This is a genomic window from Kitasatospora sp. NPDC052868 (genome assembly GCF_044547105.1).
Classification (GTDB): domain Bacteria; phylum Actinomycetota; class Actinomycetes; order Streptomycetales; family Streptomycetaceae; genus Kitasatospora.
The window spans coordinates 1-57,671 of the sequence record NZ_JBITZW010000007.1; the positions used below are offsets into that span (position 1 = coordinate 1).

The following is a 57,671-nucleotide window of genomic DNA, read 5'->3' on the forward strand; positions in this document are numbered from 1 at the left end:
GGTTTGGGCACGTCAGGGTGCTGTTACCGCTGGTATGGATCAAGTAAATGGCATGATTTGAAGCCAAATGTCCGCTTTTTCAAGATCGAACCGGGCCTGAAAGTGGCCCGGGCCACAGCGGGAGTGCTGTGAGGCCGGGCACATCGTCGACAGCGCGTGACGGCCCCCCTGCCGCGCGTGCCGCAACGGCCTCGCGGCCGCCCGCTCCCGGGTGGCCCGCACCACAACCCCCACCCACCGTGGCCACGCCGGCACTCTCCGTGACCTCCGGCGCCCGTGGAGGCCCCCGGAACGGGCGGTGCGGGGGAAGGGGGGGCTCAGTCGAGCGAGCCGGTGGTGCCCTGGTCGGACCCCTGCTCGGCGGGGAGCGGCTGTTCCGCCCAGATGACCTTGCCCTGGCCGGTGTAGCGGGTGCCCCAGCGTTCGGTCAGCTGCGCCACCAGGAACAGTCCGCGGCCGCCCTCGTCGGTCGTCGCCGCGTACTTCAGGTGCGGGGAGGTGCTGCTGCCGTCGGCCACCTCGCAGATCAGGCTGCGGTCGCGCAGCAGCCGCACCCGCACCGGCGCGGAGCCGTAGCGGATGGCGTTGGTGACCAGTTCGCTGATCACCAGCTCCGTACCGAACGACAGGTCCGACAGGCCCCACCCGTCCAGCGTCGCCTGGCTCCACTCGCGAACCTCGGCCACACAGGCCGGATCGGGCTGGACGGTGCGTTCGGCGACGTGCTCGGCACCGAGCACCCGGGTCTTGGCGATCAGCAGCGCCACGTCGTCCTGGGGGCGGGCCGGCAGCAGGGCGTCGAGCACGGCCCGGCAGTGCTCCTCGGGCTGCCGCTCGCGGCGCGCGAGCACCTCCCGCAGGAGCTCCATGCCGACGTCGAAGTCCCGGGTGCGCTCCTCGACCAGCCCGTCGGTGTAAAGGACGATCTGGGTTCCCTCGGCGAGCTGCACCTGCGCCGTCTCGTACGGCATCCCGCCCGTTCCCAGCGGCGGGCCGATCGGCAGCTCGGGGAACGCGACGGTGCCGTCGGGCCCGACCAGGGCGGGCGGGGGGTGTCCCGCCCGGGCGATGGTGCAGAGCCGGGAGACCGGGTCGTAGATCGCGTAGAGGCAGGTGGCTCCGGTGACCCCGGCGCCGGGGCCCGGGCCGTCGTCGACCTCCTCCAGGTCGATGCGGTTCACCAGTTCGTCCAGGTAGCCGAGCACTTCGTCCGGCGCGAGGTCGAGGGCGGAGAAGTTGTGCACGGCGGTGCGCAGTCGGCCCATGGTGGCGGCGGCGTGCAGCCCGTGGCCGACGACGTCGCCCACGACCAGGGCGACCCGGCTGCCGGACAGCGGGATCACGTCGAACCAGTCGCCGCTCACTCCGGACTGTGCCGGCAGGTAGCGGTACGCGACGGTGAGGGCGCTCTGCTCGGGCAGGGCGCGCGGCAGCAGGCTGCGCTGCAGCGTCACGGCGGTGGTGTGCTCGCGGGTGTAGCGGCGGGCGTTGTCGATGCTGACCGCGGCCCGGGCGACGAGCTCCTCGGCCAGCGACCGGTCCTCGTCGTCGAACGGCTCGGGCTTCTGCGACCGCCAGAAGTTGGCGATGCCCAGGATGATGCCGCGCGCCTTCAGGGGCGTGGTGATCAGCGAGTGGACACCGAAATCGACGATCTCCCTGGTCCGCTCCGGGTCCTGCGCCTGCCAGCCGTGGGCGACGGACAGGTCGGGGACCACCTGCGACCGGCCGCTGTCGAAGCCCCGGGCCTGGGGGGTGGAGGGGATGAAGGCGATCAGCGTGCCGCGGGGGTAGAAGGGGTGGTCGTCGCGGATGCCGTGGACGGCCGCGCGGCGAAGGTCTCCGGTGCCGGTGGGCTCGTCGCCCTGGAGGACGGGGTCGGCGAGGTCGACGGTGACGAAGTCCGCGAAGGCGGGGACGGCGATCCGGGCCAGCTCCTCGGCCGTGCGCATGACGTCGAGCGTCGTGCCGATGCCGATGCCGGCCTCGTAGAGCAGTGCGAGGCGGTTGCCGGCCACCTCGGCCCGGCCGGCCAGCGCCTGCAGCTCGGTGGAGTCGCGGATCGTGGCGACCGTTCCCATCGCGCGGCCGTGCCGGTCCGTCGGCCGCTGGTTCACCGCGAGCAGCCGCCCGCCCGACCGGTGCACCTCGTCCGTGGCCGTCCTCCCCGACAGCAGGAGCTCCGCGGTGTCGGGATCGAGGTCCGGCAGTTCGCTCAGGTGCCGGCCGTCCGCGTCGGGCGGTAGCCTCAACAGCTCCTTCGCCTCGTCGTTGGCGAGGAGCAGCCGACCGTCCGGCGCGACGATGACCACGCCCTCCCGCACCGCGTGCAGGACGGCGTCGTGGTGCTCGTACACGCGGGTCATCTCGGTCGGCCCGAGGCCCCGGGTCTGGCGCTTCAGCCGCCGGAAGACCAGGGCCGTCCCGCCGGTGGCCACCGCGAGTGCGGCGGCGCCGGTCCCCAGGATGACGGGCAGCTGGCGGTCGCCGGCGGTGGCGACGTTCTTCACCTTGAGCCCGGCCGACACCAGGCCCACGACCGATCCGTCGGGGGCGGTGACGGGGACGACCGCCTGGACCTCCCGGCCGAGCGGACCGTGCACGCTCTCGGTGAGGATGTGTCCGGCCAGCGAGGGGCCGATGGTCCCGACGAACGGTTGGCCGATCCGGTCCGGCAGGGGGTGGGTGTACCGGATCCCCTGGGTGTTCATGACCACGATGAAGTCGACGCCGGCCTGCTGGCGCGCCTCCTCGGTCAGCGGTTGGAGCACGGCCGTCGGATCGGGCGACTTCAGCACCTCGGGCAGCCCGGGGGCGTGGGCGAACGCCACCGCGGCGGCCACCGACCTGGTCCGGGCCTCGCTCTCGCTGGAGTGACGCGACTCCAGGACCAGCGCCAGGATCGCGCCGAGGACGAGCAGCACCACGACCGCGACCTGCAACACGAACACCTGGCCGGCAACGCTCCGAGGGCTTCTGGTGAGACGGCTCTTCGCGATCGGCGACGGCTTCGATACGGTCCGGGATCGGTCGGCGTGTTCGACCATGCGTCCTTTCTAACACCGCCGCGATGGTGACCACGAAGCGTTGCGTCCCCGTGCCCGGGGCGGCGGGCACGGCCCCGGGAGGCACGGCGCCGACGCCGTGATCAGGACCGGGCCGGTGCCGGGTTCAGGACCGGGCCGGCGCGGGGCGGGCGGGCCGGCGGGCCACCGGCGGCAGGCCGAACCGGTGGGCGACCGCGATGGCCAGGCCCGCGACGAAGGCGAGCACATGGCCGACGGCGGACACCTCGCCGTCCCCGATCCCGGACAGCAGATCGGGGGCGGCCACCGCCAGCATCACCAGCCACACCGCCCGCGACCAGACCGGCCGGGCCCGGCCGATCGCCACCGTCAGCGCGGCCACCACGACGTAGGAGGGGCCGGTGTCCAGCACGTGCGCCTCGGCGGCCGGCAGCGAGCCGTGCTCGATGCGCCACCACACCAGCGCCTCCGTCAGCGCGGTCGCGGCCACATGCGCCAGGGCCAGCGCCGCCACCCCGCGGCGGGCGCCGAGCACCGACACCACCGCGACGACGGACAGCGCGAAGGCCGGCCACACCCACAGGGTGCTCTGCGGCACGAACACGGACACCGTCAGCGCCTCGACCGGGTGGCCGGACGGCCAGGGGCGCAGATTGTCGAGGTTGGTCGACGCCCACTCGCGCAGCGACAGCACCCGCTCGGGCGGCAGTAGCCGCAGGACCGGCCACATCACGGCGAGCGCGGCCGCGTACCAGGTGCCCGGGTTGCGCAGCAGGCGCCGCAGCCGCAGCCGCAGGCGTAGGCGCGACGAGGACGCTGGGGCCACCGGGCCGGACCGGGCCGCCGATGACGAGAGATCAGTACGCTCCGACACCCGCCGATGGTATGCCGCCGCCTCCGCCCCGCCGTCCGCGCCCCGGTACCGGAGGAGGGACGGGGGCGGGACAGGGCGGAGGGTCAGAGCTCGACGGCCGGAGCGGGCCCCGGCCCGCGCCTGGGCGTGAGGCCGGCCGCGACGGCCTCGCTCTTCACCAGCCACGCCACACCGAACGCGAAGACGGACACCGACTCGCCGACGTACATCAGGGTCAACGGCGAGTCCCAGGTGAGGTGGAGCAGGGCGCCGACCGCGACCACGACGACGCAGGCCACGATGACCCACCCGCAGACCAGGTACGCCCAGTCGGCGGCCGGCCGGTGCCCGTCCGAAGTCCGGGAGTCCGCGAACAGCCGGAGGCAGAAGTACGCGAGGACCCCGAACAGCCCTGCGGCGAAGCAGAGATGGAGAGTTCCGACGACGGTCTGCGCGGTGCTCGGGTGCGCGGTGACCGAGGCCGGGGGCTCGGTGGGGAAGAGCGCCACCAGGATGGCGAGGACGCCGGCCACCGAACTCAGCCGGTCCTCCCGGCGGTCGTGGCGGTAGCAGATCAGGAAGACCCCGATGGCACAGAGGCCACCCACGAAGACGTTGCGCATGGGGGTGTAGTACGACGCGCTCATCGAGGCGAGCAGCGTGATCCGGGCGGAGGTGAGGCTGTTGCCGACGGGCAGGACGATCGGCAGCAGGAAGCCCATGGCGCCGACGCCCAGGCGCAGGCGCCGTACGGTCGCCCCGTCCTGGGGCTGGTAGTTGGTGACGAAGACCGGTTGCTCGGGCATGATCGGCCCCCTCGGAACGTCCTGAGGATGGGCGGGCGCGGCCGGACGGGGCCGTGCACCAGGCGCGCTGGTCATCGTCGGTGTACCCGTGCGGCGGGCCCGGGAACCCCGCTCCCGCCTGGGCGTTGGCGCTTCTGACGGCGCGTCGGAGCGCCGGCTGCGCGCCGCCCGCGCCGGATCCGCTATAGCTTTGTCCTGATTCCGGTATTCCTGGTGGCCCGCCCCGCCGTGTTCCCGGGCGGCCCCGGCCCGGCTGCCCTGCCCCAAGGACGGAAGGAGACGGCGATGACCGACGTGGTCACCGAGGCCCTGGCCGACATCCACCGGCGGCTGGGCGCCCTGGACGAGGGCGAGCCGGCCGCCTACATCCCCGAGCTGGCCCGGGCCCGGCGCGAGGGCTTCGGGCTGGCGCTGGTCAGCATGGACGGCCACCGCTACCAGGCCGGCGACGCGGGGGAGCCGTTCACCCTGCAGTCGGTGTCCAAGCCCTTCGTCTACGCCCTCGCGCTGGCGGAGCTGGGCCTGGACGAGGTCGGCCGCCGGGTCGGCGCCGAGCCCAGCGGGGAGGCCTTCAACGCGATCAGCCTGGAGGAGGGCACCGGCCGCCCGTCCAACGCGATGATCAACGCCGGTGCGATCGCGACCACCGCCCTGGTGCCGGGGGCGGGCCCGGCGGAGCGGTTCGAGCGGATCCTCGCCGGCCTGAGCGCCTTCGCGGGGCGGCGCCTGGACGTGGACGAGGCCGTGTACGCCTCGGAGGCCGCGACCGGCGACCGCAACCGGGCGCTCGCGTACCTGATGCGCGGGGCCGGCTCGCTGGCCGGCGACCCGATCGCCGCCACCGACCTCTACTTCCGGCAGTGCGCCGTCCGGGCGACCACGGCCGACCTCGCGGTGATGGCGGCGACGCTGGGCAACGGCGGCGTCAACCCGGTCAGCGGCAGGCGGGTGGTCGGTGAGCGGGTCGCCGTGCAGGTCCTCTCGGTGATGGCGACCTGTGGCATGTACGACGCCTCCGGCGACTGGCTGCTGCGGGTGGGGCTGCCCGCGAAGAGCGGGGTGTCGGGCGGCCTGATCGCGGTCAGCCCGGCCCGGTTCGGGGCCGCCTGCTGGAGCCCGCCGCTGGACCGGGCCGGCAACCCCGTCCGGGGCACCGCCGCGCTGCGCGAGCTCTCGGAGCGGTTCGGCCTGCACCTGATGCTGCGCCCGGCCCCGGCGGCGCCGACCGTCGTCGGCGGGCCGTCGGCCGGGGCGGCCCCGCGCCGCGGCGCCTTCACGGTGGTGGCGGCGCAGGGGGCGCTGGACTTCACCGCCGCCGAGCGGGTGCTGTTCGAGCTGGAGACGGCGACCACCGGCCCGGTGCTGCTCGACCTCGGCCGGGTCACCGGGCTGGACGCCGTCGCCCAGGCGATGATCACCGCAACCCTGGCCCGGCTGGCCGCCGGGGGCCGCCGGGTGGCGTTGACCGGCGCGGCCTTCCCCGCACCGCCGGGCGCACCCTGGGAGCACTTCGGCGCGGACGGCGCCGCGCCCGGCGGGGCCCCTGAGGCGGCCTCCTAAGACGGCCTCCTGAGACGGCCTCCCGAGACGGCTCGCGGCGCCGGCCTCATCCGCCCCGCGTCGTCGGGCGCGCCCCTCCGGTCGACCACGTCCGCGCCGGTACCCTGCGTACGCGCCCCGCGCGACCTGCCGCGCGCCACGAGGCCGCCTCCACGGCCGATGTGACGGACCATCACCCCATGGCGGCCCACCCTGTTCCGCTCGAGAATCGCCTGCGCGGTCGGCGCCGCGCTGCTGGCCGCCGCAGGCCTGGCCGATGCCGCCGGCCCCGCGCACGCGGCCGCCGCCCCGCCCACCCGGTACGTCGACCCGTTCGTCGGCACCGACGACAGCACCGCCCCCGACCCGGTGCCGGGCGGGGCCGGCGGCAGCACCTACCCGGGCGCGGTCGTCCCCTTCGGCGGGGTGCAGTTCAGCCCGGACACCCCCACCGCCTCGCCGTCCGGCTACCGGTGGTCCGACAGCTCGGTGGAGTCCTTCAGCCTGACCCACTTCGACGGCGCCGGCTGCCCCAACAACGAGGACCTCCCGCTGCTCCCGGTGACCGGCGACCTCACCGCCTCCCCCGGCATCGCCTGGACGGACTACGCCTCCGGCTACGGCAAGGCCGAGGAGTCCGCCGCCCCCGGCCGGTACCGCACCAGGCTCGACCGGTACGCCACCGACGTCGAACTGACCGCCACCACCCGCACCGGCATGGGCCGGCTCACCTACCCCGCCACGGACACCGCCCGGCTGCTGATCGGCACCGGCCGCAGCGCGACCGGCGACCGGCCCGGCAGTCTGCGGATCGACGGCACCGAGGTGACCGGCAGCGTCACCGCCGGCGGCTTCTGCGGCTCGTCGAAGACCTACCCGATCTGGTTCGACCTGCGCTTCGACCGCGAGCCGACCGGCTTCGGCACCTGGTCGGGGGCGGCGCTGGCACCCGGTTCGGCGACCGCCTCGGGTACCGGCGCCGGCGGGTACCTCACCTTCGACACGACCGGCGGGCGCAGTGTCCGGTTCAAGGTCGGGCTCAGCTACGTCGGCGCCGAGGGCGCCCGGCGCAACCTCGACGCCGAGAACCCGGGCTGGGACTTCGACGCCGTCGCCGGGGCCGCGGACACCGCCTGGAACGAGGTGCTCGGCCGGGTGGCGGTGGCCGGCGGCGGGGAGGCCGAGCTGCGGAAGTTCTACACGGCGCTCTACCACGTGTTCCAGAGCCCGAACGTGTCCAGTGACGTCGGCGGTGACTACCGGGGCTTCGACGGGGCCGTGCACCACGCCGACCACCCGGTCTACCAGAACTACTCCGGCTGGGACGTCTACCGTTCCTGGGCGGCCCTGGTCGCCCTGCTCGCCCCGGCCGAGGCGAGCGACATCGCCCGGTCGATGGTGCTGGACGGGCAGCAGGGCGGACTGCTGCCCAAGTGGTCGCAGCAGACCGCCGAGGACTTCGTGATGAACGGCGACCCCGGCCCGATCGTGGTCGCCGGCCTGTACGCCTTCGGCGCAAGGGACTTCGACACCGCGGCCGCGCTCGCCCTGATGGAGAGGTCCTCGGCCGGGGGCACCAGCCAGGGCGGCCCGGTCCGCGGCCGGCAGTCCGCCTACACCCGGTTCGGGTACATCGCCGGGGATCCCTCCGACTCCCTGGAGTACTCCGCCTCCGACTTCGCGGTGGCGTGGTTCGCCCGGGCACTGGGGGACGAGGCCTCGTACCGCACCCACCTGACCAGGGCCGGCTGGTGGCGCAACACCTACGGCCGGGACGCCGGCTACGTGGAGCCCCGGGACGAGTCCGGCGTCTGGGCCTGGCCGCTGGACCCGGCGAGCGGCCGGGGCTTCACCGAGGGCAACGCGGCGCAGTACACCTGGATGGTCCCGTACGACTACGCCGGCCTGATCGACGCGATGGGCGGCCGGCACACCGCCGTCCAGCGGTTGGACCACCACTTCGGCGAGCTGAACGCCGGCCAGAGCCGGCCCCACTACTACATCGGCAACGAGCCGGAGCACGGCGTGCCCTGGGCGTACAACTTCGCCCGCCACCCGGCCGGGGCCGCGGACGCCGTCCGCCGGGTGGCGGCCGAGTCCTTCGGCACCGGACCGGGCGGCCTGCCGGGCAACGACGACCTCGGCGCCACCTCGGCCTGGTACGTCTGGGCGGCGCTCGGGATGTACCCGGTCACGCCGGGCGCCGACACCCTCGCCCTGCACGGACCGCTCTTCCCGGCGGTGTCGATCAGGCGCCCGGGCGGCGACATCGCCATCACCGCCACCGGCACCGGCCGCTACGTCCAGGGGCTGTCGGTCGACGGGGCGGCCACCACCCACAGCTACCTGCGCTACCCGGACCTCGCCGGCGGGGCGGCGCTGGAGTACACGATGGGCGGCGCACCCGGCGCCCGCTGGGGCACCGGCGCCGACGACGTGCCGCCCTCCTTCCCCGACGGCGCGGCCGCCCCCACCGCACCCGAGCGGGGCCCGGACCTCGCGCTCGGCGCCGCGGCCACCGGCTCCGCGCCCTGCCCCGGCGGCGGAGCCGCCGAGCGCGCCTTCGACGGTGCGCTCGGCAGCGCCGCCGGCTGGTGCTCGGCGGAGCCGGACCCCTGGCTGCGGGCCGACCTCGGCGCCGTCCGGACGGTCTCCGCCTTCGTGCTCGCCCACGCCGGCCTCGGCGGCGAGAGCACCGGCCGCAACACCGCCGCCTACCGGATCGACACCAGCACCGACGGCGTCGGGTGGACTCCGGCCGTCACCGCCACCGGCTCCCGGGCCAGCCGGACCGAGCACGCCGTCGCGCCCCGCCCGGCCCGGTACGTACGGCTGCGGGTCGACGCGACCGCCGACGCCCCGGCCGACGGCGCCCCGGAGCCGGCCCGGATCCAGGAGCTGGAGGTGTTCGGCGACGGTCCCGCAGCGCGCTGAGGTTCGCCCGGCCCGGTGTTGCGGAGGCGGGGGCCCCTCAGAACCGCCAGACCAGCGGCACCACCGTCAGCGTGACGACCAGGAACCAGCCCAGCACCGGCAGCCCGTACCGCCGGTAGTCCCCGAACCGGTAGTCGCCCGCGCCCATCACCATCATGTTCGCGGGGGTCGCCACCGGCGGCCCTCCGTCGCCGGGACGCACCGCCCGCCCGCGCGGTGCGTGCCCGAGGTCCGAGGACCGACCCCGGGGCCCGGCAGGCGGCGGTGCGCCAGCGACTCGTACCGGGCGGGCGTCCCCCCGCTCTGCCATGGTGGGGGAGGGATCACCACGGATCAGGTACGGCTGCCCGGAGGTTTCACGGTGCGGGACTCGGAGCGTGACGAGAGGGAGACCGCCCTGTTGGCGGCGCTGTTCGGCGGGGCGCCGCGTTGCTGGTACGTCCTCGACCGCGACCTGCGGCTGGTGCACCTCAACCGCGCCGCCCGCGCCGTGGGCTGCCTGCCCGGCGAGGAGGCCATCGGCCGGCGGCTCACCGACCTCGTCCCCGGGTTCCCCGCCGCCGAGCTGACGGGACTCGCCGGCGAGGTGCTCGCGACCGGCGTCCACCTGACGGGCCGACTGCTGCACGGCCACCCCGCGGCCGCCCCCGACCGCGCCCAGGTGCTCTCGCTGACCCTCTACCGCCTGGAGGACGGCGTCGCCGACGGCTCCCGGGTACCGCTCGGCGTGGCGGTCGCGGTCGAGGACGTCACCGCCCGGGAGGCCGCCGCCGAACGCCTCGCCGTCCTGCACGAGGCCCACCAGCGCATCGGCTCCACCCTGGACATCGCCACCACCGCCCAGGAGCTCGCCGACGTCACCGTGCCGCGCTTCGCCGACGCGACCACCGTCGACCTCCTCGACGAGGCCTGGCGGGCAGGCCCCGCCCACAGGGGCCCGGTCGCTCCCGACCACCCGCTGCGCCGCGCCGCCTACCGCACCCGCCACGGCGGCGAGGTCGCGGTACAGGTCGGCGGCCTCAGCACCTTCCCGTTCCCGACCCCGTTCACCCAGAGCCTCGCCGACGTCCGGCCGCGGCTGGTCAGCCGCCTGGACTACGGCGAGCGGTGGCTGGACGCCGACCCGGCCGTCACCGAACTCTGGCGGACCGCCGGCGTGCACTCGATGATGGCCGTCCCGTTCGTCGTCCACGACACCGTCCTCGGCCTGGCGGCCTACTACCGCTACGAACGGTCCGAGCCCTTCGACGAGGACGACCTGGAACTCGCCCGGGAGCTCACCGCCCGGGCCGCCCTCAGCCTGGACAAGGCCCGCAGCTACGCGCGCGAACGCACCGTCGCCACCGCCCTGCAGCGCTACCTGCTGCCCCGGCGCGCGCCGTCGGTCTCCGCGGTGGACGCCGCGCACCTCTACATAACGGGAGGCGCGGGCAGCGACTGGTACGACATCATCCAGCTCTCCGGCGCCAGGGTCGCGCTGGTCGTCGGCGACCTCGCCGGACGCGGCATCGAGGCCGCGGCCACCATGGGCCAGCTGCGCACCGCCGTCCGCACCCTGGCCGCGCTCGACCTGCCGCCCGACGAACTGCTGGAACGCCTGGACACCACCACCGTCCGCCTCGCGCAGGACGGCGCCCTGGTGCCCGGCGGCGGCGACCCGGACTCCGAGCTGATCGCCTCCTGCCTCGTCCTCACCTACGATCCGGTCTCCGGCCGGTGCACCGCCGCCCGGGCCGGCCACCCGCCGCCCCTGGTGCTCGACCCGGCCGGCCGGGTCGTCCCCTTCGAGGTGCCCGCCGGGCCTCACCTGGGGGTCGGCGGGGCCGGCTTCGACAGCGCCACCGTCGAACTGGACGAGGGCAGCGTCATCGCCCTCTACACCAACGGCCTGGTCTCGGACCGGGGCCGCGACAGCGACGCCTCACTGGCGGACCTGCGCGAGGTCCTCGCCCGGCAGCCCGGGCGCAGCCTCCAGGAGCTCTGCGACTCGGCGGTGTACGGCCTGGTGCCGGAGCGGCCCGACGACGACGCCGTGCTGCTGCTCGCCCGCACCCACCACCTGGCCGAGGAGAACGTCGCCTCCTGGACTTACCCCGACGACCTCGCGGTCGTCTCCCAGGCCCGCAGTGCGGCCCAACGCCAGCTCCTCGCCTGGGGGTTGGACGACCTGGTGTACAGCACCCAGGTCATCGTCAGCGAACTCGTCACCAACGCGATCCGCTACGGCAAGGGCGCCGTCCAACTGCGCATGATCCGGGACCGCACCCTGATCTGCGAGGTGTCCGACCAGACCCACACCGCCCCGCACCTGCGACAGGCCCGCAACACCGACGAGGGCGGCCGCGGCCTGTTCATCGTGATGCAGCTCAGCGCCCAGTGGGGGACCCGCTACCGCCGCGAGGGCAAGACCATCTGGGCCGAGCAACCGCTCCCGGAGCCGACCTGACGGTGCGGCCTGCTCCCCGGCGCGGCCGTGCAGGGAGCGGCAGGCCCGGGAGGGACGTTCGCGATTCGTAAGGCCTGGTGGGCCCGGTGCGGGGGCGGTCCGTTCCTACAGTGGCCGGGAGGTTGTTCCCGAGAAGAGAGGCGGACCGCGATGACGGTCGACCAGGACGTCCCGCCGAGTGCCGAGGTGGGGGTGATCGGCGGCTCCGGGCTCTACGAGCTGCTGGACGAGGTGACCGAGGTGCGGGTGGACACCCCGTACGGGCCGCCCAGCGACGCGCTGTTCGTGGGGGAGGCGGCCGGGCGGCGGGTGGCGTTCCTGCCCCGGCACGGGCGCGGCCACCGGCTTCCGCCGCACCGGATCAACTACCGGGCGAACCTGTGGGCGCTGCACACCCTGGGGGTGCGGCAGGTGCTGGCGCCGTGCGCGGTGGGCGGGCTGCGACCGGAGTACGGGCCGGGCACGCTGCTCGTCCCCGACCAGTTCGTCGACCGGACCTCCGGGCGCCCGCAGACCTTCTACGACGGCCTGCCGCTGCCGGACGGCACCGTGCCGGAGGTGGTGCACGTGTCGATGGCCGACCCGTACTGCCCGGCGGGGCGGCAGGTGGCGATGGGGGCCGCCCGGGAGGCCGCCTGGGAGCCGGTCGACGGCGGCACGCTGGTGGTGATCGAGGGCCCGCGCTTCTCCACCCGGGCCGAATCCCGCTGGTTCACCGCCAACGGCTGGTCGGTGGTCGGCATGACGGGCCACCCGGAGGCCGTTCTGGCCCGTGAACTCGGGCTCTGCTACGCCCCGTTGGCGCTGGTCACCGATCTCGACGCCGGAGTGGAGCGCGGCGGGGGCGTCACCCACGGCGAGGTGCTGAAGGAGTTCGCCCGCAACGTCGACCGGCTGCGCACCGTGCTGTTCAAGGCGCTGGAGCAGTTGCCGACGGTGCGCGAGTGCCCCTGCCCGCACGCCCTGGACGGGCTCACGACCGGTCTCCCGGGGGTGCCGGGCGCCTGACGGCCGCGTCCCCCTGCCGGGCGGATCGGGCCCGGCGCCGCCACCGACCGGCGAGCGCGACCAGCAGCGCGAGGCCGGCGGTGGCGGCCAGCACCAGCAGCCAGTTGCGCAGATAGGGCAGCGGCAGCACCGACGGGTTGCCGTGGTCGTCACCGGCGCGCAGGACGGCCGGCAGCCCGACGGCGGTGACGGCCGCCGCGACGACCAGCCAGCCGCGCAGCACCGGCCCGCGGACCAGGAACGCGCCCAGCAGGCACACCAGCGCCACCCACAGCCCGTCGTGGAGCACCAGGGCGCCGACCGCCCAGACCAGCACGTCCAGCGGCTCGGTGATGTACGGGTCGCCGAGCAGCCCGTACAGGCCGTAGCCGACCAGGGCGAGGCCGGCGGCCAGCAGCAGCGCGCGGACCGCGGCGGTCATCCGAGCACCTCGATGCGCTCGACCCACTTGGTCTGCAGGACACCGGGCCGGTTGGGCACGATGACGCGGGCCGGGAACCCGTGGTCCGCGGCCAGGACCTCGCCGTTGACCCGCAGGGCGAGCAGGCTGAGCGGGTCGTCGACGTACGGCGCGGGCATCTCCGTCACCCGGTACGGTCCCTCGGCCTCCAGGGAGGTGACCCGCACCGCCGATCCGGGCGGGGCTCCGGCGCGTCGCACCAGCTCGGCCACCCGGACCCCGGTCCACCGGGCGCCGGCGCTCCAGCCCTCCACGCAGGAGATGGGCAACTCCACCTCGTACTGCGGTAGTTCACCGAGTTCGGCGAGGGTGAGCTGGTACGGCCGCGGGCCGTCCACCCGGAGCCGCCAGTCGGCCGGCACGGTGAGCGTCCCGGCCTGGGCGGCGGTGCGGTTCACCGGCAGGCCCTGGGGGCCGAGGTCGGGGCGGCGCGGGGCCAGCAGGTCCAGGGGGCGCAGCCAGGGGACGGACTGTCCGGCGGTGACGAGGGTGACGGCGCCGGCGGCGGCGGTGGTGGCCAGGAGGAACGCCCGGCGCTCGGTTGGGGCCTGCCCCAGGACCGGAGCGGCCCGGCGCCACCAGTACGCGGCGATGAGCGGCGCCTTCACGGCCAGGTGCACCAGTAGGGCGCCGGTCGCCAGCCAGCCCAGCCAGAAGTGGGTCTGCCGGAACGGGAACGGCCACGGGTACCACTGCAGGGTGTTCAGCAGGCCGGTGAACAGCTCCAGCAGGACGGCCGCCACGAGCAGGGCGATGGCCAGCCGCTCCAGGGCGTGCAGCACGCTGCGCGCCGGCGGCCACTCGAACAGCCGGGGGTAGACCGCCCACAGCTTCGCGCCGGTCAGCGGGATCGCGGCCAGACCGGCGATCACGTGCAGGCCCTGGGTGAACCGGTAGCCGTTCACCGGTCGTGCGGGCAGGTGCGGGGCGAGCCAGCCGGGCGGGTCCTGGAGCAGATGACTGGTCAGGCCGGTCAGGAAGCAGACCACGACGGCCGCGCCCAGCCAGCGGCCGAGGACGACCACGGTCCGCGGCTCGTGCAGCGGCGAGCTGAACGCACCCTCGCGGAAGGGCCCGCGCCGCAGGAGGGCCGGGGGAGCGGGCAGCGGCGGGTCGTAGCGGCGGCGGGCGGTCGGGGCGCCGGAGTCGGCGGGGTCGGATTCCACCCGTCCATCGAAGCGCCCCGGGGTGCCCGAGCGGTGTTCCGGCGTGCTTACGGAATCCGAACGGCGGGCTCGCCGCCGGGGCCGGGGAGGCGGGCCGGTGGGAGGGTGGCGACGTGACCTCCCGTACCGTCCCGCCCTGTCTGTTCGCTCTGGCCGCCCTGGTCACCGCCCTGGCGCTGACCGTCGCCCGCAACGGCGCCCTCCCGCTGCCCGGCTGGTACCTCCTCGACGCGGCCCTGTTCGCCGTCGCGGTGGCCCTGCTGCGCGGGGTGCCCGCGCGACAGGCCGTGCCGCTGGTCCTGGCCGGCGGTGTCGCGGTGGCCGCCGTCGGGCTGCTCGCCCCGCCGCGCAGCAGCGACGACGCCTACCGCTACGTCTGGGACGGCCGGGTCCAGGCGGCCGGGATCTCGCCCTACGCCCACACCCCGGACGATCCGGCGCTGGCCCGGCTGCGCGATCCGGGGCTCTTCCCGGTGGGCGACGGCTGCACGGGCTGGGACGAGCGGCTTACCGCGGCCGGCGACTGCACCCGGATCAACCGGCCGGCCGTGCACACCATCTACCCGCCGGTGGCGCAGGCCTGGTTCCTCGCGGTGCACCCGTTCGGCGGCGGGGTCCGCGGGGTGCAGGCCGCGGGGGCGCTGCTGGCGGTGGCGACCACCGCCGTCCTGCTCGGGGTGGGCCGGCAGCCGTGGCGGGCCGCGCTGTGGGGGTGGTTCCCGGGGGTGACGGTGTGGGCCGTCAACGACGCGCACGTGGACACCCTCGGCGCCCTGCTGACGGTCGCCGGGCTCGGCTGCGCGACACGGGGGCGGTCCGTCCGCGGGGGACTCCTCCTGGGCGGCGCGGTGGCGGCCAAGCTGCTGCCGGCGCTCGCCCTGCCCGGTGCGCTGTCGGGCCTGGCGGCCCGCCGCCCGACCCGCGGCGACGTCCTGCTCGTCGGATCCGCGCTGGGCGCCTTCGCACTGTCGTACCTGCCGTACGTCCTGGGCTCGGGCACCTCGGTACTGGGCTACCTGCCGGGCTACCTGCGGGAGGAGGGCTACGAGCAGGGGCACATCGACCGGTTCGGGCTGCTGCGGCTGGTGCTGTCCGACGGCCTCGCACCGTGGGCGGCGGGGCTGGTCCTCGCGGCCGTGCTGGTCCGGGTGCTGCGCCGGGGCGACCGGCACCGGCCGTGGGCGGGCGCGCTGCTGGTGACGGGGACGGCGCTGCTGCTGGTCGCGCCCGCCTACCCGTGGTACGGGCTGCTGGTGGTCGCGCTGGTCGCGCTCGACGGCCGCTGGGAGTGGCTGGCCGTCCCGGCCGCGGGGCAGGCGCTCTACCTGACGACCGGAGGGCAGGCGGCGCAGCAGCTCGCCTACGGCACGGCCCTGTGCGTGGTCCTCCTCGTCCCGCTGCTGCGGCAGCGCCGCACGGGAGGGGTGGCGGTGGCGGTGGGGGCCGAGAAGTGACGGAATTCTGACGGGTCGGCGCAGACCCTGGCCGTGGCGCCGTCCGGCTGGTCGAATCGGCGGCGTGAGTGAACAGACCGAACGGATCGAACAGGTCGAACGGATCGACGAGGGCCGGGGGACACCCGTGGGCCGCCGGGTGGTGCTGGGGCTGCTCGGGCTCGGCGCGGCGGGGGTCGCGGTCGGCCCGTACCTCCAACGGGCCCAGGACACCCTGGCCGGCAAGGACCCGACCGGCCTCACCGGCCTGCTGCCGGGCGGCGGCTTCCGCTACTACTCGGTGGCCTCCTCGGTGCCGACCAGGGGCCCGGACGACTACACGCTGACGGTGGACGGGTTGGTGGAGCGCCCCGGCGCCTTCCGGCTCGCCGACCTCCAGGCGATGCCGCAGCGCCGGATCGTGCGGGACGTCCAGTGCGTGACCGGCTGGCGGGTGCCGGACACCCCGTTCGAGGGCGTGCCGCTGGCCCACCTGCTCGACGCCGCCGGCGTCACGGCGGGCGCCGCGGCGGTGCGGTTCAGCTGCTTCGACGGCGAGTACACCGAGAGCCTCACCCTGGAGCAGGCCCGGCGCGAGGACGTGGTGGTCGCGCTCAAGCTCCAGGACGCCCCGATCTCGCACTCCCACGGTGGCCCGGTGCGCCTGTACGTGGCACCGATGTACTTCTACAAGTCGGCCAAATGGCTGTCCGGGATCACCGTCACCGCCACGGTGGAGCCGGGCTACTGGGAGCGGAACGGCTACGACGTCGACGCCTGGGTCGGCCGCTCGAACGGACGTGACGATGCACCGACCGCCTGAGCCGCTGCTCCGCTTCACCCGCGCCGAGCGCTGGGTGCACCGGGCCACCGCCGCCCTGATGCTGACCTGCCTGGCCACCGCCGCCTGCCTCTACCTGGCGCCGCTGGCCGAACTGGTCGGGCGCCGCAGGCTCGTCGCCACCGTGCACGTGTGGTGCGGGCTCGCGCTGCCGGTACCGCTGCTGCTCGGGCTGGCCTTCCGGGCGGTGCGCGCGGACGTGTCGAGGCTGAGCCGGTTCCACCCCGTGGACCGGGCGTGGCTGCGGGCGGCGTGGGCGCGGGCCGCGCACCGCCCGGCGGGGAAGTTCAACGCCGGGCAGAAGCTCTACGCGCAGTGGACGCTCGGCGCGATGCTGGTGATCCTCGGCACCGGCCTGCTGATGTGGCTCACCCATCTCACGCCGACGGTCTGGCGGACGGGTGCGACCTTCGTCCACGACTGGCTCGCGGTCGCGATCGCCGTGGTGACCGCCGGGCACATCCGGATGGCCGTGCGCGATCCCGAGGCCCGGCGGGGGATGCGGACCGGGCTGGTCGACCGCCGCTGGGCGGAGCGCGAGCACCCGCAGTGGCCGGAGGCGAAGCCCGCGGCGGCGGAGGAGTAGCGGGCGGCGGTTGTCAGCGGGTTGGGGCCGCCCTCCGGAGGGGTCAGCGGTCGGGGGCCGCCCTCCGGAAGGAGAGGAAGTGGCGGCCGTGGGAGGACCACCGCTCCGTCTCGACGAGCCCGGCGCGCTCGGCCCGCCGGGCGGTGGCCGCCGCGCCGCAGCGGGCCCAGGCGAACGGCGGTCCGAGCCGCCCGTGCCGCCCCTCGACCCGGACGGTGATCCGTTCGTCGACCTCCCGCGGCTCCACCTCGACCAGCAACACGCCGCCCGGAGCGAGGAGTTCGGCACTTCGTCCGAGCAGCAGCCCAGGGTCTCCGCCGATTCCGAGGTTGCCGTCGGCCAGCAGCGCGCCGCCCCAGCGCCCCTCCGCGGGCAGCCGGTCGAACACCGAGCGGCACAGGGCCGGCCCGCCGAGGCTGCGGGTCCGGGCCACCGCCGCCCGGGTGATGTCGACGCCGAGCGCCGGCACGCCCAGGCCCAGCAGGGCCGCGACCAGCCGGCCGGGGCCGCAGCCGAGGTCCACCACCGGCGCGGTCAGCCGGGTGCAGCGCCGAAGCAGCCCGTGGTCCGCGCCGGCGGCGGGCGCGCACCAGCGTTCGACGTCGAGCGGGATCCGGCGGCCGTCCTCGCGGCGCAGCCACAGCGGGCCCCGCCCGGCGCGGACGGCCTCCGCGAACGGGTCCTCCACCCAGGCCTCGGCCGCGACGCTCACTCCGCCACCTCCAGAGCGCCCTCGACCGACCGGAGGCAGGCCGCGAACCTGCCGTCCGGCGCCTCGGCGGCGACGTGGCGGGCGTCCCGGATGGTGTCCACGTCGGTGGCCACCGGGAGGTGGTGGACGGTCAGGTGCTCCGCCGCCAGCCGGTCGAGCAGGGCCCGCCCGGTGTCCGGCGTGGACATCGGCAGTCCCACGAGCAGCCGCCGGGCCAGACCCTGCTCGGGCCGGGCCAGCCCGAGCGCCCAGAACCCGCCGTCCTCGGCCGGGCCGTACCAGGCGTCGACGCCCGTACGCCGGGCGGGGGACAGCGGCTCCGCGAGGAGGGCGGCGCCCAGCTGCGGGGTGTCCATGCCGACCAGCAGCGCGGGCGCCCGCGGGGCGAGCCCGGCCGCGTGCGCGAAGGCGGCCGCCAGCCGTTCGTCCAGGCCGCCGCCGGACTGCGGCACGACCTGCCAGCCCGGCGGGAGCCAGGCACCCGCCTCGCCCTCCAGGACGAGCAGCCGCCGTCCGGCCGGGACCAGGTCGAGGGCGGCGAGGGTGTCGGCGAGGGCGGCCCCGGCCAGCGCCGCCGCCTGCTCGGGCGTACAGGGCGGGGTGAGGCGGGTCTTCACCCGGCCGGGGACGGGCGACTTGGCGATCACCAGCAGGGTCGGCGCCGGCGCGGCCAGCACGGCCCGCATGTCGCGGACGGCCTGCCGGGTGCCGCGCACCGTACCGGTGACCTTGGAGCGGCCCGCGCGCGGCAGGTAGTCGACGGGCGTCTCGGTGATCCGCATCCCGGCCGCCGACGCGGCGAGCACCATCTCCAGGGGGTAGCCGGAGCGGCGGTCGCCCAGGCCCAGCGCCAGCAGCCGATCACGGCGCGCGGCCCGCATCGGCCCGAGATCGTGCAGCGGCGCCCCCGTCCTCGCCCGCAGCCGGTAGGCCAGGGCGGTGTTCGCCAACCGGGCGTGCAGCGGCCAGGCGCCGGCGGTCGCGGGGCGGCGGCGGCCGAGCACCAGGTCCGCCGAGCCCGCGGCGACCGGGGCGGTGACGAGCGGCAGCTGGGCCGGGTCCAGGGAGCCGTCGCAGTCCATGAAGCAGACCAGCTCGGCGGTGGCGGCGAGCAGCCCGGCATGGCACGCGGCGCCGAAGCCGCGGCGCGGCTCCTCGACGACCGTCGCGCCCAGCGACCGGGCCAGCTCGGCGGAGCCGTCACGGGAGCCGTTGTCGACGACGATCGCGCGCCAGCCCGGGGGGATGCGCCCGAGCACCCAGGGCAGGGCCTCGGCCTCGTCGAGGCAGGGCAGGATCACATCGGCACGCGGCCGTGGGGGAGTCGGAGAGGTCACGTCGGCCACGCTAGGTGCGGGCGGGCCCGCGGCGGCCGAACCGCGCCCTTACGAAAGTCCTACGCCGGCCCGGGCGCACGTGGGAGCCGACGCTCGGCTTGCCTTCCGTCGGCGCCGGCCCGCGATCTTACGGAACGCGAACGTCGACCACGGCGCGGCCCCCGAGCGCGGCCGCGGCTCGTATCCTCGGCGAGGTGAACGACAGCCCCGCCACCCCCGGACCACCGGACCAGGCCCGCATCCTGGTGATCGACGACGACCTCACCGTGGGCGAGGTCGTCGCCGGTTACCTCACCCGGGCCGGCCACCACGTCGACCGGGCCTGCGACGGCCACCAGGGCCTCGACCTGGCCCGTGCCCACCGCCCCGACCTCCTGGTCCTGGACCTCATGCTCCCCGGGATCGACGGCCTGGAGATCCTGCGCAGGCTGCGGGCCACCGAGGACGGCGCCGACCTGCCCGTGGTCATGCTCACCGCCAAGGGGGACGAGGCCGACCGCATCCTCGGCCTGGAACTCGGCGCGGACGACTACGTCACCAAGCCGTTCAGCCCGCGGGAGCTCGTCCTGCGCGTCCAGTCCGTGCTGCGCCGCTCCCGCGCCGCGGCGCCCGCCTCCCCGGCCTCCGCGCCGCTGGAGTCCGGGGACATCACGCTCGACCCGCAGGCCCGCCGAGCCCACCGCGGCGGGCGTGAACTCATGCTCACGCTCCGGGAGTTCGACCTTCTGGCGTTCCTCCTGCGGCACCCCCGGACGGTCTTCGCCCGGCAGGAGCTGATGCAGCGGGTCTGGGGCTGGGACTTCGGCGACCTGTCCACCGTCACCGTCCACGTCCGCCGCCTGCGGGAGAAGATCGAGGACGACCCCGCCGCCCCGACACTGATCACCACGGTCTGGGGCGTCGGCTACCGCTACGACCCGGCCACGGACGACAAGGACGGCCCGGCGTGACGGACCTGCTGCTGATCGCCCTGTTCGCCGGGCTGGGTGCCACCGGCGCCGGCCTGCTCGGCTGGGTGGCCGTGCGCCTGCTGCGCCGCCGCTCGATGGCGCTCGCCCTGTTCTGCGTCGCCGCCGTCACCGTCCTCGCGGTCACCTCGGGGACGGTCGCCGTCGCCCAGGCGATGTTCCTCTCCGGACACGACCTCGGCGTGGTGATGACCGTGCTCGGGATGGCCTCCGTGGTCTCGCTGCTCACGGCCGCCCTGCTCGGACGCCAGGTCGTGGCCGGCAGCCGCGCCCTGACCGCGGCGGCCCGGACCGTCGGAAGCGACACCGGCTTCACCGCACCGGAGCATCCGCTCGGGCTCGAACTCGCCCAGCTCAGCGCGGAACTCGCCGCCACCAGCGCCCGGCTCGCCGAGTCGCGGGCCCGGGCGCAGGCGCTGGACGCCTCGCGGCGTGAGCTGATCGCCTGGATCTCGCACGACCTGCGCACCCCGCTGGCCGGGCTGCGCGCGATGGCCGAGGCGCTGGAGGACGGCGTGGCCGAGCGGCCGGAGCGCTACCTCGGGCGGATCCGGGCCGAGGTCGAGCGCCTCACCGGGATGGTCGACGACCTGTTCGAGCTCTCCCGGATCCAGGCCGGCGCGCTGTCGCTCTCGCTCTCCCGGGTGTCCGTCTACGACCTGGTCGACGACGCACTGGCCGGAGCGCACCCGCTGGCCCGCCAGCGCGGCGTCCGCCTGGAGGGCCGCCAGGTCGCCGCCGAGCCGGTCGAGGTGGACAGCCGCGAGATCACCCGGGTGCTCGGCAACCTGCTGGTCAACGCGATCCGCTCGACGCCCGAGGACGGCGTGGTCGCCGTCTCCGCCCGCCGTGAGGTGGACGAGGTGGTGCTCTCGGTCACCGACGGCTGCGGAGGCATCCCGGAACAGGACCTCTCCCGGGTGTTCGAGACCGGCTGGCGCGGCAGCACCGCCCGCACGCCGCGGCGGGATCCCGGCGAGGGCGGGGACAGCGGCGCCGGGCTCGGGCTGGCCATCGTCCGCGGCATCGTCGAGGCGCACGCCGGGCGGGCCCGGGTGCACAACGTCACCGGGGGCTGCTGCTTCGAGATCGCGCTCCCGGCGGCGCCCGCGTAGTCAGGCCCGTTGGGCGGGTCTGACTGCGCGGGCCGGGTCAGACCCGCAGGGGCGCGGCGGCGAACTCGGCCATCCCCGCGCTGAACGGCACCCGGGCCCGCCAGCCGAGCTCGGCCCGCAGCCGGGAGGAGTCGGCGGTGATGTGCCGGACGTCCCCGAGCCGGTACTGCCCGGTCACCACCGGCTCCGGCCCGCCGTAGGCGTCGGCCAGCGCCCGGGCCATCCCGCCGACCGTGTGCACCTCGCCGCTGCCGACGTTGTACGCCCGGGCGCCGCCCGGCGGCCGGTCGGCGACCGCCTCCAGCGCGGCGAGGTTGGCCGCCGCGACATCGTCGACGTGGACGAAGTCCCGGCGCTGGCCGCCGTCCTCGAACACCCGGGGGGCCGCGCCGCGGGCGAGCGCGGAGCGGAACAGCGAGGCGACCCCGGCGTACGGGGTGTCGCGCGGCATGCCCGGGCCGTAGACGTTGTGGTAGCGCAGCGCCAGGACGGACCCGCCGCAGGCGCGGGCCCAGGCGGCGGACAGGTGCTCCTGGGCGAGCTTGGTCGCGGCGTACACGTTGCGCGGGTCGCCCGGCGCGTCCTCCGTGACCATCCCGGGCCGCAGCGCGGCGCCGCACACCGGGCACGGCGGTTCGAACCGTCCGGCGTCGAGGTCCTCCGGGCGCCGCGGACCGGGCGCCACGCCCCCGTGCTCGGCGCACACGTACCGGCCCTCCCCGTAGACCACCATGGACCCGGCCAGCACCAGGCTCCGCACCCCCTCGCGGGCCATCGCGGACAGCAGCACCGCCGTGCCGAGGTCGTTGCAGCCGACGTACCCGGGCGCGTCGTCGAGGTCGAGGCCGAGCCCGACCATCGCCGCCTGGTGGCAGACCGCGTCCACCCCGGCCAGGGCCTGCCGCACCGCCGCCGCGTCCCGCACGTCGCCGTGCCGGAACCGCACCCCGTCCGGCAGCGGTGGCACCGACCCCGACGGGTGGACCGCGGGCAGCAGCGCGTCCAGCACCAGGACCTCGTGGCCCGCCGCGACCAGGGCGCGGACGACCGCCGAACCGATGAACCCGGCGCCGCCGGTGACCAGAATCCTCATGTCCGGCGACGCTACCGGCCGCCCCGCCCGTTCGACCGCCGTGGCGCGGGGGCGTCAGCGATCCGTAAGACGGTCCTGCCGCCCCGCCGGCGGCCGGGCGGTCGTGCCCCGGCCACCGGCGGCGGAGTCCTCAGGCGAGCGGAGACCCGGGTGCTCAGCCCCCGTGGCTGTAGCCGGAGGCGACGATGCGCTTCGCCCCCTCGGAGTAGAAGCCGTGGTCCTCGGGGAGGTCGGTGGCCAGGCCGTCGACGTAGCGGTTGTACATGCAGAACGCGGCGGCGATCAGGACGGTGTCGTGGATCTCGGTGTCACCGGCGCCGGCCGTCCGGGCCGCCGCCACCGCCTCCGCGGAGACCGGTCCGACCTGGCCCTGGACCTCCGCCGCGATGCGCAGCAGGGCCCGCATCCGCTCGGTGAGCGGCGCGGACGCGGGATCGGTCAGGACGGCCTTCACCAGGTCCTCGCCACCCTCCAACTGCGCCGCCGCGAAAGCGCTGTGGGAGTTCGCACAGAAGCGGGTGCCGTTGAGGTCGGAGACGTACGCGGCGACCAGCTCGCGCTCGCCCCGGCTCATCGGGGCCGGGGCGCGCAGCAGCGCGTCGGCGAGCATGGACAGCGGGGCGCCGGTGTCCGGACGGAGCGTCAGCAGCCCGGTGATTCCCGGCAGTTTGTTGTCAATGGCAATGTGCGGCACGGTGTGCACTTCCTCGTCTCGGAGGGACGGACGGACGGCAGTCCATGCTCACGGGTGCGGCTCCGGGCGGTCAACTCCCAGGTTGCCGGGACATCTTGGAGCGATGGCGAAGCCGACCGCCGTCGGCCGCCCGGGCGGCGCCCTGTCAACCGTCCGTCAACCGCATTGATCGCGATGTCGCGGGTCGGGCATGCTGGTCGGCGTGAGCTCGGGTGCGGCGGCGGCCGGCGCCGCAGCGCCCTTGATCGCTTGCCCCTTCGTCGAAGTGACGATCGGTCAATCCATGTTCGTGCCCGGTGCGGGACGGCGGCGCCGGGTGCCGTGAATCGCTGAGCGGGGAGGCTTCACCGTGAGTCGAACAGGCATGCGTCCACGTGTGCTCATAGTCGGGGCGGGACTGGCCGGTACCGCCACGGCGATCCGGCTGCTGCGCTTCGCGCGAAGGCCGCTCGAGATCGTTCTGCTCGAACGGCGTTCGGACTACCGCTCCGCCGGCATCGCCTACCACCGGGACGGCAACCCCTGGGACCATGTGTTCAACATCCAGGCAGGCCGGATGTCGGTCTTCCGGGAGGACGTCCTGGACTTCATCCGCTGGGCCAACCTGGAGGCCGACCGCACCGGCTGGCCGGCGTTCTGGGTCGACTTCGAGTTCGTCGAGCAGGGCCCGGCGCCCCGGCGGATCTTCCAGGACTACCTGAACGACCGGCTGGCCGAGGCCGTGCGGGAGGCCTGTCCGGGCGTGGTGCTCGTCGAGGCGGACGGCGAGGCGGTCGACCTGGAGGTGCTGCCTTCGGGGGTCGGGGTGACGGTGCGGCAGCCGGCCCCGAACGGCGCCCCGGCCGACCCGGGCCCGGAACCCGAGGTGCTCCTCGCCGACCACGTGGTCCTCGCGACCGGCCTCGAACTCAGGGAGCCGCCGTTCGCCTCCGAGGTGCTCGACCACGCGCGCTTCATCCGGGACCCGTACTCCGCGGCCGGGATCCGCAAGCTCGAGGAGCTCCCGGCCGAGGCGGACGTCGCGATCGTGGGATCGGTGCTGAGCGCGTACGACTCGGCCGGCCTGCTTTTGCGACAGGGGCACTCCGGGAGGATCAACCTGATCTCCAGGACCGGGACGATGTTCCGGACCTACCCCGGCGGCCACGAGCACGAGGTGCTGCAACTGCCCTGCCCGAAGGCACTGCTGGAGCCGTACCACAGCCGTGGGGAGTTCCTGGCCCGGGTCCGGGCCGAATGGGAGAAGGCCTGCGCCGAGGTCGTCCGGGACCACCCCGGAATCGACCGGACCGTGGTCGCCGAGCGGGTGGCCAAGGCGTGGGAGCCGCACCTCCCCGAGGCCATCGAGCGGATCCCCTCCGGGGAACTGCGGTCGTTGCTGGACGAGTTCGGTACGGCGATCGCCGCGCTGCGGGTGGGCGCGGTGGAGTACACGATGGCGGTCATCGAACGGGCCGTGCACCCGGCGGACGGCTCGGTGCGGCTGGTCGTCGGCAAGGTGGAGGGGATCGCCCCGACGGAGTCCGGGCGGCTGTGCGTGTCGATCGGCGCCCCGGGCGAGAAGTGCGCCGTCGAGGCGGACCTGGTGGTGTCCAACGTGGGCAGGGAGTCGGACTACAGCAGGGTCGGCGGGCCGCTCTGGAGGAACCTGATCCGCAGGGGGATCGCGGTGCCCCACGAGCGCACCGGGCGGGGGCTGGAGGTCGACGGACACGGGGTGCTGCTGCGCGCCGACGGCGAGCCGGCCGGCCCGGTCTCCACGGTCGGCGTGCTGCGCGAGGGCGACGAGATCGTGCGGAACGGCCGAACCGGTGCGTTCACGTTCAATCTCGCCGCCATCAAGAACCAGTCAATCGCCGTGGCCGCCCGCGTGGTCGAGCAACTGGAACTCCCCGAGGGGGGATTGGACCGCGACATCACCCAATTCCATGGCCATGTCAGCAACATGGAGGAAGCAGCCCTGGCCGGATTCAAGGAGGCTGTGGTCTTGGAGGTATGGAGGTTGGCTACGCGCGCCCTGAGTGAACGGGAAGTTCTCGATTCCCGGGTGGACGCCCGTATCCGGTCCCTGAGCGGCCTCTGGGCCCCTCTGCTGGACGCCTCCCGCCGTGACCGCCTGATCAGGGCGGTCGTCGGCCGGGCCGCGGTCGAGCGACTCACCGATGTCTCCGTGACACCGCGGCAACTGCGCCGACAACTGGGCTTGGAGAACGCTGACGCTCTGGAGGATTAGTTGAACGGGCGACGGATTCAGGGATCCCTTTTGACCGGTGGAAGGCAGGGCGTGTTGCGAGGTGTCTGTAACCGCACAAGAAATCCGCTCAACGGATCCATCCTCGTCGCCCCCTCGCTCGAAGCGAGTCTGTACGAAGCGATCGTGGCGGCGCGGGCCATCGTCTGCAGTTCCGGCGGGCTGACCGGCCACATGCAGTCGATCTGCCGCGGCCGGGGAATTCCGGTGCTCCGCGTGGACCGGGCGGAACTCGCCGACCTGGTCGGCGAGGTGACGCTGCACCTGGAGAGCCAGTCGATCGTCCTCGGATCCGACACCGGCGCCGGCGCCCACGGCCAGGCGGGCGGGAGCTCCTCGCTGGACGACCTCGGCTCGGCCTGCGCGGTCATCGCCGACCTCCAGGACATCCGGACGATCAACTCCTGCGGCCCGAAGGCCGCACAGGTCGACTCCTTCTTCATCCGGGAGGAGTTCCTCTGCCTGGCGGCCGGCCTGCGTCCGCTCGACTGCCTGGAGGGCGGCCCGGCCGCGATCGAGGTCTACGGGCAGGCGCTCGCGGACCGGCTCTGCACCTTCGTCGAGGCGCTGCTGCCCGGCCAGCGGTTGATCCTGCGGCTCCTCGACCTGCGCTCCGACCACGCCGCCGGGGTGACGGAGGTCGCCCCGGTCGCGGTCGAACCCAACCCCGAGCTGGGCCTGCACGGCGCGCGCTGGCTGCTGGGCTCGGCCGCCTACCGGGACGCCCTGCACGTCGTGCTCGGGACCCTGCGGGCACGGCTCGGCGAGGAGGCGCGGCGCATCCACCTCTCGGTGCCGTTCCTCAACGACGCCGTGGAGTTCGCCCAGCTCAGGGCGCACCTCGAGCTGCCGCCCGAGGTGCCGGTGTCCGCGTTCATCGAGACGCCGGCGGCGGTGCACGCCGCCGCCGCCATCTGCGCCGCGGGCGCCACCGAGCTGTTCGTCGGGACGAAGGACCTGGTGCAGTTCTACCTCGCCGCGGACCGCAGCAACCACCTGGTGGCCGACTCCTACCAGACCCGGCACCCGGCCGTCCTGGACGGGGTGCGCAGGGTCGTGGAGTCCGCGCGTGCCGCGGGCATCCCGGTGCGGGTGTTCGCGCTCGGCGCGGACCTCACCCACTACCTGGAGGGGCTGCCGACCCCGGACGGGTACATGATGTGCACCGCCGAACTCCAGCAGGTGGTCCTGCAGTCGTAGTCCCGAGCGGTCCGACAGGACGGGGCGCAGCCGGTACCGACCGGCTGCGCCCCGTCTGTCGTGCCGCCCGGAGCCGCCCCGGGTGGCTTCTGGTGGCCTCGGAGGCTGCTGGGGGTGCCCCGGCACGGCGAAGGGCCGTACGCGCGCCCTGGCGGGCGCACGTACGGCCTTGGGAGGCGCGGGGGCGGCGGTGTCAGGCGGCCATCGCCCGGGGGCCCTGGGAGCCGCCGACCTCGGCCGGCGGGGCGGTCGCCGGCGCACCGGCTCCGCTCCGCTCCTTCTGCCGCTGGATCAGATGGGCGGCCCACCAGCCGAGACCGCGCAGGAGGCAGACCAGGCTGGTGGCGAAGAACAGCGTGTAGACGACGTTGAACAGCATCAGGACGCCGTAGGTCATGGCCACCGACGCACCGAACATGAACTGGTTGCGCGCCTTGAACGGCGTGGTCCCGGGGTCCGTGATCATGTAGTTGGTGAACAGCACGAACGCGACACCGCTCATCGGGCCGAGGGCCGAGAAGATGGCGACGTCCCACACCCAGTGCCTGATCAGCGCCTGGATCACGAACCCGCCGAGCCAGCCGACGATCAGTGCGACCTTCTTGGTGAGCATGGAGTTGATCACGGTACCGGCGGTCGCGATGATCAGCGGGATGGCGACCCGGAAGAAGGTGTTCGCGTTCTCGGTGAACTGGTACGGCGGGGCGATGCTCGCCCAGGAGCCGAAGCAGAGCAGCGAGGCGGTGATGCCGAAGTTGGACGGGTTCATGAAGTGCCGCATCCGGCCGGCGATGGGCGCCTGGAGCGCGTGCTTGCCGGCCACGCCGACGAACACGCCGAACAGCACCGGGAGCACCTGGTTGTTGGCGTAGAACAGCATGTTCATGGCAATGCCGGTGATGTGCGAGGGCAGCAGGAACTCGTACATGCCGCGCATGCCGTTGCCGAGGAAGCGCGGGGCGCGCCGCTGGGCCCAGGCGCTGATCACCTCGAAGACGATCTCGACGGCGTAGGCGAAGAGCACCGACATGATCGGCCACAGCCAGGGCTGCTCGAAGCCCAGCAGGGTGTAGCCGAAGATGTTGAAGACGGTGATGGACGCCGCGAAGTTCCGCAGGGCCAGGTAGCGCGGGTCGGCGGCCTTGGCCGGTGCCGGTGCCGGGGGTGCGGCGGTCGTCGGGGCTGCGCTCATCGGTTCGGAACCTCCTTGGCGGCACTGGTCAGCATGAACGAGTGGGTGCCGGGGCTGAGCTGCTCGGTCTGCTCGTGGAGGCCGCCGTTGCTGTCCCGCCAGCACAGCTGCACGGTCACCGGGCCCTGCTGGTCGCCGAGTCCGAAGTGCACGTCGAAGCTGCGGAAGCCGCCGTGTCCGCTGCCGCCGTCGAGCTGCGAGACCTGGGTGCCGGACGGCGTGGTGATCCGCACGGAGGCGCCGTAGGCGGGGGAGCCGGTGTTCACCAGCCCCATCCCGGGGTCGGCGTCCGTGGCCGGGCGGTACAGCCGCAGGTTCAGGTACTTGCCGGGGGACGGCGCCTTGTTGGCGTAGAAGGCCGGCGGACCCCACTGGCGGGCGATCGCGAAGTCGAGCAGGCCGGTGCCGGTGGTGTCACCGGTCGCGATGGCGCGGGTCGGCGTGGGCTCCGCGATCCCGAGCCGCTTGCTGATGTTGACGAACGTGCCGCTGGCGGACCGCGCGTAGAAGGCCATCGCCTCGTCGCCGGAGAGGTCGTCCCCGGGTTGGACGTTGGGCCACATCGCGGGGTTCGACAGCAGGTCGTCGTTGGTCATGGCCATCTCCTGCAGCCACGGCCAGCGGTTGATGTTGCCCTTGACGAACCCGTCGGCCTGGAGCACCTCGAGGTTGCCGGAGTTGCGGAAGTCGGCCATCTTGGTGTCCCAGGACCAGCCGGTCCAGGCCACCCCGTGCTCCTGCGCCTCCTGGGTGAACGGCGCCACGCCGTTGCTCAGTTGGCGCTTCATGTCGGCCTGGTCCTTGGCCTGGTTGATCCAGAGGAAGTTGCTCTCCTCCAGGCCCCAGGCCGTGGTGATGTTGCTGACCATGATGTCGAAGGCGCCGTTGCGGTTGACGTCGCCGAAGTCGACGCCCATGCCCTTGAACGAGCCCTTGCCGAGCACGAAGGACTTGGGCGTGGTCGAGGTGCGGCCCCCGGTGGCCTCGGTGAACTTGATGCGGCCCGGCGTGGACTGGTTGTAGAGCAGGTGGCTGTGCCCGAAGTCGTTCGCGACGTACAGCTCGGGCAGCCCCTCGCCGGTCAGGTCGGCGCCGGCGATGGCGAGCGTCCACCCGGTGGCGGCGTCGAAGGGGATCGCGTCCTTCTCCTCGACGAAGTTGGCCTGCGGCTCGTTGCCCGAGGTCGCGCTGACCCAGCGCAGCACGTGGTCGCCGCCGGCGTTCTTGGCGTTCGACAGCGAGTTGTTCATCAGGACGTTGTTGAGCCCGTGGGGGTCGAGCACGTCCGAGTCGGGGAAGTAGTTCCCGATCACGATCGAGGGGTGCCCGCTGCCGTCCAGGTCGCCCACGTAGTCGGCGTCGGTGTTCCAGCGCGGGCCGTGGTACTTGCCGTCGATGGAGGTCGAGGGGACCAGCTCGCGCGGGACGTAGGACGTCGGCGAGGGCATGGTGGCGTCGGCCTTCGGCAGGAACAGGATCGGGGTGCGCCCCCAGTAGGTCACCAGCAGGCCCATCCGGCCGTCGCCGGTGAAGTCGCCGGGGGTGCAGCCGGTGGGCGCCATGGTGTCGTCGACCGGGAGCGGGGCCGCATCGAGGACGAAGGGGGTGAAGCGGTCCGCCTCGCGGGCGGTCGGCGTATACGTCACCACGACCTGGTTCGTGCGGGTGTCGACGATACACATGCCGTCGGCGATCCCGTGCCCGGTGAGGTCGTTGATGGCGATGCCGGCACCGACCGAGGAGATCCAGGAGCGGATCTTCTGGTAGGACGGGTTCACGTCGCGGACGGTGCGCATGGGCTGCGCGTCGTATCCGGCCGGCATGGCGATGGGCATTTCCTGGAACGCGTACTGGGCCGCCGTCTCCTCGGCGCCGGCCACCGCGACCGATTCCCGGGTGGCGAAGAACAGTGAGGTCGCCACCACCACCGTTGCCAGGCCGGGAATGATCCTCCGGATTCGTTCTCGATACAACACATTCACCTCTCCGTGTGGAAATTGACGATGTGGTGGATCGTTGCTGGAACGTACCTCTACGAACTTGGCTGACAATTAGCCGATTCCCAGAGTCCCGCAGCGGCCGGGTCGATTGCTTCTCCCGTCGTGCTGACGGCGTCAGGAATTCCCGGCCGCGGCGAGCCGGGCGCCCATTTCGCGGGCCGCGGAGAAGGCCGCCCAGAATGTCAGCTCGATCAGGGCCCGGTCGTCGGGACGTTCGTGCCGGAAGTCCGCGACGACCGACTCGTCGACCTGGTAGGACGCGAGGGCGCCGAGCAGCGCCAGCCGGCCCGCCGCGCGTTCGGCGGGCGGCAGGCCGGCCACGGCGGAATCGACCCAGCCGCGGCTCAGGCCTTTCGGCCGACCGTCCCAGCGGGCGAGTTCGGCGCGGACCAGCCCGCGGACGGGCTCCGGCACCGTGCGGACGCCGGCCGACTCGGCGGCGGCGGCCGCGCGGGCGAAGGCCCCGGCCACGCTGGGCGTGCCGGCGGCCCAGCCGAAGTCCGCGGGCAGGGCCGCGCCGGGCAGCAGTTCGAGCGAGCTGCCGGGCACCTGGTGCCGGTCGGTTGCCGTCCCGAGGAACCGCCCGAGCAGGGCGGACGCCCCGCTGCGGACCGCGGGAGGCGCCGCGGCGGGGAACGGGCTGTCCGGCAGGAAGATGTTGACCATGCGGTTGAGGTGGTGGAACGTCACCGCGACCCCGACCAGCTCCGGGGCCTGCGCGGCGGGGAAGGGCGCCGGCCGGGCGCCGCCCGAGCCGGCCCACTCGGCGACCGGCTCCGAACCGGCCGGCTCCGGGAGGCGGCGCAGCGCCATGCTGTGCACCTCGACGCAGTACGGGCAGGAGTTGGCCGCCGAGACGGCCGTCGCGACCGCCTCCTTGAGGGCCCGGCCGGCGGAGCCGGCAGCCACCAGCGTCTCGCGCAGCATCATCCAGGAGGCCGCGAGGGCCTCCGGTGCCGGGGAGTGCAGGGCCACCGGCGGGGCCAGCATGCCGAACTCCCGCTCCATGTCGGTGTAGACCCGGCCGACGCGCTCCCCGGCGCGGGGCACCCGGACGGGGGATACGTGGCGGACCTGGTCGAGCGACCGCCGCAGTGCCGACCGGAGGACTGCTCCAGCCATCGTCGTCTCCTTCGGTTGACGGTGTCCGGGTGCGCCCGCTGGGCACGGTCAGCCGTGCTGCCGCTTGGCGGCGAGCGGGAGGACGGTCCGGCGCGCGGTGTCGCCCGCGCCCGGGCCGGGGGCTCCGTAGCCGACCTTGACGCCGCGCTGCTGGGCGGCCCGGACGATGCCGGGGATGGCGCGCTCGGCGAGCGCGGAGATGGTCAGTGCCGGGTTGACGGTCAGTGCGCCGGGCACGGCGGAGCCGTCCGTGACGAAGATGCCCGGGTGGCCGCGGAGTTCGTGGCGGTCGTCCAGGGCGGAGGTGGCCGGGTCGTCGCCGATCCGGCAGGAGGCCAGCGGGTGCACGGTGTACGCGCCGACCAGGTCGTTGGTCCAGGGCATCACCCGGGCGAGGCCGTCCCGCTCCAGGATCGACTTGACCACGGCGTCGGTCTCGTCCCAGGCGCGCAGCGTGTTGGGCGTCGGGCGGTAGCTGAGCGGGCCGGTGCCCAGCATCTGCTGGGAGATCCGGGTGGCGTTGCCGGTGGGCGGCGGCGGGCCGAAGACCCCCTCGTTGTCGTCCTCGATCATGGTGAAGACGGTCAGCCAGGACTGCCACTGCCGGACCAGGTCCTTCTTCTCCACGCCGAACCACGAGGGGCCGGCCGCGTCGGGCACCTGGGCCAGGATGGTGCCGAAGCCGGGAGGGAAGTAGAGCTGCTCCAGCGAGTACCGGTGGTACTCGGGCAGGTTGCCGTCCAGGTTGTCCCAGCTGGCGACCACCGGGCCCTTGCCGATCTGGTTCGCCGCGTACGCCCGGCCGTCGCCGCGGTCCAGGCCGAGCAGTTCGGCGGCCTTCTCCTCGTTGATGACGGCGGTGTTGAGCCGTTCCCCGTTGCCGGAGAAGTAGCGGCCCACCGCGTACGGCATCGGGCCGAGCTCGGCCTCCGAGCGCTTGAGGATGACGGGTGTGGCGCCCGCCCCGGCGGCCAGCACCACGATCTTGGCCTCGATGACGCCGTGGCCGACCTGCTCCCGGTAGTCGACCTCGTCCACCACGTTGTAGTGCACCCGGTAGCCGCCGTCGTCGGTCCGCTCGAGGCGCTGGACCTCGTGCAGCGGTCGGATCTCGGCGCCGTGCGCGAGCGCGCCGGGCAGGTAGTTGAGCAGCAGGGAGCGCTTGGCGTCGAAGCGGCAGCCCGCCATCATCCAGTTGCAGTTGGTGCACTTGGTGTTGTCGACCGCGACCGGGACGGGATTGGCGGTGCGCCCGGCGTGGTCGCAGGCGGCCGCGAACAGCCCGCCGGCGAAGCTGACGTCCTTCCAGTCCTGCTTGGTGATCGGCAGGGCGTCCGTCACCACGTCGTACCAGGGGTCCAGGGTGTCGCGGTTGATCGCGGCGGGCCACATCCGCCGGCCGATTCCGCCGCGGCGCTCGAAGACGAACCGCGGTGCGCGGGGCATCGCGGCGAAGTAGACGACGCTGCCGCCGCCGACGCAGTTTCCGCCGAGCAGGCTCATGCCGTCGCCGACCACGAAGTCGAAGATCCGGGTGTAGGACGAGCCGAGCAGGAAGTCGTGCTCGAAGTCGTCGGCTTTCAGCCAGGGTCCGCGCTCCAGCACGACCACCTTCGCGCCGCCCGCGGCGAGGTGGTAGGCCGCGATGGCGCCGCCGAATCCGCTGCCGACCACCAGGACGTCGGTGCGCTCGCTACTGCTCATGCCGGGCTCCCTGAGGCCGTAGTGTCCGGGTGCGAGTCGGCCAGCTGGCGGCCGTAGGTGAAGTCCGAGAACCGCCAGAGGCCGTCGGCGCCGGGCTTGCTGAAGCCCATCGCGGTGAGCCCCGGGTGGTCGTCCGCCATGGCCTCGGAGGTGTGCCGGTGGGCGCCGGTGTCGTAGGCCATGTTGCAGAACAGCGCCAGCAGGACCCACAGCGGCCGCTCGGGGTGCGCGACCGCGGTCAACCGCCGGACCAGCTCGGTGCGGTGGACGAAGGGAAGTGCGACGAAGGCCGGTACGGACGCGTCCAGGTCCAGCGCGTGCTCGGCCGCGTAGGTGTCGGCGTGCGCGTTCAGCGCGACGGCGAAGTTGGGCAGGTCGGGGGCGAGTCCCGTCCCCGGCAGCTCCAACAGGTCGATGGCGCCGGCGACCACCGCGCCACCGCCCTCGGCCGCTCCGGCCACCGCACGGTCGGTGGGGGAGCGTTTCTCGCCAGGGACGATGGTGTCCGCGAACGCTTCCAGGGTGATCGTCCTGCCCTGCTCTTCTTCTGAAGTGCCGGATGGCAACGGCTCTCCTCCTGTTCATCGGCGGTGCCGCATTGGGCAATAGGGGAATCGGCCGGTCATTAACCGGGGCCGAAGTTTGAAACCGACTGGAGCCGGAAAGACATTTCTACCGGCACGTACGGTGCGTTGGCCGGTCGTTTCCCGCCCGGTATGGTTTCGCAGCCTCCATCGTGCTGACGAGGCGCTCAGGCTGCATCTTCCGCGTTGCTGCCTGGCTTCGGGAGGATGGCCGGAGTGTAAAGTTACCGGCCAGTATGGCCATTATCGATCGTTGGTCGAGCACAATCGCACTGCTATGGTATTTAATCAACAATCGACCCGAAGCGCCCGCGTCCGGTTGTGTAAGAGGGGACGTTTGTGGTCGATGGCCGATGGGCAGCTCTCGGATTCGCGATGTCCGAGAGGCATCGGTATGGAGTGTTTCCCGGAAAGTTTTCACTTCTCCGGACAGCCCTGTACTGGAGGTTCGATGGACGACCCCAGAACCACCACGAAGTCGGCGATAGAGCAGGCCGTCTTCCGCGCCGTGGAGGCCATGAGCGCGAATATCGGTGAGCCGCTCACGATTGACGACATGGCACGCACCGCGATGTACAGCAAGTTCCATTTCTCGCGGGAGTTCCAGCGGGTCACCGGTGTCTCCCCGCGGCGTTTCCTGTCCGCTCTCCGGTTGCAGGAGGCGAAGCGATTATTGGTCGAGACGGCGATGACCGTGACCGAAATCAGCCACCGTGTGGGCTACACCAGCGTGGGCACTTTCAGCTCCCGCTTCGCCAGCAGCGTGGGAGTCTCCCCCACCGCGTACCGCCAGCTCGGTGGATTCACCACCGAGATCAGGACGCAGAACCAGCCGGTCGTGCGCGAGGGCGGCCGCAGTTCGACGTTGTACGGCGAGGTGCGGGCACCGCTCACGGGAGATCTCGGACTCATCTTCCTGGGCCTCTTCCCCGGTCGGATCCCGCAGGGCCGCCCGGTGGGCTGCGCGATACAGACCAGGCCGGGCCCGTTCGTGTTCGAGAACGTCCCGTCCGGCACCTGGTACCTGCTCGGCCATTCCGTCCCCCGGGGAATGGGCGAGAAGATGGTGCCGGACCAGCAGGTCTGGGTCGCCTCGGTCGGCCCGATCGAGGTCCGCCCGGATGTGCCGGTGCTGCCGATCGACTTCCGTTTCCGTGCCAAGCGCACCCTGGACCCGCCGGTCCTGCTGGCGCTGCTCGACGTGCGGCCGGAGGCGATCTGGCGCAGTGAGGTGACCAATAGGGCGGGCTGAGCGCCGGCCCCGCAGAACGGAACAGCGGTGCGGCCGAAGATCCGGCCGCACCGCTGTTCCGGTGTGTGGCGAGGTCGGCGCGCCGAAAAGCCGGCGCGCCAGGGTCAGCGCATCGGGTGCGCCGTCATCGGCAGTCCGCCGCGCACGCGCAGCGAGAGCATCGGCTCGGCCACCACGCGGTACCCGGGGACGAGGCTCAGCCGCAGTTCACGGGAGAGCAGCGCGACGGTGAACACCGCCTCCATCAGCCCCAGGCTGTTGCCGACGCAGAACCGCGGTCCGGCGCCGAACGGGATGTAGGCGTACCGCGGCCGCCCGCCCGAGTGCTCCGGGTCGAAGCGGTCCGGTCGGAACTGCTCCGGTGCGTCCCAGAACTCCGGGTGCCGGTGCAGGGTGTACGGGCAGATCAGGACGTCCGCGCCGGCCGGCACCGGGTACCCGCCGATCTCGTCGGCGGCCTGGGCCTGGCGCGGCAGGATCCACACCGGCGGGTACAGCCGCATGACCTCCTCGACGACCTGCATCGTGTAGGTCAGCCGGTGCAGGTCCTGGTACTCCGGCAGCCGGTCGCCGAGCACCTCCACCGCCTCGGCGTGCAGCCGCTCGCGGACCTCGGGGTGCCGGTCCACGAGGTAGAGGGTCCAGCCGAGCGTCGAGGCCGTGGTCTCGTGCCCGGCCAGCAGGAGCGTGGTCAGCTCGTCGCGCATCCGCTGGACGCCGACCCGCGGATCGGGCTCCGCCCGGGTGGACGTCACCAGCCGGGCGAGCGCGTCCTCCTTGCCGGCCAGGTCGCCGGTGCGGGCCACCCGCTCCGCCACCAGGTGGTCGACCGTCTGCTCCAGGGTCTGCCGGGCCCGGCGGAAGCGCAGCTGGTGCGGCAGCGGCACCCACATCGGCACCGAGCTCATGGTGACCATCTCGAACATCGCCTGGTCCTGCACGGCCTCGAAGGCCTCGCCGAGGCCGTGCACGGACCCGAGGTCGGCGTCCAGGAGGGTGCGTCCGAGGACCCCGAGGGTGAGGGCGGTGAACTCGTCGACCACGTCGACCGGTCCGCCGCCCTCGAAGGTCCGCAGCCGGGCGACGAGCTTGGCCGCCTCCTCGGCCACGATCCCGGCCTGTTGTCCGATCCGCTTGGCCTGGAAGGCCGGCTGGACCACCTTGCGCTGCTTCTGCCAGAGCGCGCCCTCGCTGGTCAGCAGGCCGTCGCCGAGGGCGCGCCTGGCCTGCTGGAGGCCGATGCCCTTGTGGTAGTTGGCGGCGTGGTCGGCGAGCACCCGCTTGGCGTGGTCCGGGTGGTTGAAGAAGTACAGGGTCTTCGGGCCGACCCTCATCCGGACGGCGTCGCCGTACCGGCGCGCCGCCGAGGTCATCAGGGCGAGCCGGTCCCCGGCCAGCTGCCGCAGCAGGCCGGGCATCTCCCGGCGGGCGGGGCCGGGCATCGGCCCGGCGGTACGGGGCTTCGTCATGGCCGGTCGACACCCCCCGGCGCGGCGAACTCGGCGGCGATCGCCTGCCGCCAGACCTCGTAGGCGGGCTTCCCCGCCGTCGCGACGGCGGCCTGCCGGGCGTCGTGGGTGACCTGGGCGGCGTCGGCCGGCGACTGGCCGCAGAGGATCCCGGTGGCGACCGCGGTGTGCGGCACCAGCAGCCCGGCCCGGATCCTCGCCTCGGCCGCGAAGGCGCTACCCTGGGCGACCATCGGCTGGTGCACCCCGGCGCGCTCGCGCAGCACCAGCAGCTCGTCCTGCTCGGCGCCGCCCGCGTAGCTGGCCGCCAGTCCGGCGCCGCTGTAGAGGTCGCCGCGGCGGTGCTGCGGGAACTTCTCGATCATGGTCGCGACCAGGTCGGCCTCGGTGCCGCCGATGAACCACAGGGCCCGGCCGATGCCCTGGTCGATCGCGTTGGGGACGTAGCCGGGGTGGTCGTGCGCCGGCCAGGGCAGCCCGACGTCCTGGTACTGGCCGTGGACGTAGCGCTCGGTGCGGAAGTACGCCTGGTGGAACCCGTAGCCGTCCAGGACCAGCCAGCGCAGCAGCGGGTCGATCCGGTCGATGTCGGGCCAGCGGAACCGGGGCAGCCGGGCCATCGCCCAGCCGACCCCGACGTACACCATGTAGTTGTGGCGGTCGCCGCGTCCGGCCAGGAACCGGTCGATCGAGCCCCGGCCGCCGAACGGCAGGCCGTCGAGCATCGCGAAGCCCATGCCGGCGCCCTCGTAGGCGAATCCGCGGAACTGCGTCGGGATGCGTTCCATCAGCTCCTCGGCCTCGACCGTGGTGCGGGCCTCCATCGCGTGGCCGTAGCCCTCCAGGAACGTCCGGCCGACGGTTTCCAGGAGGTCCTGCGCAGCTCGGTTCTTCTTGTGGAAACCGCGGGTGTCGAGCAGGGTTTCCCGGGTGTTCGGGGTCAGTATCCGGCGCCTCAGCGCGCGCCAGGAGTTCGGCACGGAGTGCTCCTTCCATGGTTTTCGGACGGGGTCGGGAATTCCTTCAGCCGAGATCGGAGAACTCGTTGCGGACCCGGCTCCGCCACACCTCGTAGGCGGGGTGCGAACCGTCGCCGGAATGCGCGGTGCCGTCGTCCGCGATCTTCACCGCCTGCTCGACCGAGCGGCCGGTCAGCACCTCGATGGCGGCCGCCGAGTGCGGCGGCACGTAGCCGGAGTACTCCCTGGCGCGGATCGCGAAGACGGCGCCCTGGGCCAGCTCGGCCCGGCGCTCGCCGGCCGCCGAACGCAGCGTGGCCAGGCCCTCGTTCGGGCAGCCGCCGGCGAAGGTCGCGGCCAGCCCGACCCCGCTCCACAGGTCCGGCTGCCGGTGCCCGGGGAACCGCCCGACCGCCGCCGCCACCTGCTCCGGGTGCCCGCCGTGGATGAACCACAGGGCCCGTCCGACCCCCTGGTCCACCGCCCGCGGGAAGTACTCCTTGGAGCCCTGCCAGGCGTAGGGCGCCGGCACGTACTGCCGGTCCACCCAGCGCCCGGTGTCGAAGTAGGCGCGGTCGAAGGCGTAGCCGTCCACCGCGAGCCAGCTCATCACCGGGTGGTAGGGCGTCCCGGACAGGTCCGGCAGCACCTTCCTCCAGAGCGGCCGCGGCAGCCGGGCCATCGCGAATCCGATGCCGATGTAGGCCAGGAAGACGTGCGGCTGGCCCGGGCCGAGCAGGAGGTCCCTGGTCCGGGTGCCGCCCGCGGTGGCGTCCAGGACGGTGAAGGCCATCACCGCGCCCTCGTAGGCGAACCCGCGCTGCTCCGGCTCGACCAGGCTCAGCCGGCGCTCGATCTCCCACTGGTCGCGGACGTCCATGCCCCACTCGAAGCCGCAGACCACCGCCTGCGGCACCGCCTCCAGGTGCCGGGTGGCCTCGGTCGGGGCGACCGGGAAGCCGCGCCGGGCGAATGTCACCTCTGCCAGCTGCGGTGCCAGTACCAGCCGTCGCATTGATCCGAGCAGTGTCGGCACTATCGTCTCCTGCCCTTGCCATGAGGGGTGGGGGAGTCTCCATGCTGGGTGTCCCGTCGGCCGGCGCGCTTCTCCCGTCTTGCGCTGGTCGCGGGCGGGCCGGGCCGCCGCGGCGGGAAAAATTACGGCGTTATGCGATAACCCTGTGATAATCCTGTTATGTAAAAACAGTTCGATGCATAACGATGGAAAGCATGCTGGAAGAAGACCGCCGCGGTGCGCGGCGGGCATGCTCGATCCGATCGCTCCAGGTCATTCGACTGGCGAAGTTCGGAGGCGATAAACAAATGGACAACAGCCGGATAGCAATCATCGGAATCGGGCTGCGTTACCCGGGAGCGGCCGGGCCGGAGGAACTCTGGGAGGACATCCTCGGCGGCCGCCGGGCCTTTCGGCAGCTCCCCGACGAGCGGATGAACAAGGCCGACTACTGGTCTCCCGACCCGGCCGCGCCCGACCGCTTCTACGCCGCCAAGGCGGCGGTCCTGCGCGACTACGAGTTCGACCGCATCGCGTACAAGGTGGCGGGCAGCACCTACCGCTCCACCGACCTGACCCACTGGCTCGCGCTGGACACCGCCGCCCGCGCACTGGCCGACGCGGGATTCGCCGAAGGCACCGGGCTGCCCAACCGGACCACCGGCGTGGTCATCGGAAACAGCCTCACCGGGGAATTCTCCCGCGCCAACCTCATGCGGCTGCGCTGGCCGTACGTCCGCCGCACGGTGGCCGCCGCACTCCAGGCCAAGGGCTGGGACGAGGAGGAGACCGGGAGTTTCCTGCGCGAACTCGAAGGCCGCTACAAGGCGCCCTTTCCGGAGATCGACGAGGACACCCTGGCCGGCGGTCTCGCCAACACCATCGCGGGGCGGATCTGCAACTACTTCGACCTCGGCGGTGGCGGCTACACCGTCGACGGCGCCTGCTCCTCCTCGCTGCTCTCGGTGGCCACGGCCGCCGGCGCTCTCGCCCGCGGCGACCTCGACCTCGCCGTCGCGGGCGGCGTCGACCTCTCCATCGACCCCTTCGAGGTGATCGGCTTCGCCAAGACCGGCGCGCTGGCCACCGGCGAGATGAAGGTCTACGACCGCGGCTCCAACGGCTTCTGGCCCGGCGAGGGCGCCGGCATGCTGGTGCTGATGCGCGAGGCCGACGCCGTCGCCCAGGGCCGCCGGATCTACGCCACCGTCACCGGCTGGGGCGTCTCCTCCGACGGCAAGGGCGGCATCACCCGGCCCGAGGCCGACGGCCACCGGCTCGCGATCGCCCGCGCCTACCAGCGCGCGGGGTACGGCGTGCAGACGGTCTCCTACTTCGAGGGGCACGGCACCGGCACCGCCCTCGGCGACGCCACCGAGATCGCCGCCCTGTCCGCCGCCCGCCGGGCGGCCGACCCCGCCGCCCGCCCGGCCGCGCTCAGCACGGTCAAGGGCAACTTCGGGCACACCAAGGCGGCGGCCGGGGTGGCCGGCCTGATCAAGGCCGCCCTCGCGGTGCACCACCAGGTGATCCCGCCGGCCTCCGGCCACCACGACCCGCACCCCGGCCTGCTCGGCGACGAGGCCGCGCTCTACGTGCCGAGCGAGGCCGGACTCTGGCCTGCCGACCAGCCGGTCCGGGCGGGCGTCTCCGCGATGGGCTTCGGCGGCATCAACACCCACGTCGCCGTCGAACAGGCCCCGGGCGCCGCCCGCCGCGGCGAGCTCGACCCCGGCACCCGCGCGATCGTCGCCGGACGCCAGGACGCCGAGCTGCTGCTGCTGGACGCCGAGGACGCCGCCGGGCTGCGCGAACGCGCCGAGCGCCTGAGCGCCACGGCCGCCAAGCTCTCCTACGCCGAACTCGCCGACCTGGCGGCGCAGCTGGCCGCACAACTGGCCGACCGGCCGCTGCGCGCCGCCGTGGTCGCCGCCTCCCCCGAGGAGGCCGGGCGCGGCCTGCGCTCGCTGGCCGGCCTGCTCGACGAGGACTACGACGGGCGGCTGGTCTGTGCCGAGGGCGTCTACCTGGCCCGGCCCGAGACCGCCCCCAGGATCGCCTACCTCTTCCCCGGCCAGGGCTCCGGGCGCGGCACCGTCGGCGCCATGCGGCGGCGCTTCGCCGCGGCCGACGAGGTCTACCGCGGCGCCGGACTGCCCACCGGCGGCGACCAGGTGGCCACCGAGGTCGCCCAGCCCCGGATCGTCAGCGGCTCGCTGGCCGCGCTGCGGGTGCTGGCCGAGCTGGGCATCGAGGCGGACACCGCGGTCGGCCACAGCCTGGGCGAACTGACCGCCCTGCACTGGGGCGGCGCGCTCGACGCCGAAGGGGTGCTCCGGCTCGCGGCCGTCCGCGGCCGGGTGATGGCCACCGCGAGCAAGGGCGGCGGGGCGATGGCCGGCCTGGCCACCGACCCCGCCCGGGCCCGCGAGCTCGCCGCGGGCGAGGACACCGTGATCGCGGGCTACAACGGCCCCAGGCAGACCGTGATCTCCGGCGCCGCCGACGCGGTCGAGCGGGTCTGCCGGGCGGCCGCGGCCGCCGGGGTCACCGCCACCCGGATCAACGTCTCGCACGCCTTCCACTCACCCCTGGTCGAGCCCGCCGCCGGGGCGATGACCGACCGGCTGGCGGAGTTCGACTTCGCGCCGCCGGTGCGCACCGTGGTCTCCACCGTCACCGGGGAGCCCGTCGAACCGGCGGCCGACCTGCGGGCCCTGCTGCGCGACCAGGTGCTCCTCCCGGTGCGGTTCCACGAGGCCGCCGCGAAGGCCGCCGCCGAGGCCGACCTGGTCATCGAGGTCGGGCCGGGCCGGGTGCTCACCGGACTGCTCGCCGAGATCGCCCCCGGACGGCCGGTGCTGCCGACCGACACCGACAGCGCCTCGCTGACCGCGCTGCTGCGGGTCCTCGGCGCCGCGTACGCCGCGGGTGCCCCGGTGCGCACGGCCGCGCTCTTCGCCGACCGGCTGGTCCGCCCGCTGGACCTCGACCGGGAGCCGGTCTTCCTGGCCAGCCCCTGCGAGGCCGCGCCGGCCAGCGACCTCGGCCGCCCGGCCGCGGAGGAGGAGGCCCCCGCGCAGGACGCCGGGACCACTGGCGACGGCGAGTCGGTGCTCGAACTGCTGCGCCGCCTGGTGGCCGACCGGGTGGAGCTCCCGCTGGAGGCCGTCACCGCGCACACGCACCCGCTGGACGACCTGCACCTCAGCTCCATCACCGTCGGGCAGATCGTCAACTCGGCCACCAAGGCGCTGAATCTGCCGCTGCTCGCGGCGACCCCCAACTACGCCACCGTCCGGCTCGGCGAACTGGCCGAGATCATCGGCCAGTTGGCCGAGGACGCGGAGGAGGGCGGCAGCCCGGCCGGCGAACTGCCGGGAGTGGCACCCTGGGTACGGCCGTTCGCGCTCGACTACGTCGAGACCGCGCCGGTCCGGGAGGTGCCCGACGCCGGTGTGGTGCCCGGGCAGTGGACCGTGCACGCCGCTCCCGGCCACCGGCTGGCCGAGCCGCTGCGGGACGCCCTCGCCGCGTCCGTCGGCGGCGGCGGTGTACTGCTCTGCCTGCCCGCCGAGGACGGCGCCGACCAGGTCGAACTCCTGCTGACAGCCGCCCGCGAGGTGCTCGCCGCACCCCCGGGGACCAGGTTCGTCCTGGTACAGGGCGCGCTCGGGGCCGCCGGCCTCGCCCGCACCCTGCACCTGGAGTCCCCGGACACGACGGTCACCGTGGTCGACCTGGCGGACCCCGACCCGGCCGAGGACCTCGACCGGACCGTGGCCCGGGTGGTCGCCGAGACGGCCGCCAACCCCGGGTACACCGAGGTCCGCTACCGGGCCGACGGCACCCGGACCGTCCCCGTGCTCACCGCCCGCCCGCTGCGCCCGGCGGAGCCGTCCGCGACCCCGCTGGACGCCTCGGACGTGCTGCTGGTGACCGGCGGAGGCAAGGGCATCACCGCCGAGTGCGCGCTGGCCATGGCCGGCGACTCCGGCGCCGCCCTCGCCCTGATCGGCCGCGCCGACCCCGCCGAGGACGCCGAACTCGCGGCCAACCTGGAGCGGTTCGCCGCTGCCGGGGTCCGCCACCGCTACGAGCGCGCGGACGTCGGCTCCGCCGAGCAGCTGTCCGCCGCGGTCGCCCGGATGGCGGACGCACTCGGACCGGTCACCGCCGTGCTGCACGGCGCCGGCCGCAACGAGCCGGCCGCGCTCACCGGGCTGACGCCGGAGCGGTTCCGGGAGACCCTGGCCCCGAAGGTGGCCGGCCTGCGGAACGTGCTGGCCGCCGTGGACCAGGACCGGATCAAGCTGCTGATCACCTTCGGCAGCATCATCGGACGGGCGGGCCTGCGCGGTGAGGCGCACTACGCCACCGCCAACGACCGGATGACCGAACTGACCGTGCGCTTCCGGGACGAGCACCCGCAGTGCCGGGCGCTGGCCCTGGAGTGGTCGGTCTGGTCCGGCGCCGGGATGGGCGAACGGCTCGGCGTCGTCGAGGCGTTGACCCGGGCCGGCATCACCCCGATCTCCACCGAGAACGGGGTCGAGATCCTCCGCCGGGTGCTCGCCGACCCCTCGGCCGGGCCCGTGCTGATGGTCAGCGGCCGGACGGGCGGACCGCCCACGCTCAACCTGCCCGCCGCCGAACTGCCGCTGGGCCGCTTCGTGGAACGCGTCGCGGTGCACTACCCGGGCGTCGAGCTGGTCACCGAGGCCGAGCTCTCCGAAGGCGCCGACCCGTACCTGGGCGACCACCTGCTGGAGGGCGACCTGCTCTTCCCCGCGGTGCTCGGCATGGAGGCCATGACCCAGGTCGCGGCCGCGGTCGGCGGGCACGACGGGCCGCCCCTGCTGGAGGACGTCGAGTTCCGCCGGCCGATCGTGGTGCGGCCCGGGGGCTCGACCACCATCCGGCTGGCGGCCCTCGTCCGGGACGGCGAGACGGTCGAGGTGGTGCTGCGCAGCGAGGAGACCGGCTACGCCGCCGACCACTTCCGGGCCGTCCTGCGCTTCCCGCGCCCGGAGCCGACCGACGAGCGGCCGCCCGTCGAGGAGCGGCTGCCGGTCGTCCCGGTCGACCCGGTGACCGAGCTCTACGGCGGCGTGCTGTTCCAGGGCAAGCGGTTCCAGCGGCTGATGGCCTACCGGCGGGCCGCGGCCCGGCACGCGCTGGCGGAGATCTCCACCAGCACGCCGGCCGCCTGGTTCGCGGGCTTCCTGCCGCAGCCGCAGCGCCTGGCCGACCCCGGCACCCGGGACGCGATGATGCACGCGCTGCAGTGCTGCGTCCCGGACGCCACCCTGCTGCCGGAGAGCATCGGGCGCCTGTGGCTCGCCGACCCGGCCGAGCAGAGCAGTGACTACGTGCTGCTCGACGCCCGCGAGCGGGAGCAGGACGGCGACCGCTACGTCTACGACCTCGACGTGCGGGCCCCCGACGGCCGGCTGGTCGAGCGCTGGGAGGGCCTGGCGCTGCGCGCCGTCCGCCGGCGGGACGGCGCCGGACCGTGGGTGCCCTCGCTGCTCGGCTCCTACCTGGAGCGGTCGCTGGAGCGGGTGCTCGGCGGAAGCCGCGCGGTCGTGGTCGAGCCGGACCCGGAGGGCGGGGCCGACCGGCGCGCCCAGTCCGAACTGGCGGTCGGCCGGGCGCTCGGCAGGCCCGTCGAGCTGCACCACCGGCCCGACGGGAAGCCGGAGGTGGCCGGAGCGTCGGTCTCCGCCGCGCACGCCGCGGGGCTGACCTTCGCGGTGGTCGGGCAGGGACGCCTCGGCTGCGATGTGGAGAGCGTGGTGGAGCGCGGCGCCGAGGACTGGGCCGGGCTGCTGCCGGCCGGCCTGCTCGCCGTCCGGGACCTGCTCGCCGCCGAGACCGGTGAGTCCGCCTCGACGGCCGGGACCAGGATGTGGGGGGCGCTGGAGTGCCTGCGCAAGACCGGGGCGACGAGCGAGGCGGTCACCCTGGAGCGGGTCCACCCCGACGGCTGGGTGGAGCTCGGCGCGGGGGACGCCAGGATCGCCACCTGGGTCACCGCGGTCAACGACCGGCCCGAGCCGGTGATGTTCGCCGTCCTGATCGGAACCGCGCTGAACGGAGGTGCGCGCTGATGGCCGACTACTACGAGATCCGGCACGTGGTGGGCTTCGAGGAGACCAACCTCGTCGGCAACGTCTACTACGTGAACTACCTGCGCTGGCAGGGGCGTTGCCGGGAGATGTTCCTCAAGGAGAAGGCGCCGGGGGTGCTGGTCGACCTCCAGGACGACCTCAAGCTCTTCACGCTGAAGGTGGAGTGCGAGTTCTTCGCCGAGATCACCGCCTTCGACGAGCTGTCCGTCCGGATGCGGCTGGACGAACTGACCCAGACGCAGATCCAGTTCAGCTTCGAGTACGTGCACCTGACGGACACCGGCGAGCACCCGGTCGCCCGCGGCCGCCAGCGGATCGCCTGTATGCGGGGCCCGAACACCGCGACCGTCCCGGCCCGGGTGCCGGAGGAGCTGCGGCAGGCCCTGGCGCCGTACGCGACCGGGGTGGCGATGGCGGGGAGGGCGCGGTGAGCGAGGACGCGGTCCGCGGCGCCGCGGTGGCCGAACCCTCCGGCGGCTGGCCGCCGCCGTGGGAGCCGCGGCCGGTCCGCGAGCAGGACGGCGCCGGGCGCAGCGCGCTGCGGGATGCGATGGCCCGGTTCGGGACCGGGATCACGGTGCTGACCACGGGCGGCGCGACCACCCACGGGATGACCGCCAACGCCTTCAGCTCGGTGTCCCTCGAACCGCCCATGGTGCTGTGCTGCGTGGCCCGGACGGCGGAGATGCACGAGGCGATCGTCTCCTCGCGGTCCTTCGCGGTCAACGTGCTGGGCGGCCGCCAGGAGCGGATCGCCCGCCACTTCGCCGACCGGCGGCGGCCGCGCGGCGTGGCCCAGTTCGAGGGGATCGACTGGTGGCCGGGCAAGCACACCGGCGCGCCGCTGTTCGCGGGCTCGCTCGCCTGGCTGGAGTGCCGGCTGGTCGAGGTGCACGACGGCGGCGACCACTCGATCTTCCTCGGCGAGGTGCTGGAGGCGGAGTGGAGCGCCGAGAGCGAGGCGCTGCTCTTCCTGGGGGGCGGCTTCCACCGGCTCGGTTGGGAGCCCCGGTGACGGCCCGGCGCGAGGGCGGGCGGCGGGCCCGGCGGGCCGAGGGGAGCGCCAAGCCGGCGGCCGGTCAGGCCGCCAGGCCGCCGGAGGCCGCGGTCGGCCGGGCGCTCGCCGCCTGGCCGGTCCTGGGGGAGCGGCTCCTGGAGATGGAGGAGTTGACGCGATGCTGGTCGCTGTGACGGGCGGCACCGGCTTCGTCGGCGCGCATTCGGTGGCCGCTCTGCTGCGGCGCGGCCACCAGGTGCGGCTGCTGGTCCGGGACCGGTCCGCGGTGGCCCGCGCGCTGGCGCCGCTCGGGATCGATCCGGCGGCGGTCGAGACGGTGGTCGGCGAGGTCACCGACCGGCGCCGGGTGGCCGAGGCCGTCCGCGGTGCGCAGGGCGTCCTGCACGCCGCGTCGGTCTACTCCTTCGACAGCCGGCAGCGGGAGGCGATCGGGCGCACCAACGAGCACGGCACCGAGCTGGTGCTCGCGCAGGCGCTGCGGGCGGGCGCCGAGCGGATCGTCCACGTGTCCAGCGTGGGGGCGCTGTTCCCGACCGGCGGTGCCCCGCTGCGCGAGGAGAGCCCGGTCGGGGCGCCCGCCGAGCCGTACCTGGCGAGCAAGGCCGCGGCGGAGCGGATCGCCCGGCGGCACCAGCAGGACGGTGCCCCCGTGCTGATCAGCTATCCGCCGGCGCTGCTCGGGCCGCACGATCCCCGGCTCGGCGACCAGACGGCCCGGCTGCGCGACGTGCTGCGCGGGCTGATGCCGGTCTGGCCGCTCGGCGGGTTCCCGGTCGGCGACGTCCGGGACACCGCCGCACTGCACGCCGAGCTGATGACCGCGCCGCGGACAAGGCCGGACCGGTACTTCGGTCCGAGTGCGTTCCTGCCCACCCGGCAGTACGTGCGGACGCTGCGGGAGGTCACCGGGCGGCGACTGCCGACGGCCTTCCTCCCGGCCCGGGCGGTGCTGCCGGTCGGCCGGCTGGTCGGGCTGCTCCAGCCGTACTGGCCCTGGCACCTGCCGGCGGAGTACGGGGCGGTGTACACCTGCGTGCACGCCACGCCGGTGGACGCCGCCGCCGGCACCGCCGGGCTGCCCGCCCGGGGCGTCGCCGAGACGATGGCGGACACGGTGCGCTGGCTGCACCGCAGCGGCCGGCTGACCGATCGGCAGGCCGGTCTGCTCGCGGCCCGGAGGGGGCCGGAGCCGACCGGCTGAGGCCGGGCCGGCCGGTCAGTCGGCCGACCGTACGTCTGCGAGGCGCTGTCCGGAGGCCGCCACCGACCTGGTGGCGGCCTCCGGTTCGTCCCCGGCCCCGATCATCAGGCTGACCAGCTGGGCCTCGAAGCAGCGGTCCGCGTCGAGCGGGTCGATCAGGTAGCCGCCGAGCTCCAGGGTGACCAGGCCGTGCACCGCGATCCACATCTGACTGGCCGTCATTTCCGGCTGGACGGTGGAGAACCGGCCGGCCGTGCCGCACCGGACGGCGCACTCGACGGCGTGCAGCAGGGTGTAGCGGCCGGCCTGCCGGTCCTCCTCGCTGAGCGAGAAGCCGGCCAGCGAGGAGCCGCCGAACATCACCGAGTAGAGGTGGGAGTTGGCGAGGGCGTTGCGACGGTACGCCCGGCCCAGCAGCGCCATGTCGGCGACCGGGTCGTCGGTCGCGCCGACCGCGTTGAGGTGCTGCTCCAGCCGGACGAAGCCCTCCCGGACCATCGCCCGGACCAGTCCGCTCATGCCGCCGAAGTGGGTGTAGAGGGCCATGGTCGAACTGCTGGCCTCGGCGGCGACCCGCCGGGCGGAGAGGGCGCGAGGTCCGTGCTCGGAGAGCAGCCGGGCGGCGACGTCCAATAGTCCCGCACGAATGCTGGGGTCTGACCTTCGCGGGCTCATACCGAACAGTCTTCCACGTCGTATCGCCGAATAGATGACATCGTTATGCGAACCCGCGCCGTGCGGCCAACAGTGCAATCTGCAAGAAGAACAGGCTGGTTGGCACCCCGCCGGCCGCGGGCTTTCGGCAGGCTGGAAGGTTTGCCGCCGGTGATTTCCGGACCTTGCGGCCGGGGGGGGGGCTGGCCCGGCGCCATGGTCCTGCCGTCGGACCGGTGGGCGGCCCCGGGTGCGCGGCGGCCCGGCGCCGCCGGATCAGCAGGCAGGGAGAAGGGTGGCGGTCCTGCGCGGCCGATACTGGAACTGCCGCCACGGTGCCCATGAACACGGTGCCCATGAACGCGTGCCCGTGAGCACGTGCCCGTGAGACCGATGCCCGTCAACACGGTGCCCATCAGCACGGTGCCCATGAAGTGGCCGGTGTACGGCGCAAGTTCCAGTCTCATCGAGCGAGAGGAACCGTCGCGTGACCGTATCGAGGGATGTCATCGCCGACCTGGTGGCCGAGGGCGCGGAGGTCGACCGCCTGGTGGCCGATCTGACCGACGCCGAGTGGGAGCTGCCCACCCCGGCGGAGGGGTGGACGGTCGCCCACCAGGTCGCCCACCTGGCCGCCACCTTCCGGATGGCCGCCACCGCGGCCGGCCGTCCCGCCCTGTTCGAGGCCCAACTCGGCCAGATGGGATCCGACTTCAACGCGGCCATCCAGGCCGTGCTGCTGCCCTACCTGGAGGGCCCGCGGTCCGGCCTGCGGGACAAGTGGCGGGCCGAGCGGGACGGGGCCGAGCAGGCCCTGGCCGCGGTGCCGGCGGGTCAGCTGGTGCCCTGGCTGGTCCGGTCGATTCCCGCACCGGTGCTGGCCGCCGCCGGGATGATGGAGCTGTTCGGCCACGGCCAGGACATCGCCGACACCCTCGGGGTGAAGCGCGAGCACACCGACCGGCTGGAGGCGCTGGTCGATTTCATCACCCGGGTCTGGGACTTCGGCTACCACGCGCGCGGCCTGGCCGTGCCCGAGGTGCAGTTCCGCTTCGAGATCACCTCGCCGTCGGGTGCGCTGTGGGCCTACGGTCCTGCCGACTCCGAGCAGCGGATCTCCGGTTCGGCCGCCGACCTCTGTCTGCTGGCCACCCGGCGCCGCCACCGCGACGACCTCGGGCTCACCGCGGTGGGCGAGGAGGCCGAGCGCTGGCTGGACATCGCCCAGTGCTACCGGGGCCCGGCCGGCCCGGGCCGCCGGCCCGGCCAGTTCGCCTGACCCTGGTCCGGCCGCTCTGGTCCGGTCCGCAGTGCCGCACGGCGAAAGCGCCCTCCGCACCGGTGGATCACCGGTGCGGAGGGCGCTTTCGCCGTGCGGTCAGTAGCGGGTCGAGGCACCCGGCGGGACGTCGTGGCGCAGACGCCCGAACGGGTCGACCCGGCGGCGGATCCGGTCCAGCCGCCCGACCGCCTCGGGTGACAGGTGCCGCTGCGGCTGGTCGAGGCGTTCGACCAGCGTCGGCGCCGTCCGGCCGGTGTCCCACGGCGCCAGCGCCGAGCGGACCTTGGCGCAGTGGCTCTGGATCGCGGCCGTTGCGACCGGATCCACCGCGATGCCGCCGGCCGTGAAGGCGAAGGCGGCGTCCAGGTGGCTCAGCGCGCCGCCGGCCGGATCGGGCACCGCGATGGCGCCGCCGAGCTGGCGCAGCTCGGCGTTGACCAGCGGCGACCCCGACCCCTCGCCGAGGACCTGGAGGAAGACCTCCGCACCCTGCTCGCCGAGTTCGGAGAGCAGCAGGTGGTCGCCGGCCACCGGTACCGGGTCGACCGGGTCCATGTGGGTCCGGAGGACGGCGGACGGCGCGGTGGTGCACCAGGTGTCGAGCACCGGATCGGCGACCGCCCGGAGCGGGTCGAGCAGGTCCGCCGCCTGCGCCTCGGCGCCGGCCAGGTCGTCCGCGGTGGGGCTGAGCACCACCCCGGCCAGGCAGACGACCGGGCCGCCGGTCAGTTCGGGCGGGATCCCGGGCACGGACGGGAGGTTCATCACCCGCAGGGCGGTGGTGGCGGCCGACGGGGCGTCCCTGGTCCACCGCAGCCAGCGGGAGAGCAGTTCGGGGCCGTGCACCGCGGGCCAGAAGGCCGCACCGGTGATCACCCGGTCGGCCGGGAACAGCCCGATCTCGACCGCGGTGACGACGCCGAAGCCGCCGCCGCCACCGCGCAGCGCCCAGAACAGCTCGGGGTCGGCCGTCGCGTCCACCCGGCGCAACTCGCAGTCCGGCGTGACGAGTTCGATCGCCCGGACGCTGTTGACGGCGAGCCCCGTGCGGCGGCCGTAGAAGCTGATCCCGCCGCGCAGCAGATAGCCGACCGCGCCGACGGTCGGCGAGGAGCCGTGCGCGGCGGCCAGGCCGTGCTCGGCGGCCGCCTCGACCACGGCTCCCCAGGGGGTGCCCGCCGGGATCCGGGCCGTGCGGGTGCGCGGATCGACCCGGACGGGGCCGGCGGGCTCCGTCCGGATCAGCAGCGAGTCGTCCATCGGGCGGGCCGAGGAGGCGGCGTGCCCGGTGCTGTGCACCCGCACCCAGAGCTGGCGCCGCTGTGCCCGGCGGAGCGCCGTCCGGACCTGTTCGACGGTCCGGACCGTCACCGCGGCCGCCGGGTGCACCGGTGCGGCCAGGTTGAACACCGCGGTCGCGGCGGCGTACTCCGGCTCGCCGGGCCGGGCGATCACGGTGTCCGGCCGGTCGGTCCCGTTCATCTGCTGGTCCTCCTTCCGAGGGCGGCCTACTCGGCCGAGGGCGGGCTTGACCGGGAGCGGGCTGGACCGGGTTGGGCTACTTGACGCCGAACCGGACGCGGGCCAGCTCCCGGGTGGTCACCGAGGACAGGAAGACCCCGATCCCGGCGTGGCTGTGCAGCGTGGACAGGTCGCGCCAGATCCGCTCGATCCGCTCGCCGTGCCGGACGGCGCTGGAGCCGGCCGTCGGGAACAACTGCCCCTCCACGGCGTGCCAGCAGAGCCGGATCACCTCGCGGCAGATGGTCGCGATCCGCAGGTCCTGCTCCCGGCTGAAGGCGCCGGGGCCCTGCGCGCACAGTTCCTGCCACTGCCGGACCGCCTGGAGCACGGCCGCCTCCGCGGTGGCGATCATGCCGGCCGCCTCGCCGTACCAGAACTGGTAGTCCGGGTCCTCGGCCCGGGTGACCATGGGCGGGAACAGCGTGGTGCGGGAGAGCATCAGCTCCTCGTAGGCGTCCAGCGCGCCCTGGGCCATCCCCACCGCCAGCGAGGCGACCTCCAGCACCATGAAGCTCAGCGGACCGCCGCCGTACTCCGGATTGCCGTGCAGCAGCGAGCCCGGCGTGCCGGCCGCGACGTCGACCTCGCTCATGTGCGTCCCCGGAAGGGCGAAGTGCGCGGGGATGCGGCCGTCGTCGATCACCACGCTGTGCGAGCCGCTGCCCTTGAGGCCGAGGTGGCCGCCCCAGTCGTCGAGCCGGTGGAACTCGCTGCGCGGGGCGATGAAGAGCATCGGCGCAGGGGGCTCGCCCTCCGCGCCGGGCACCGGGATGTGGCCCATGAAGTGCGTCGCGTACGGCGAACCCGAGCAGTAGTTCCAGGTGCCGTTCAGCAGCCAGCCGCCCTCCGCCACCCGCTCGGCCGACCCGCTCGGCACGATGGTGGCCGGGCAGATGAAGTCCCCGCCGGCGAACAGTTCGGCCTGCGCGGCCTCGCTGAACAGCGAGGCGGCCGGCAGCGCGTGGGTGGCGCCGAGGCAGAACATCCAGCCGGTCGACGGGCAGCCGCGGGCCAGCGCCATCGACACCCGCAGGAAGGTGTCGATACCGAACTCGTAGCCGCCGTACCGCCGGGGGACGAGAATCCGGTAGAAGCCGGCCCGGGCGAATTCCTCGTGGGTGTCCTGGGCGTAGTAGGTGCGCTGTTCGGTCTCGGCCTGCCGCGCCACCAGGGTCGGTGCGATGGCCTCGGCCCTGGCGATGACCTCGGCCGGCGTCAGACCGGGTTCGGGCGGTAGCGGCGAGCCGGACCCTACGGCATTCGTGGTGACCGTCATTGCGGCGCAGCTCCTCTGCTCGATTCCGTCACGGCTTTACCGGCAAGGGTTGCCCGCCGCCCGGGCGCGGCGCACCTCCTTGATTGCGAGCACGTTCGAAGAACCACGGTGGAGGGCCGATTGCTACGGTTCCCAAGCCAATTCGGCCGGTCCCAGCGAGAGGAATGCCCGATGAGTGCCGATGGGAAGCAGCAGCCCGACGATCCGGCGCGCAGGAGCCCGCTCTCCTTCAACCAGGATTTCCTGTGCGGATTCGACCGCGGTGACGACCAGGGCCCGTTCGGCCCGCGGTTCCACATCGTGCACGGCTGGCGCCTGCGGGGGAAGGTCGACACCGGGACTCTGCAACAGGCGCTGGACGACGTCGTGGTCCGCCACGAGGCGCTGCGGACCATGATCGTCCGGGGTGACGGCGAGCGGTACCAGGAGATCCACCCGCCGTCGCCGGTGCGGCTGGAGCTGCGGGAGGCGGCCGCGGCGACGACGCCGGCCGAGCGCGACCGCGAGGTCGAGGCGCTGATCACCGAGGTCGAGTCGGGCACCGTCAGCGCGCGGGAACTCCCCCTGCTGAAGGCGACGTTGCTCCGCTTCGACGAGGACGACGCGATCCTCGTCCTGATCGTGCACCACACCGCGGCCGACGGCTGGTCGGTACGGCTGATCATCCGCGACCTCGCCACCTGCTACGCGGCCCGCCGGGAGCACCGGCCGGTCGAGCTGCCGACCGCCCTGCCGTACCGCGAGTTCGCCTCCTGGCAGCGGGAGTCCGCCGGTGACCCGGCGCTGGAGGGCTCGCGCACCTTCTGGCGCGAGCAGCTCGCCGGAGCCCGGATCCTCTCGGTGCCCACCGACCGGCCGAAGTCGACCGGTCTGCCGGAGTCGACCGCCGTCTACCGCTTCACCATCGGGACCGAACTGACCTCGCGGGCGGTGGAGATCGCCCAGGCCCTGCGCAGCACGCCCTTCATGGTGCTGCTCGGCGCGTTCGCGGTGCTCGTCCAGCGGACCACCGGAAGCACCGACGTGGTGGTGCCGACCTTCTCGCCGGGGCGCGGCGAGGACCGGTTCCACCACACGGTCGGGCCGTTCTTCAACTTCCTGCCGCTGCGCACCGAGCTCTCCGGCTGCCGCAGCTTCGCCGAGGTGGTCGGCCGGGTGCGTGCGACGAGTCTGCTGGCCTTTTCCAACGACCTGCCGTTCGGTCAGATCATTGCAGAGGCACCGGAGTTGATGCTTCCGACGCTGGAGGACGACCGGGCGGCCTGCGTCTTCCAGGTGTTCCCGTTCCCGTTCCTCCTCGACGGGGAGCTGATCGGGGACCTCGAGTACACCGAGGTGCGGCGCCGGCTGACCTCCCAGCCGGTGGGATCGGACGTGCCCAACGGCGCGCTCTGGACGCTCAACCTCGACCCGGCCGGTGATGTGGTCGCGGGTGTCCAGTACAACAGCAACCTCTACGACGAGCGTTCGGTGGCCGAGCAGGCGGACCGGTTCCGGGCGGTCCTGGGGGAGTTGGTGGACTCGCCGGACGCGCCGCTGGAGTTCCGCCCCGAGCAGTCCTGAATCCGGCCGCGGCCGGGTCCGACAGTTTCCGCCGGGCGCCCTGGGCGCTCCCTGGTCGGCGCGAACTGTCGGACCCGGCCGCAGTGTTGGGTCCTGTCCGACGGACGGGACCTAGCCGACCCTGATCGGCCCCCGGGGGCGCTCCCCGCGGGCGGCGGCGTTGTAGTGGTCCAGCAGCTCCTGGGCCTGCGCGTTCGCCTGGGCGAAGCGGGCGCGCGGGTCCACGTCGGTGACCAGGACGTCGTGCATGGCGCTGGTGATGACGTCCTGGATCCCGGCGAAGTCGCCCAGCAGCGCACCCCGCGCGGCCGGCGAGCCGTCGTTGGCGGCCAACTGGTCCAGCGCGGTGCGGAAGTGCGGGTTGCGGTGGAACCAGCCCTCCTGGTCCAGCAGCTCGATCGCGCCGCCGGTGACCGGGATGAACCCGGTGGCCCGGTGCCGGTCGGCCGCCGTCCGGGGGGTGTTCAGGTACTGCATGAAGGCCAGGGCGCCGTCCTGCGCCTCCGGGCTGAGGCCGGCCGCCAGCCAGAGTGCGTCCCCGCCGATCACGTTGCCCGCGTAGGGCACCTGCTCGTTGTACGGCATCCGGCAGGCCTGCACCTCGAAGCCGCCGTCCCGGCCGGCCTGGGCCATCCGAGCCGCCTCGACCGAGGTGGTGAGGGTGAAGGCGACCTGCTGGTCGGCGAAGGCACGGAAGTTGGCGTCCCAGTCGACCTCCGTGTTCACCCGGCTGGCGTGGAAGCGGTACAGGCCGGTCCGGTGCAGCCGCCGCCACCACCCGACGTAGGCCAGCATCGCGTCCGAGTCGAGGTGTAGCGTCTCGGCCCGGCCGGAGCGGCCGTTGTCGTGGTCGGCCAGCAGCGCGCCCTGCTGGGCCACCGACTGCTGGAACAGCCAGCCGTGGTTGGGCCAGGTGATCGCGTGGCCCGGCCCGTCCGGCAGCGCGGTCACCGCTCGGCAGGCGGCCTCGATGCCGGCCCAGGTCTGCGGGACCTCGGTGATCCCGGCGCGCTCCAGCATGGTGGTGTTGGCATAGAGCAGGGTGGTCGAGGTGAGCGGCGGCATGGCCGCCACCTCGCCGTCGTAGGTGTAGTACTGGCGGGCCGCCGGCGCGACGTCGCCGAGGACGACCGGCTCGCCGAGGATCTCGGTACGCCCCGCGATCGCCCGCTCGACCGAGGTGAACAGCGGCGACCCGTCGGGCTTCCGGGCGTCGCGGGCCTCCTGGGCCGAGGTGTAGAAGTACTGCGCGATGGTCGGCACGGAGCCCTGGCGGACCGCGTCGTGGACCACCTGCGGGACGGAGAGCCAGTCCTCGCCGCTGACCCGGATCACGTACTCGGGGTGTCCGGCCATGAACTTCTCGGCCAACTCCCGGGTCTGGTCGAGAAAGAACGGCATGAACGGGTAATGCGGCACCACCACGTCGATGTTGATTCGGCTGCTCATTCTGGCGTCCTCCTGCGGCTGGCCGGGTAATCCAGATGCTCATGATCCGTCCCCGACCCGGGTCGGGCATCTCCGGCCTTGCTGACCCGGCCGGTCGGGCGTGTGGGAAGCGCGCAATCTGGGAGAAGCAGACGCTGCCCGGGGCTGCCAGGCTCGGGACCGTCCGGTGAATTGGCAGCAAGGAGAAACGTCTGATGGCCGAAGCCCGGGAAGCCGCCGAGGGTAAAGGGAGCGGGACCCGCCCGCTTAACGGGGCGGAATACATCGAGAGCCTCCGCGACGATCGGGAGATCTATCTCTACGGTGATCGAATCAAGGACGTCACCGCGCATCCGGCCTTCCACAATCCGGTCCGGATGACCGCGCGTCTCTACGACGCCCTGCACGACCCCCGGCACCAGGCGGTCCTGACCGCGCCGGTCGACAGCGGCGGCGAGGGCTTCACCCACCGGTTCTTCACCACCCCGCGCAGCGCCGAGGACCTGGTCGGGGACCAGCAGGCGATCGCCGCGTGGGCGCGGATGAGCTACGGCTGGATGGGCCGCAGCCCCGACTACAAGGCCTCCTTCCTCGGCACGCTCGGTGCCAACGCGGACTTCTACGAGCCGTTCGCGGACAACGCCCGGCGCTGGTACGCGGAGTCGCAGGAGAAGGTCCTCTACTGGAACCACGCGATCGTGCACCCGCCGGTCGACCGCAGCCTGCCGCCGGACAAGGTGGCCGACGTCTTCATCCACGCCGAGAAGGAGACCGACGCCGGCCTGGTGGTGTCCGGCGCGAAGGCGGTCGCCACCGGCTCCGCCCTGACGCACTACAACTTCATCGCGCACCACGGCCTGCCGATCAAGGACCGCACCTTCGCGCTGGTGGCCACGGTGCCGATGAACGCGCCGGGGATGAAGCTGATCTGCCGCCCGTCCTACAGCGCGTCGGCGGCGGCGATGGGGAGTCCCTTCGACTACCCGCTGTCCTCCCGGCTGGACGAGAACGACACGATCCTGGTGCTCGACAAGGTGCTGATCCCCTGGGAGAACGTCTTCATCTACGGCCAGCCCGAGAAGATCAGGATGTTCACCGGGCAGTCGGGCTTCATGGAGCGGTTCACCTTCCACGGCTGCACCCGGCTGGGGGTGAAGCTCGACTTCATCGCCGGCCTGCTGGCCAAGGCCCTGGACATCACCGGCAGCGGCGACTTCCGCGGCGTGCAGAGCCGGCTCGGCGAGGTGCTGGCCTGGCGCAACCTGTTCTGGGGGCTGTCGGACGCCGCCGCCCGCAACCCGATCGCCTGGCGCAACGGTGCCGTCCTGCCCAACTCCCAGTACGGGCTGGCCTACCGCTGGTTCATGCAGGTCGGCTACCCGCGGATCCGGGAGATCGTGCTGCAGGACGTGGCGAGCGGCCTGATCTATGTGAACTCCAGCGCCAAGGACTTCGCCAACCCGGAGATCCGGCCCTATCTGGACCGGTTCATCCGCGGCTCCGGCGGCGTCGACGCGGTCGAGCGGGTCAAGCTGATGAAGCTGCTCTGGGACGCCGTCGGCAGCGAGTTCGGCGGACGCCACGAACTCTACGAGCGCAACTACGCCGGAAACCACGAGAACACCCGGGTCGAGCTGCTCTTCGCCCAACTCGCCAACGGCCAGGTGGACTCCTACAAGGCCCTGGTCGACGAATGCCTGGCCGAATACGACGTGAACGGTTGGACGGTACCCGATCTGTCTTCCTTCGCGGATCTGAGTGATTCCGTGCACCGGCTTCTCGACAGTTGACGAAAGGCCCCTGACGGCAATCCCGGAGATGACAGGTAAGGCGCGCCGGCAGCAGTCTGGAATTCCAGGATGACAGGCCGTCGCGATCGGGCGGATCGGAGGACATGGTGGTTTCCCCTTCTATTCACGGGTATTTCGCGCAAGTGGCGGCCGGGACACCGGATGCCATTGCCGTGTCGTCGGGCGAGGTCAGGCTGAGCTACCGCGAACTGGACGAGCGGTCGAACCGGTTGGCACACCGGCTGGTCGAACTCGGCGTATCCGCCGAGTCTCCGGTCGCGGTGCTGATGGAACGCTCCGTCGACCTGGTGGTGGCGATCCTGGCGGTGCTCAAGGCGGGCGGCTGCTACCTCCCGCTGCACAGCACGTACCCGCTGCAGCGCAAGCAGTGGATCGTGGAGCACTGCGCGGCGCCGGTGCTGCTGGCCGACGAGGTGATGCGCGGCCGCGGTCTGCCGGAGGGCGCCGAGGTGGTCGTGGTCGAGGGCGAGAAGGGGCTGTCCGACTACCCGTCGCACGCCCTGGACACCGACCACGACGGCGCCCGGCTCGCCTACGTGATCCACACCTCCGGGTCGACCGGAGTGCCGAAGGGCGTCGCGATCACCCACCGCGACGTGCTGGGCCTGGCGCTGGACTCGATCTGGGCGGACGGCCGGCACCAGCGGGTGCTGATGGTGGCGCCCTACGCCTTCAACGTCTCCACCTACGAACTCTGGGTGCCGCTGCTGCACGGCGGCAGGATCGTGGTGGGCCCGCCCGGGGACCTCGACGTGCACGCCCTGCGTCGGCTCATCGCCGAGGAGCGGATCACCGGCATCCATCTCACCGCCGGCCTCTTCCGGGTGCTGGCCGAGGAGGACCCGGGCGCTCTCGCCGGGGTCCGGGAGGTGCTCACCGGCGGCGACGTGATCGCGCCCGCGGCCGTCGAGCGGGTGCTGGAGCACAACCCGGGCCTGGTGGTACGGGCGATGTACGGCGCGACCGAGGCGACGCTGTTCAGTACCAGTGCGCCGATGTCCGCCCCCTACCGGGCGGCGGGGCCGGTGGCGGTGGGCCGCCCGATGGACGATGTGCGGCTGCACGTCCTGGACGCGGAGCTGCGGCCGGTGCGGCCCGGGTCGGTGGGCGAGCTCTACATCGCCGGACGCGGCCTGGCCCGGGGGTACTTCGGCCGGCCGGACCTCACCGCCGAGCGTTTCGTGGCGGACCCGTTCGGTGCGCCGGGCGAGCGGATGTACCGCACCGGGGACCTGGTCCGCACGGCCCCGGACGGCGGACTGGAGTACCTCGGCAGGGCCAACGACCAGCTCAAGGTGATGGGCTTCCGGGTGGAGCCCGCCGAGGTCGAGGCGGCGCTGGCGCAGTACCCGGGCCTCGCCCATGTCGCCGTGGTGGCACGGGAGTCGGAGGCCGGGGAGCGTCGCCTGGTGGCGTACTACGTCCCGGAGGCCGGCGAGGTCGAGGCCGGCGCACTGCGGGCGCACGCCGTGGAGCTGCTGCCCGCCTACATGGTGCCGACGGCCTTCGTGGCCGTCCCGGCGCTGCCGCTGACCCCCAACGGCAAGCTGGACCGGCGGGCGCTGCCCGAGCCGGTGGCGGGCTCGGGCACCGCCCGCCGGGCGCCGCTGACCGAGCGGCAGCGGGAGCTCCAGGCGCTCTTCGCCGAGGTGCTGGAGGCGCCCGAGATCGGCATCGACGACAGCTTCTTCGAGGCGGGCGGACAGTCTCTGGCGGCGATGCGGCTGGTCAGCCGGATCCGGGCACAGCTGGACGTCGACCTGACGATCACCCACTTCTTCGACGCCCCGACGGTGGCGGGCCTCGACGGCCTGCTGGGCCGGCTGGAGGGAGAGCAGGGATGACCAACCCCTTCGACGACGCGGACGCGCAGTTCGCGGTCCTGGTCAACGCGGACGGCCAGCACTCGCTCTGGCCGGCCGCCGCCGAGGCGCCGGCGGGCTGGACGGCCGTCCACGGCCCGGCCGACCGCGCCGCGTCCCTCGGCTACGTGAACGAGCACTGGACCGACCTGC

The 57,671-nt window shown here is 73.7% G+C and carries 44 protein-coding genes and 1 pseudogene (1 of these 45 running past the window's edge); 22 read left to right on the forward strand and 23 right to left on the reverse strand.

Going from position 1 to position 57,671, the window contains the following annotated elements; genetic code table 11:
* Window positions 1-317: 317 nt before the first annotated feature.
* The 3 genes from ACIGZJ_RS13885 to ACIGZJ_RS13895 form a co-directional block, all read right to left on the reverse strand.
* Entirely contained in the window at window positions 318-3,047 is a 2,730-nt protein-coding gene (locus tag ACIGZJ_RS13885; RefSeq protein ID WP_396457389.1) for a SpoIIE family protein phosphatase, read from the reverse strand.
* A gap of 124 nt (window positions 3,048-3,171) precedes the next feature.
* Complete coding sequence (locus tag ACIGZJ_RS13890) at window positions 3,172-3,900, reverse strand: rhomboid-like protein (protein ID WP_396457390.1); 729 nt, start codon at window positions 3,898-3,900, stop codon at window positions 3,172-3,174.
* 83 nt (window positions 3,901-3,983) lie between these two features.
* Window positions 3,984-4,685, reverse strand: a complete 702-nt coding sequence (locus ACIGZJ_RS13895) for a DUF998 domain-containing protein (RefSeq protein ID WP_396457391.1) — start codon at window positions 4,683-4,685, stop codon at window positions 3,984-3,986.
* Window positions 4,686-4,970: 285 nt separating this feature from the next.
* Here ACIGZJ_RS13895 and glsA point away from each other — a divergent pair, with 285 nt between their 5' ends.
* Together glsA and ACIGZJ_RS13905 are read left to right on the forward strand one after the other, a co-directional pair.
* Window positions 4,971-6,245, forward strand: coding sequence for a glutaminase A (gene glsA, locus ACIGZJ_RS13900; protein ID WP_396457392.1), 1,275 nt, complete (start codon window positions 4,971-4,973; stop codon window positions 6,243-6,245).
* 249 nt (window positions 6,246-6,494) lie between these two features.
* Entirely contained in the window at window positions 6,495-9,158 is a 2,664-nt protein-coding gene (locus ACIGZJ_RS13905; RefSeq protein WP_396457657.1) for a GH92 family glycosyl hydrolase, read from the forward strand.
* A 37-nt stretch (window positions 9,159-9,195) separates the two neighbouring features.
* On the opposite strand, the gene ACIGZJ_RS13910 is transcribed toward ACIGZJ_RS13905, so the two are convergent.
* Complete coding sequence (locus ACIGZJ_RS13910; RefSeq protein WP_396457393.1) at window positions 9,196-9,333, reverse strand: hypothetical protein; 138 nt, start codon at window positions 9,331-9,333, stop codon at window positions 9,196-9,198.
* Between the two features lie 186 nt (window positions 9,334-9,519).
* Between ACIGZJ_RS13910 and ACIGZJ_RS13915 the strand changes: the two genes are divergently transcribed.
* Both ACIGZJ_RS13915 and ACIGZJ_RS13920 read left to right on the forward strand, forming a co-directional pair.
* Window positions 9,520-11,604, forward strand: a complete 2,085-nt coding sequence (locus ACIGZJ_RS13915) for a SpoIIE family protein phosphatase (RefSeq protein ID WP_396457394.1) — start codon at window positions 9,520-9,522, stop codon at window positions 11,602-11,604.
* Between the two features lie 150 nt (window positions 11,605-11,754).
* Window positions 11,755-12,612, forward strand: a complete 858-nt coding sequence (locus tag ACIGZJ_RS13920) for an S-methyl-5'-thioadenosine phosphorylase (RefSeq protein WP_396457395.1) — start codon at window positions 11,755-11,757, stop codon at window positions 12,610-12,612.
* Here the strand turns inward: ACIGZJ_RS13920 and ACIGZJ_RS13925 are convergent.
* Entirely contained in the window at window positions 12,578-13,033 is a 456-nt protein-coding gene (locus ACIGZJ_RS13925; protein WP_396457396.1) for a hypothetical protein, read from the reverse strand. The genes ACIGZJ_RS13920 and ACIGZJ_RS13925 overlap by 35 nt on opposite strands.
* Window positions 13,030-14,178: a molybdopterin-dependent oxidoreductase gene (locus ACIGZJ_RS13930; RefSeq protein ID WP_396457658.1), complete on the reverse strand. Its 1,149-nt coding sequence runs from the start codon at window positions 14,176-14,178 to the stop codon at window positions 13,030-13,032. Before ACIGZJ_RS13930 ends, ACIGZJ_RS13925 begins: the two co-directional genes overlap by 4 nt.
* A gap of 173 nt (window positions 14,179-14,351) precedes the next feature.
* Here ACIGZJ_RS13930 and ACIGZJ_RS13935 point away from each other — a divergent pair, with 173 nt between their 5' ends.
* The 3 genes from ACIGZJ_RS13935 (at window position 14,352) to ACIGZJ_RS13945 (ending at window position 17,098) form a co-directional block, all read left to right on the forward strand.
* Window positions 14,352-15,692, forward strand: a complete 1,341-nt coding sequence (locus ACIGZJ_RS13935) for a glycosyltransferase 87 family protein (RefSeq protein ID WP_396457397.1) — start codon at window positions 14,352-14,354, stop codon at window positions 15,690-15,692.
* Between the two features lie 64 nt (window positions 15,693-15,756).
* Complete coding sequence (locus ACIGZJ_RS13940; protein ID WP_396457398.1) at window positions 15,757-16,494, forward strand: molybdopterin-dependent oxidoreductase; 738 nt, start codon at window positions 15,757-15,759, stop codon at window positions 16,492-16,494.
* Complete coding sequence (locus ACIGZJ_RS13945; protein ID WP_396457399.1) at window positions 16,478-17,098, forward strand: cytochrome b/b6 domain-containing protein; 621 nt, start codon at window positions 16,478-16,480, stop codon at window positions 17,096-17,098. Before ACIGZJ_RS13940 ends, ACIGZJ_RS13945 begins: the two co-directional genes overlap by 17 nt.
* A gap of 43 nt (window positions 17,099-17,141) precedes the next feature.
* Here ACIGZJ_RS13945 and ACIGZJ_RS13950 read toward each other — a convergent pair whose 3' ends face one another.
* The 3 genes and pseudogenes from ACIGZJ_RS13950 to ACIGZJ_RS13960 form a co-directional block, all read right to left on the reverse strand.
* The gene (locus ACIGZJ_RS13950; RefSeq protein ID WP_396457400.1) at window positions 17,142-17,810 is read right to left on the reverse strand and encodes an SAM-dependent methyltransferase; all 669 of its coding nucleotides are present in this window, start codon (window positions 17,808-17,810) and stop codon (window positions 17,142-17,144) included.
* The gene (locus ACIGZJ_RS13955; RefSeq protein ID WP_396457659.1) at window positions 17,807-18,457 is read right to left on the reverse strand and encodes a DUF2064 domain-containing protein; all 651 of its coding nucleotides are present in this window, start codon (window positions 18,455-18,457) and stop codon (window positions 17,807-17,809) included. The genes ACIGZJ_RS13950 and ACIGZJ_RS13955 overlap by 4 nt, the downstream gene beginning before the upstream one ends.
* Window positions 18,431-19,156, reverse strand: a pseudogene (locus ACIGZJ_RS13960) (glycosyltransferase family 2 protein); the annotation flags it as partial. The gene ACIGZJ_RS13955 and the pseudogene ACIGZJ_RS13960, both read right to left, overlap by 27 nt.
* Before the next feature lie 185 nt (window positions 19,157-19,341).
* Between ACIGZJ_RS13960 and ACIGZJ_RS13965 the strand changes: the two are divergent.
* Entirely contained in the window at window positions 19,342-20,097 is a 756-nt protein-coding gene (locus ACIGZJ_RS13965; protein WP_396457401.1) for a response regulator transcription factor, read from the forward strand.
* Window positions 20,094-21,230 carry a sensor histidine kinase gene (locus ACIGZJ_RS13970; protein ID WP_396457402.1) on the forward strand — a complete coding sequence of 379 codons (1,137 nt, stop codon included), beginning with the start codon at window positions 20,094-20,096 and terminating at the stop codon, window positions 21,228-21,230. The genes ACIGZJ_RS13965 and ACIGZJ_RS13970 overlap by 4 nt, the downstream gene beginning before the upstream one ends.
* Before the next feature lie 37 nt (window positions 21,231-21,267).
* Here the strand turns inward: ACIGZJ_RS13970 and ACIGZJ_RS13975 are convergent, their stop codons facing one another.
* Both ACIGZJ_RS13975 and ACIGZJ_RS13980 read right to left on the reverse strand, forming a co-directional pair.
* Complete coding sequence (locus tag ACIGZJ_RS13975; protein WP_396457403.1) at window positions 21,268-22,323, reverse strand: NAD-dependent epimerase/dehydratase family protein; 1,056 nt, start codon at window positions 22,321-22,323, stop codon at window positions 21,268-21,270.
* 154 nt (window positions 22,324-22,477) lie between these two features.
* Window positions 22,478-23,017 carry a carboxymuconolactone decarboxylase family protein gene (locus ACIGZJ_RS13980; protein ID WP_396457404.1) on the reverse strand — a complete coding sequence of 180 codons (540 nt, stop codon included), beginning with the start codon at window positions 23,015-23,017 and terminating at the stop codon, window positions 22,478-22,480.
* A 349-nt stretch (window positions 23,018-23,366) separates the two neighbouring features.
* Between ACIGZJ_RS13980 and ACIGZJ_RS13985 the strand changes: the two genes are divergently transcribed.
* Together ACIGZJ_RS13985 and ACIGZJ_RS13990 are read left to right on the forward strand one after the other, a co-directional pair.
* Entirely contained in the window at window positions 23,367-25,250 is a 1,884-nt protein-coding gene (locus ACIGZJ_RS13985; protein ID WP_396457405.1) for an FAD/NAD(P)-binding protein, read from the forward strand.
* A 51-nt stretch (window positions 25,251-25,301) separates the two neighbouring features.
* Entirely contained in the window at window positions 25,302-26,468 is a 1,167-nt protein-coding gene (locus tag ACIGZJ_RS13990; protein WP_396457406.1) for a putative PEP-binding protein, read from the forward strand.
* 193 nt (window positions 26,469-26,661) lie between these two features.
* Here ACIGZJ_RS13990 and ACIGZJ_RS13995 read toward each other — a convergent pair whose 3' ends face one another.
* From ACIGZJ_RS13995 to ACIGZJ_RS14015, 5 genes are all read right to left on the reverse strand, one after another.
* Window positions 26,662-27,660, reverse strand: coding sequence for an enediyne biosynthesis protein (locus ACIGZJ_RS13995; RefSeq protein ID WP_392932303.1), 999 nt, complete (start codon window positions 27,658-27,660; stop codon window positions 26,662-26,664).
* Window positions 27,657-29,582 (reverse strand): ASPIC/UnbV domain-containing protein, encoded by a 1,926-nt coding sequence (locus tag ACIGZJ_RS14000; protein ID WP_396457407.1) that lies wholly within the window; start codon window positions 29,580-29,582, stop codon window positions 27,657-27,659. Before ACIGZJ_RS14000 ends, ACIGZJ_RS13995 begins: the two co-directional genes overlap by 4 nt.
* 192 nt (window positions 29,583-29,774) lie before the next feature.
* Window positions 29,775-30,782: a carboxymuconolactone decarboxylase family protein gene (locus ACIGZJ_RS14005; RefSeq protein WP_396457408.1), complete on the reverse strand. Its 1,008-nt coding sequence runs from the start codon at window positions 30,780-30,782 to the stop codon at window positions 29,775-29,777.
* 48 nt (window positions 30,783-30,830) lie between these two features.
* Complete coding sequence (locus tag ACIGZJ_RS14010) at window positions 30,831-32,486, reverse strand: GMC family oxidoreductase N-terminal domain-containing protein (RefSeq protein WP_396457409.1); 1,656 nt, start codon at window positions 32,484-32,486, stop codon at window positions 30,831-30,833.
* A complete protein-coding gene (locus ACIGZJ_RS14015; RefSeq protein WP_392932311.1) occupies window positions 32,483-33,052 on the reverse strand; it encodes a DUF5987 family protein in 570 nt (189 codons plus the stop codon). The genes ACIGZJ_RS14010 and ACIGZJ_RS14015 overlap by 4 nt, the downstream gene beginning before the upstream one ends.
* 469 nt (window positions 33,053-33,521) lie before the next feature.
* Between ACIGZJ_RS14015 and ACIGZJ_RS14020 the strand changes: the two genes are divergently transcribed.
* Window positions 33,522-34,322 (forward strand): helix-turn-helix domain-containing protein, encoded by an 801-nt coding sequence (locus ACIGZJ_RS14020; RefSeq protein ID WP_396457410.1) that lies wholly within the window; start codon window positions 33,522-33,524, stop codon window positions 34,320-34,322.
* 104 nt (window positions 34,323-34,426) lie between these two features.
* On the opposite strand, the gene ACIGZJ_RS14025 is transcribed toward ACIGZJ_RS14020, so the two are convergent.
* The 3 genes from ACIGZJ_RS14025 to ACIGZJ_RS14035 are packed head-to-tail and all read right to left on the reverse strand — an operon-like array spanning window position 34,427 to window position 37,786.
* Window positions 34,427-35,791, reverse strand: a complete 1,365-nt coding sequence (locus tag ACIGZJ_RS14025; protein WP_396457411.1) for a cytochrome P450 — start codon at window positions 35,789-35,791, stop codon at window positions 34,427-34,429.
* Window positions 35,788-36,771, reverse strand: coding sequence for a DUF1702 family protein (locus ACIGZJ_RS14030; RefSeq protein WP_396457412.1), 984 nt, complete (start codon window positions 36,769-36,771; stop codon window positions 35,788-35,790). The genes ACIGZJ_RS14025 and ACIGZJ_RS14030 overlap by 4 nt, the downstream gene beginning before the upstream one ends.
* Before the next feature lie 43 nt (window positions 36,772-36,814).
* Entirely contained in the window at window positions 36,815-37,786 is a 972-nt protein-coding gene (locus ACIGZJ_RS14035) for a DUF1702 family protein (RefSeq protein WP_396457413.1), read from the reverse strand.
* Window positions 37,787-38,073: 287 nt separating this feature from the next.
* Here ACIGZJ_RS14035 and ACIGZJ_RS14040 point away from each other — a divergent pair, with 287 nt between their 5' ends.
* From ACIGZJ_RS14040 to ACIGZJ_RS14060, 5 genes are read left to right on the forward strand one after another with little or no spacing between them, the layout of a single operon-like run.
* Window positions 38,074-43,878 carry a type I polyketide synthase gene (locus tag ACIGZJ_RS14040; RefSeq protein ID WP_396457414.1) on the forward strand — a complete coding sequence of 1,935 codons (5,805 nt, stop codon included), beginning with the start codon at window positions 38,074-38,076 and terminating at the stop codon, window positions 43,876-43,878.
* Complete coding sequence (locus ACIGZJ_RS14045) at window positions 43,878-44,330, forward strand: acyl-CoA thioesterase (protein ID WP_396457415.1); 453 nt, start codon at window positions 43,878-43,880, stop codon at window positions 44,328-44,330. The genes ACIGZJ_RS14040 and ACIGZJ_RS14045 overlap by 1 nt, the downstream gene beginning before the upstream one ends.
* Complete coding sequence (locus tag ACIGZJ_RS14050; protein ID WP_392932325.1) at window positions 44,327-44,914, forward strand: flavin reductase family protein; 588 nt, start codon at window positions 44,327-44,329, stop codon at window positions 44,912-44,914. The genes ACIGZJ_RS14045 and ACIGZJ_RS14050 overlap by 4 nt, the downstream gene beginning before the upstream one ends.
* Window positions 44,911-45,090: a hypothetical protein gene (locus ACIGZJ_RS14055; RefSeq protein ID WP_396457416.1), complete on the forward strand. Its 180-nt coding sequence runs from the start codon at window positions 44,911-44,913 to the stop codon at window positions 45,088-45,090. Before ACIGZJ_RS14050 ends, ACIGZJ_RS14055 begins: the two co-directional genes overlap by 4 nt.
* The gene (locus tag ACIGZJ_RS14060; protein ID WP_396457417.1) at window positions 45,075-46,118 is read left to right on the forward strand and encodes an NAD-dependent epimerase/dehydratase family protein; all 1,044 of its coding nucleotides are present in this window, start codon (window positions 45,075-45,077) and stop codon (window positions 46,116-46,118) included. Before ACIGZJ_RS14055 ends, ACIGZJ_RS14060 begins: the two co-directional genes overlap by 16 nt.
* 15 nt (window positions 46,119-46,133) lie before the next feature.
* On the opposite strand, the gene ACIGZJ_RS14065 is transcribed toward ACIGZJ_RS14060, so the two are convergent.
* Window positions 46,134-46,751 carry a TetR/AcrR family transcriptional regulator gene (locus tag ACIGZJ_RS14065; RefSeq protein WP_396457418.1) on the reverse strand — a complete coding sequence of 206 codons (618 nt, stop codon included), beginning with the start codon at window positions 46,749-46,751 and terminating at the stop codon, window positions 46,134-46,136.
* Window positions 46,752-47,259: 508 nt separating this feature from the next.
* On the opposite strand from ACIGZJ_RS14065, the gene ACIGZJ_RS14070 reads away from it, so the two are divergent.
* The gene (locus ACIGZJ_RS14070; protein ID WP_396457419.1) at window positions 47,260-48,051 is read left to right on the forward strand and encodes a TIGR03084 family metal-binding protein; all 792 of its coding nucleotides are present in this window, start codon (window positions 47,260-47,262) and stop codon (window positions 48,049-48,051) included.
* A gap of 99 nt (window positions 48,052-48,150) precedes the next feature.
* Here ACIGZJ_RS14070 and ACIGZJ_RS14075 read toward each other — a convergent pair whose 3' ends face one another.
* Together ACIGZJ_RS14075 and ACIGZJ_RS14080 are read right to left on the reverse strand one after the other, a co-directional pair.
* Window positions 48,151-49,536, reverse strand: a complete 1,386-nt coding sequence (locus tag ACIGZJ_RS14075) for an FAD-binding oxidoreductase (RefSeq protein WP_396457420.1) — start codon at window positions 49,534-49,536, stop codon at window positions 48,151-48,153.
* A gap of 76 nt (window positions 49,537-49,612) precedes the next feature.
* Window positions 49,613-50,854: an acyl-CoA dehydrogenase family protein gene (locus tag ACIGZJ_RS14080; RefSeq protein WP_392932336.1), complete on the reverse strand. Its 1,242-nt coding sequence runs from the start codon at window positions 50,852-50,854 to the stop codon at window positions 49,613-49,615.
* A 171-nt stretch (window positions 50,855-51,025) separates the two neighbouring features.
* Here ACIGZJ_RS14080 and ACIGZJ_RS14085 point away from each other — a divergent pair, with 171 nt between their 5' ends.
* Entirely contained in the window at window positions 51,026-52,417 is a 1,392-nt protein-coding gene (locus ACIGZJ_RS14085; RefSeq protein ID WP_396457421.1) for a condensation domain-containing protein, read from the forward strand.
* A 111-nt stretch (window positions 52,418-52,528) separates the two neighbouring features.
* Here ACIGZJ_RS14085 and ACIGZJ_RS14090 read toward each other — a convergent pair whose 3' ends face one another.
* Complete coding sequence (locus tag ACIGZJ_RS14090; RefSeq protein ID WP_396457422.1) at window positions 52,529-53,866, reverse strand: extracellular solute-binding protein; 1,338 nt, start codon at window positions 53,864-53,866, stop codon at window positions 52,529-52,531.
* A gap of 194 nt (window positions 53,867-54,060) precedes the next feature.
* Here ACIGZJ_RS14090 and ACIGZJ_RS14095 point away from each other — a divergent pair, with 194 nt between their 5' ends.
* From ACIGZJ_RS14095 to ACIGZJ_RS14105, 3 genes are all read left to right on the forward strand, one after another.
* Window positions 54,061-55,635 (forward strand): 4-hydroxyphenylacetate 3-hydroxylase family protein, encoded by a 1,575-nt coding sequence (locus tag ACIGZJ_RS14095; protein ID WP_392932342.1) that lies wholly within the window; start codon window positions 54,061-54,063, stop codon window positions 55,633-55,635.
* A 104-nt stretch (window positions 55,636-55,739) separates the two neighbouring features.
* A complete protein-coding gene (locus tag ACIGZJ_RS14100) occupies window positions 55,740-57,500 on the forward strand; it encodes a non-ribosomal peptide synthetase (protein WP_396457423.1) in 1,761 nt (586 codons plus the stop codon).
* Window positions 57,497-57,671: the 5' portion of an MbtH family protein gene (locus tag ACIGZJ_RS14105; protein ID WP_396457424.1), read on the forward strand. The gene runs 47 nt beyond the window's last position; only the first 175 of its 222 coding nucleotides appear in the window; its start codon is at window positions 57,497-57,499; its stop codon lies off the right edge, out of view. Before ACIGZJ_RS14100 ends, ACIGZJ_RS14105 begins: the two co-directional genes overlap by 4 nt.

Bases quoted from the DNA above. Each gene is read 5' to 3' on its own strand.
- ACIGZJ_RS13885 (WP_396457389.1), bottom strand. From the start codon at position 3,047: ATGGTCGAACACGCCGACCGATCCCGGACCGTATCGAAGCCGTCGCCG.
- ACIGZJ_RS13895 (WP_396457391.1), bottom strand. From the start codon at position 4,685: ATGCCCGAGCAACCGGTCTTCGTCACCAACTACCAGCCCCAGGACGGG.
- glsA (WP_396457392.1), top strand. From the start codon at position 4,971: ATGACCGACGTGGTCACCGAGGCCCTGGCCGACATCCACCGGCGGCTG.
- ACIGZJ_RS13920 (WP_396457395.1), top strand. From the start codon at position 11,755: ATGACGGTCGACCAGGACGTCCCGCCGAGTGCCGAGGTGGGGGTGATC.
- ACIGZJ_RS13925 (WP_396457396.1), bottom strand. From the start codon at position 13,033: ATGACCGCCGCGGTCCGCGCGCTGCTGCTGGCCGCCGGCCTCGCCCTG.
- ACIGZJ_RS13945 (WP_396457399.1), top strand. From the start codon at position 16,478: ATGCACCGACCGCCTGAGCCGCTGCTCCGCTTCACCCGCGCCGAGCGC.
- ACIGZJ_RS13975 (WP_396457403.1), bottom strand. From the start codon at position 22,323: ATGAGGATTCTGGTCACCGGCGGCGCCGGGTTCATCGGTTCGGCGGTC.
- ACIGZJ_RS13995 (WP_392932303.1), bottom strand. From the start codon at position 27,660: ATGAGCGCAGCCCCGACGACCGCCGCACCCCCGGCACCGGCACCGGCC.
- ACIGZJ_RS14005 (WP_396457408.1), bottom strand. From the start codon at position 30,782: ATGGCTGGAGCAGTCCTCCGGTCGGCACTGCGGCGGTCGCTCGACCAG.
- ACIGZJ_RS14010 (WP_396457409.1), bottom strand. From the start codon at position 32,486: ATGAGCAGTAGCGAGCGCACCGACGTCCTGGTGGTCGGCAGCGGATTC.
- ACIGZJ_RS14020 (WP_396457410.1), top strand. From the start codon at position 33,522: ATGGACGACCCCAGAACCACCACGAAGTCGGCGATAGAGCAGGCCGTC.
- ACIGZJ_RS14025 (WP_396457411.1), bottom strand. From the start codon at position 35,791: ATGACGAAGCCCCGTACCGCCGGGCCGATGCCCGGCCCCGCCCGCCGG.
- ACIGZJ_RS14040 (WP_396457414.1), top strand. From the start codon at position 38,074: ATGGACAACAGCCGGATAGCAATCATCGGAATCGGGCTGCGTTACCCG.
- ACIGZJ_RS14045 (WP_396457415.1), top strand. From the start codon at position 43,878: ATGGCCGACTACTACGAGATCCGGCACGTGGTGGGCTTCGAGGAGACC.
- ACIGZJ_RS14060 (WP_396457417.1), top strand. From the start codon at position 45,075: ATGCTGGTCGCTGTGACGGGCGGCACCGGCTTCGTCGGCGCGCATTCG.
- ACIGZJ_RS14075 (WP_396457420.1), bottom strand. From the start codon at position 49,536: ATGAACGGGACCGACCGGCCGGACACCGTGATCGCCCGGCCCGGCGAG.
- ACIGZJ_RS14080 (WP_392932336.1), bottom strand. From the start codon at position 50,854: ATGACGGTCACCACGAATGCCGTAGGGTCCGGCTCGCCGCTACCGCCC.
- ACIGZJ_RS14085 (WP_396457421.1), top strand. From the start codon at position 51,026: ATGAGTGCCGATGGGAAGCAGCAGCCCGACGATCCGGCGCGCAGGAGC.
- ACIGZJ_RS14090 (WP_396457422.1), bottom strand. From the start codon at position 53,866: ATGAGCAGCCGAATCAACATCGACGTGGTGGTGCCGCATTACCCGTTC.
- ACIGZJ_RS14095 (WP_392932342.1), top strand. From the start codon at position 54,061: ATGGCCGAAGCCCGGGAAGCCGCCGAGGGTAAAGGGAGCGGGACCCGC.
- ACIGZJ_RS14100 (WP_396457423.1), top strand. From the start codon at position 55,740: ATGGTGGTTTCCCCTTCTATTCACGGGTATTTCGCGCAAGTGGCGGCC.